General features: G+C 40.2%; 52 protein-coding genes (2 of these 52 running past the window's edge). 30 read left to right on the top strand and 22 right to left on the bottom strand.

Going from position 1 to position 57671, the window contains the following annotated elements; translation table 11 throughout:
- The 3 genes in view from GVK91_RS19825 to GVK91_RS19815 are tightly spaced (at most 22 nt apart) and all read right to left on the bottom strand, a layout consistent with a single transcriptional unit that may run on beyond the window.
- Window positions 1–475, bottom strand: the 5' portion of a protein-coding gene (locus tag GVK91_RS19825; RefSeq protein WP_153846391.1) for an undecaprenyl-diphosphate phosphatase. The gene continues 320 nt to the left of window position 1, outside the view; 475 of the gene's 795 nt are visible here — the first part of the coding sequence; the start codon lies at window positions 473–475; its stop codon lies off the left edge, out of view.
- 22 nt (window positions 476–497) lie between these two features.
- Window positions 498–737: a DUF3098 domain-containing protein gene (locus GVK91_RS19820; RefSeq protein WP_153846390.1), complete on the bottom strand. Its 240-nt coding sequence runs from the start codon at window positions 735–737 to the stop codon at window positions 498–500.
- A 4-nt stretch (window positions 738–741) separates the two neighbouring features.
- A complete protein-coding gene (locus GVK91_RS19815; protein WP_159731000.1) occupies window positions 742–1620 on the bottom strand; it encodes an ABC transporter permease in 879 nt (292 codons plus the stop codon).
- 218 nt (window positions 1621–1838) lie between these two features.
- Here GVK91_RS19815 and leuS point away from each other — a divergent pair, with 218 nt between their 5' ends.
- Window positions 1839–4622, top strand: a complete 2784-nt coding sequence (gene leuS / locus GVK91_RS19810) for a leucine--tRNA ligase (RefSeq protein WP_159730998.1) — start codon at window positions 1839–1841, stop codon at window positions 4620–4622.
- Between the two features lie 53 nt (window positions 4623–4675).
- On the opposite strand, the gene GVK91_RS19805 is transcribed toward leuS, so the two are convergent.
- Window positions 4676–4957 carry a GNAT family N-acetyltransferase gene (locus GVK91_RS19805; RefSeq protein WP_153846387.1) on the bottom strand — a complete coding sequence of 94 codons (282 nt, stop codon included), beginning with the start codon at window positions 4955–4957 and terminating at the stop codon, window positions 4676–4678.
- Between the two features lie 370 nt (window positions 4958–5327).
- Here GVK91_RS19805 and GVK91_RS19800 point away from each other — a divergent pair, with 370 nt between their 5' ends.
- A complete protein-coding gene (locus GVK91_RS19800; protein ID WP_075993311.1) occupies window positions 5328–5753 on the top strand; it encodes a cold-shock protein in 426 nt (141 codons plus the stop codon).
- Window positions 5754–6581: 828 nt separating this feature from the next.
- Here GVK91_RS19800 and GVK91_RS19795 read toward each other — a convergent pair.
- Window positions 6582–6767: a hypothetical protein gene (locus GVK91_RS19795; protein WP_075993309.1), complete on the bottom strand. Its 186-nt coding sequence runs from the start codon at window positions 6765–6767 to the stop codon at window positions 6582–6584.
- Between the two features lie 61 nt (window positions 6768–6828).
- Here GVK91_RS19795 and GVK91_RS19790 point away from each other — a divergent pair, with 61 nt between their 5' ends.
- Complete coding sequence (locus tag GVK91_RS19790; protein WP_153846385.1) at window positions 6829–7410, top strand: TetR/AcrR family transcriptional regulator; 582 nt, start codon at window positions 6829–6831, stop codon at window positions 7408–7410.
- Window positions 7411–7444: 34 nt separating this feature from the next.
- On the opposite strand, the gene GVK91_RS19785 is transcribed toward GVK91_RS19790, so the two are convergent.
- Together GVK91_RS19785 and GVK91_RS19780 are read right to left on the bottom strand one after the other, a co-directional pair.
- Window positions 7445–8290, bottom strand: coding sequence for a metallophosphoesterase (locus GVK91_RS19785; protein ID WP_159730996.1), 846 nt, complete (start codon window positions 8288–8290; stop codon window positions 7445–7447).
- Between the two features lie 9 nt (window positions 8291–8299).
- Window positions 8300–8800: a GNAT family N-acetyltransferase gene (locus GVK91_RS19780; RefSeq protein WP_153846383.1), complete on the bottom strand. Its 501-nt coding sequence runs from the start codon at window positions 8798–8800 to the stop codon at window positions 8300–8302.
- 115 nt (window positions 8801–8915) lie between these two features.
- Here GVK91_RS19780 and GVK91_RS19775 point away from each other — a divergent pair, with 115 nt between their 5' ends.
- Window positions 8916–9395, top strand: coding sequence for an SRPBCC family protein (locus GVK91_RS19775; protein ID WP_159730994.1), 480 nt, complete (start codon window positions 8916–8918; stop codon window positions 9393–9395).
- Between the two features lie 161 nt (window positions 9396–9556).
- On the opposite strand, the gene GVK91_RS19770 is transcribed toward GVK91_RS19775, so the two are convergent.
- Entirely contained in the window at window positions 9557–10030 is a 474-nt protein-coding gene (locus GVK91_RS19770) for a hypothetical protein (protein ID WP_159730992.1), read from the bottom strand.
- A gap of 884 nt (window positions 10031–10914) precedes the next feature.
- Here GVK91_RS19770 and GVK91_RS27670 point away from each other — a divergent pair.
- Window positions 10915–11046, top strand: a complete 132-nt coding sequence (locus GVK91_RS27670; RefSeq protein WP_262885294.1) for a hypothetical protein — start codon at window positions 10915–10917, stop codon at window positions 11044–11046.
- A 578-nt stretch (window positions 11047–11624) separates the two neighbouring features.
- On the opposite strand, the gene GVK91_RS19765 is transcribed toward GVK91_RS27670, so the two are convergent.
- The 3 genes from GVK91_RS19765 to GVK91_RS19755 all read right to left on the bottom strand — a co-directional run bounded on the left by GVK91_RS19765 (window position 11625) and on the right by GVK91_RS19755 (window position 14499).
- Window positions 11625–12104 carry an Rrf2 family transcriptional regulator gene (locus GVK91_RS19765; RefSeq protein WP_088162157.1) on the bottom strand — a complete coding sequence of 160 codons (480 nt, stop codon included), beginning with the start codon at window positions 12102–12104 and terminating at the stop codon, window positions 11625–11627.
- A 97-nt stretch (window positions 12105–12201) separates the two neighbouring features.
- Complete coding sequence (gene hmpA / locus GVK91_RS19760) at window positions 12202–13404, bottom strand: NO-inducible flavohemoprotein (protein ID WP_227550204.1); 1203 nt, start codon at window positions 13402–13404, stop codon at window positions 12202–12204.
- Window positions 13405–13659: 255 nt separating this feature from the next.
- Window positions 13660–14499, bottom strand: a complete 840-nt coding sequence (locus GVK91_RS19755) for a DUF4846 domain-containing protein (RefSeq protein ID WP_159730990.1) — start codon at window positions 14497–14499, stop codon at window positions 13660–13662.
- A gap of 165 nt (window positions 14500–14664) precedes the next feature.
- Here GVK91_RS19755 and GVK91_RS19750 point away from each other — a divergent pair, with 165 nt between their 5' ends.
- From GVK91_RS19750 to GVK91_RS19740, 3 genes are all read left to right on the top strand, one after another.
- Complete coding sequence (locus GVK91_RS19750; RefSeq protein WP_159730988.1) at window positions 14665–18087, top strand: glycosyltransferase; 3423 nt, start codon at window positions 14665–14667, stop codon at window positions 18085–18087.
- A gap of 180 nt (window positions 18088–18267) precedes the next feature.
- Window positions 18268–19776: an NAD(P)H-hydrate dehydratase gene (locus tag GVK91_RS19745; protein ID WP_159730986.1), complete on the top strand. Its 1509-nt coding sequence runs from the start codon at window positions 18268–18270 to the stop codon at window positions 19774–19776.
- Complete coding sequence (locus GVK91_RS19740) at window positions 19773–20189, top strand: GNAT family N-acetyltransferase (RefSeq protein ID WP_153846377.1); 417 nt, start codon at window positions 19773–19775, stop codon at window positions 20187–20189. Before GVK91_RS19745 ends, GVK91_RS19740 begins: the two co-directional genes overlap by 4 nt.
- A gap of 88 nt (window positions 20190–20277) precedes the next feature.
- On the opposite strand, the gene GVK91_RS19735 is transcribed toward GVK91_RS19740, so the two are convergent.
- Window positions 20278–20868: a sugar O-acetyltransferase gene (locus GVK91_RS19735; protein ID WP_159730984.1), complete on the bottom strand. Its 591-nt coding sequence runs from the start codon at window positions 20866–20868 to the stop codon at window positions 20278–20280.
- A gap of 358 nt (window positions 20869–21226) precedes the next feature.
- On the opposite strand from GVK91_RS19735, the gene GVK91_RS19730 reads away from it, so the two are divergent.
- Window positions 21227–23440 carry a glycosyltransferase family 4 protein gene (locus GVK91_RS19730; protein WP_159730982.1) on the top strand — a complete coding sequence of 738 codons (2214 nt, stop codon included), beginning with the start codon at window positions 21227–21229 and terminating at the stop codon, window positions 23438–23440.
- On the opposite strand, the gene GVK91_RS19725 is transcribed toward GVK91_RS19730, so the two are convergent.
- Window positions 23412–24896, bottom strand: coding sequence for a glycoside hydrolase family 130 protein (locus GVK91_RS19725; RefSeq protein WP_120332681.1), 1485 nt, complete (start codon window positions 24894–24896; stop codon window positions 23412–23414). The genes GVK91_RS19730 and GVK91_RS19725 overlap by 29 nt on opposite strands.
- Before the next feature lie 128 nt (window positions 24897–25024).
- On the opposite strand from GVK91_RS19725, the gene GVK91_RS19720 reads away from it, so the two are divergent.
- The 6 genes from GVK91_RS19720 (at window position 25025) to GVK91_RS19695 (ending at window position 32156) form a co-directional block, all read left to right on the top strand.
- Entirely contained in the window at window positions 25025–26482 is a 1458-nt protein-coding gene (locus GVK91_RS19720) for an aminoacyl-histidine dipeptidase (RefSeq protein WP_159730980.1), read from the top strand.
- Window positions 26483–26717: 235 nt separating this feature from the next.
- Window positions 26718–28046, top strand: a complete 1329-nt coding sequence (locus tag GVK91_RS19715) for a gluconate:H+ symporter (RefSeq protein WP_159730978.1) — start codon at window positions 26718–26720, stop codon at window positions 28044–28046.
- A 30-nt stretch (window positions 28047–28076) separates the two neighbouring features.
- Window positions 28077–28541 (top strand): RidA family protein, encoded by a 465-nt coding sequence (locus GVK91_RS19710; protein WP_075993294.1) that lies wholly within the window; start codon window positions 28077–28079, stop codon window positions 28539–28541.
- A 10-nt stretch (window positions 28542–28551) separates the two neighbouring features.
- Window positions 28552–29658 (top strand): D-TA family PLP-dependent enzyme, encoded by a 1107-nt coding sequence (locus GVK91_RS19705; RefSeq protein ID WP_159730976.1) that lies wholly within the window; start codon window positions 28552–28554, stop codon window positions 29656–29658.
- A gap of 1 nt (window position 29659) precedes the next feature.
- Entirely contained in the window at window positions 29660–30754 is a 1095-nt protein-coding gene (locus tag GVK91_RS19700; RefSeq protein ID WP_235032965.1) for a dipeptidase, read from the top strand.
- A 160-nt stretch (window positions 30755–30914) separates the two neighbouring features.
- Window positions 30915–32156, top strand: a complete 1242-nt coding sequence (locus GVK91_RS19695) for an MFS transporter (protein ID WP_159730974.1) — start codon at window positions 30915–30917, stop codon at window positions 32154–32156.
- 96 nt (window positions 32157–32252) lie between these two features.
- Here the strand turns inward: GVK91_RS19695 and GVK91_RS19690 are convergent, their stop codons facing one another.
- Window positions 32253–32597 (bottom strand): hypothetical protein, encoded by a 345-nt coding sequence (locus GVK91_RS19690; protein WP_159730972.1) that lies wholly within the window; start codon window positions 32595–32597, stop codon window positions 32253–32255.
- Between the two features lie 94 nt (window positions 32598–32691).
- The gene (locus GVK91_RS19685; RefSeq protein WP_159730970.1) at window positions 32692–34473 is read right to left on the bottom strand and encodes an ABC transporter ATP-binding protein; all 1782 of its coding nucleotides are present in this window, start codon (window positions 34471–34473) and stop codon (window positions 32692–32694) included.
- A gap of 181 nt (window positions 34474–34654) precedes the next feature.
- On the opposite strand from GVK91_RS19685, the gene GVK91_RS19680 reads away from it, so the two are divergent.
- The 4 genes from GVK91_RS19680 to yajC are packed head-to-tail and all read left to right on the top strand — an operon-like array spanning window position 34655 to window position 37575.
- Window positions 34655–35734: a Glu/Leu/Phe/Val dehydrogenase gene (locus GVK91_RS19680; RefSeq protein ID WP_153846368.1), complete on the top strand. Its 1080-nt coding sequence runs from the start codon at window positions 34655–34657 to the stop codon at window positions 35732–35734.
- 60 nt (window positions 35735–35794) lie between these two features.
- On the top strand, window positions 35795–36742 hold the full coding sequence (gene nusB, locus GVK91_RS19675; protein WP_153846367.1) for a transcription antitermination factor NusB: 948 nt from the start codon (window positions 35795–35797) through the stop codon (window positions 36740–36742).
- Between the two features lie 27 nt (window positions 36743–36769).
- Complete coding sequence (locus tag GVK91_RS19670) at window positions 36770–37231, top strand: DUF1573 domain-containing protein (RefSeq protein WP_153846366.1); 462 nt, start codon at window positions 36770–36772, stop codon at window positions 37229–37231.
- A 26-nt stretch (window positions 37232–37257) separates the two neighbouring features.
- Window positions 37258–37575 carry a preprotein translocase subunit YajC gene (yajC, locus tag GVK91_RS19665; protein ID WP_120332688.1) on the top strand — a complete coding sequence of 106 codons (318 nt, stop codon included), beginning with the start codon at window positions 37258–37260 and terminating at the stop codon, window positions 37573–37575.
- Window positions 37576–37688: 113 nt separating this feature from the next.
- Here the strand turns inward: yajC and GVK91_RS19660 are convergent, their stop codons facing one another.
- Window positions 37689–38324 (bottom strand): hypothetical protein, encoded by a 636-nt coding sequence (locus GVK91_RS19660; protein ID WP_153846365.1) that lies wholly within the window; start codon window positions 38322–38324, stop codon window positions 37689–37691.
- A 316-nt stretch (window positions 38325–38640) separates the two neighbouring features.
- On the opposite strand from GVK91_RS19660, the gene GVK91_RS19655 reads away from it, so the two are divergent.
- The 4 genes from GVK91_RS19655 to GVK91_RS19640 are packed head-to-tail and all read left to right on the top strand — an operon-like array spanning window position 38641 to window position 42162.
- Window positions 38641–39618 (top strand): BtrH N-terminal domain-containing protein, encoded by a 978-nt coding sequence (locus GVK91_RS19655; protein ID WP_153846364.1) that lies wholly within the window; start codon window positions 38641–38643, stop codon window positions 39616–39618.
- A 49-nt stretch (window positions 39619–39667) separates the two neighbouring features.
- A complete protein-coding gene (locus GVK91_RS19650) occupies window positions 39668–40618 on the top strand; it encodes a hypothetical protein (RefSeq protein WP_120332691.1) in 951 nt (316 codons plus the stop codon).
- Window positions 40619–40628: 10 nt separating this feature from the next.
- Complete coding sequence (gene coaE, locus GVK91_RS19645; RefSeq protein ID WP_182331282.1) at window positions 40629–41204, top strand: dephospho-CoA kinase; 576 nt, start codon at window positions 40629–40631, stop codon at window positions 41202–41204.
- 1 nt (window position 41205) lies between these two features.
- Window positions 41206–42162, top strand: a complete 957-nt coding sequence (locus GVK91_RS19640; protein WP_310440834.1) for an exonuclease — start codon at window positions 41206–41208, stop codon at window positions 42160–42162.
- Between the two features lie 152 nt (window positions 42163–42314).
- Here the strand turns inward: GVK91_RS19640 and GVK91_RS19635 are convergent, their stop codons facing one another.
- A complete protein-coding gene (locus tag GVK91_RS19635) occupies window positions 42315–42722 on the bottom strand; it encodes a hypothetical protein (protein WP_075993279.1) in 408 nt (135 codons plus the stop codon).
- Between the two features lie 238 nt (window positions 42723–42960).
- Between GVK91_RS19635 and dinB the strand changes: the two genes are divergently transcribed.
- The 7 genes from dinB to GVK91_RS19600 all read left to right on the top strand — a co-directional run bounded on the left by dinB (window position 42961) and on the right by GVK91_RS19600 (window position 50907).
- Window positions 42961–44058, top strand: coding sequence for a DNA polymerase IV (dinB, locus tag GVK91_RS19630; protein ID WP_153846363.1), 1098 nt, complete (start codon window positions 42961–42963; stop codon window positions 44056–44058).
- A 144-nt stretch (window positions 44059–44202) separates the two neighbouring features.
- On the top strand, window positions 44203–46329 hold the full coding sequence (locus tag GVK91_RS19625; protein WP_159730968.1) for a S9 family peptidase: 2127 nt from the start codon (window positions 44203–44205) through the stop codon (window positions 46327–46329).
- Between the two features lie 154 nt (window positions 46330–46483).
- Window positions 46484–47290, top strand: coding sequence for a beta-carotene 15,15'-monooxygenase (locus tag GVK91_RS19620; RefSeq protein WP_159730966.1), 807 nt, complete (start codon window positions 46484–46486; stop codon window positions 47288–47290).
- A 15-nt stretch (window positions 47291–47305) separates the two neighbouring features.
- On the top strand, window positions 47306–48463 hold the full coding sequence (locus GVK91_RS19615; protein ID WP_153846360.1) for a 1-deoxy-D-xylulose-5-phosphate reductoisomerase: 1158 nt from the start codon (window positions 47306–47308) through the stop codon (window positions 48461–48463).
- Between the two features lie 16 nt (window positions 48464–48479).
- The gene (gene rseP / locus GVK91_RS19610; RefSeq protein ID WP_075993275.1) at window positions 48480–49805 is read left to right on the top strand and encodes an RIP metalloprotease RseP; all 1326 of its coding nucleotides are present in this window, start codon (window positions 48480–48482) and stop codon (window positions 49803–49805) included.
- 269 nt (window positions 49806–50074) lie between these two features.
- A complete protein-coding gene (locus GVK91_RS19605) occupies window positions 50075–50278 on the top strand; it encodes a YwbE family protein (RefSeq protein WP_046674525.1) in 204 nt (67 codons plus the stop codon).
- 251 nt (window positions 50279–50529) lie between these two features.
- Complete coding sequence (locus GVK91_RS19600; RefSeq protein WP_153846359.1) at window positions 50530–50907, top strand: response regulator transcription factor; 378 nt, start codon at window positions 50530–50532, stop codon at window positions 50905–50907.
- Window positions 50908–50940: 33 nt separating this feature from the next.
- Here GVK91_RS19600 and GVK91_RS19595 read toward each other — a convergent pair whose 3' ends face one another.
- The 5 genes from GVK91_RS19595 to GVK91_RS19575 form a co-directional block, all read right to left on the bottom strand.
- Entirely contained in the window at window positions 50941–51153 is a 213-nt protein-coding gene (locus GVK91_RS19595) for a hypothetical protein (RefSeq protein ID WP_153846358.1), read from the bottom strand.
- Window positions 51154–51178: 25 nt separating this feature from the next.
- Complete coding sequence (locus GVK91_RS19590) at window positions 51179–52645, bottom strand: efflux transporter outer membrane subunit (RefSeq protein ID WP_159730964.1); 1467 nt, start codon at window positions 52643–52645, stop codon at window positions 51179–51181.
- On the bottom strand, window positions 52645–55797 hold the full coding sequence (locus GVK91_RS19585) for an efflux RND transporter permease subunit (protein WP_153846356.1): 3153 nt from the start codon (window positions 55795–55797) through the stop codon (window positions 52645–52647). The genes GVK91_RS19590 and GVK91_RS19585 overlap by 1 nt, the downstream gene beginning before the upstream one ends.
- Before the next feature lie 77 nt (window positions 55798–55874).
- Entirely contained in the window at window positions 55875–57038 is a 1164-nt protein-coding gene (locus tag GVK91_RS19580) for an efflux RND transporter periplasmic adaptor subunit (protein ID WP_227550202.1), read from the bottom strand.
- Between the two features lie 244 nt (window positions 57039–57282).
- On the bottom strand, window positions 57283–57671 hold the 3' portion of the coding sequence (locus tag GVK91_RS19575) for an AMP nucleosidase (protein WP_120332702.1). 445 nt of this gene lie beyond the right edge of the window; the window shows 389 of its 834 coding nt (coding positions 446–834); the start codon falls outside the window, past its right edge — the gene reads right to left on this strand; its stop codon occupies window positions 57283–57285.

Raw genomic sequence — 57671 nt, 5'->3', positions numbered from 1 at the left:
TCGTACTTGCGGATCTTGATGTACCCGGGATCAATGCAAGACATTGATATACACCGATCATAAAAGCTTGTTTGTAAGAAACATTGTCCGAATCTTCTACTGTTGGTTTGTTAAACCATTTGTCGACGAAAAGTAAAACTACGCCACCGACCACCAACATAACTGCGACCATTAAGGGACTCTCTAATAATGCATCAATATAATCGTTGAATAGCAAGCCCAATATAGAGGCTGGAATAGCTGCAATGACCAATTTGTAGTAAAATGATAGCGTTTTGAAAAAACGTTTGTAGTATAGTACCAGAACGGATAATATCGTTCCTAACTGGATGACAATCGTAAATAATTTAACAAATGCCGATGGTTGAATACCCATTAAGGCAGTAGCAATAATCATATGGCCTGTCGAAGACACAGGCAAAAACTCCGTTAATCCTTCGATGATAGCAAGGATGATAGCTTCAATTATAGACATCTGTTTGAAATAAGATTATACTTTAGTTGGATTTGTTTTTGGGGCGGTATAGAATTGCAGCGAACCCTAGCGCAAACCCGAGAACAACAACAATAGGGGCCAACGTAATCTTGGTAAAACTATAGATATCAGTTTCACCAGACATCAATGTAAAGCCAATGATTACAACAATTAAGCTAGCTATAAACAGTTGGTAGTTTACTTTGGAGAATACAAATGAACCTTTGTTGACTGATTCAGTAGATTTCTTTATTTGAGCCATTTTTTTATCTGTATAAATCGTTAGATTGTGCCTTTAAATATTTTGTTACCGCGAAATAGGTGCTAAGTCCCGAAATGAGAATTCCAATCAAGATTACGCCTAAAAAGATCACCGCAAATTCGAACCAGTTGCGTAAAAAGACCAGCTCTGGTATTTGCTGCTGTGCAAATTTTAGCGTTAAAATGAGGAGTAAAATCGCGATCAAAGATCCCAGTAAACCATGAATGATACCATATGTTATAAATGGTTTACGAATAAAGTTTTTAGTAGCCCCAATCAATTGCATACTTTTGATTAAGAAACGTTGTGAATAGATCGCAAGACGTATCGTATTGTTGATTAAAGCTACGGCGATAATCAATAGGATAACCGCAAAAGCCAGAACAATCATTCCAATGATGCGTACGTTTTTGTTGATCATGTCAATTAATGATTCTTGGTATACAACTTCTTTAATTTTATTGTTTTTGGAGATCTTTTCAATAAAAGTTTTAATGCTATCTGTATTGGCATAATTCTCTTTCATGTAAACATCCAAAGAAGGCAATAGTGGGTTATGCCCCAGATATTGTACGAAATCTTCACCAAGATCTTCTTTCAAGTTTTTTGCAGCCAATTCCTTACTAATATATTCGGTGCGAAGCACGTAGGGATCTTTTTCAAGGTCTTTTTGTAGAGAAAGGACATCACCTTCGCTTGTACCATCATTTACGATGACATTTAAGACGATATTTTCCTTAACGTATTTCGAAAGATTTTTAGCGTGCACCAAGAGTAATCCCAACATACCTGTTACCAGCAACACGAGAGCGATACTGATAACCGTAGATACGTATACAGATTTTGTTTTTCTTTTTTGTGTGCTTAATTCGTATTCTGACATAATAAGCAAAAATTTATTTGCGAAAGTAACTATTTGAGTGGAAGATTTCGAATTAATCTTATAATTACTTTGATAAAAATCAATTCGAAGGCTGTTTTCTTCCTATGTTTAATTAACTTTTCAATACTATAATTTATTGTTCAAACTACAAAACTTTTATCACATTTCAGTATTAAAATCGTAATTTCGCAAGTCATAAAAATTCCTTACGAATAAAAATGGAGTATAATCACAAATCATTAGAGAAAAAGTGGCAGAAGTTTTGGGCGGATCATCAAACGTATAAAACGTCCGATACGCATCAAAAGCCAAAATACTATGTATTGGATATGTTTCCTTATCCTTCCGGAGCGGGACTGCACGTTGGTCACCCGCTGGGATATATTGCTTCGGACATCTTTTCAAGATATAAACGTTTGAAAGGTTTCAATGTATTGCATCCGATGGGATATGATTCTTTTGGACTTCCTGCAGAGCAATATGCCATTCAAACTGGTCAGCATCCTGCAGTGACTACTGAGGTAAATATCAATCGGTATCGTGAGCAAATGGATAACATTGGGTTCTCTTATGATTGGAGTAGAGAAGTACGTACTTCTGATCCGTCGTATTACAAATGGACACAGTGGATTTTTATGAGATTGTTTGATTCTTGGTATAATAAGGAATCAGATAAAGCTGAACCGATCGAAACATTAATCGCGAGGTTTGTTGCAAGTGGTTCAACTGGCATTTCAGCAGTTTCAGATGAAGATGTCTTGGAATTCAGCGCTGACGAGTGGAAATCTTTTGATGAAGAAAAACAACAACGGGAATTGTTGAAATATCGGATTGCTTATTTGCGTGAAAGTACAGTAAACTGGTGTGCTGCTTTAGGTACAGTATTAGCGAATGACGAGGTAATCAACGGTGTCTCTGAACGCGGTGGTTATCCTGTAGAGCAAAAGAAGATGATGCAGTGGTCTATGCGTATTACTGCTTATGCGGATCGTTTATTGAAAGGTTTGGATACAATTGATTGGCCAGAACCTTTGGTTGAAATGCAGCGTAACTGGATCGGAAAATCGGTGGGTGCTTCCGTGAAATTTCCAGTACCACAATTCGATACAGCAATTGAAGTGTTTACGACACGTGTAGATACTATATATGGTGTTTCATTTGTCGTTTTGGCTCCAGAACATGAATTGGTTACAGCATTGACCACCCCTGAGCAGCAAGCTGAAGTAGATGCCTATATCGAGAAAACTTCGAAAAAGTCTGAATTAGATCGTATGGCCGATACAAAAACAGTCTCAGGTGCTTTTACAGGTTCTTACGCTAAACATCCAATTTCTGGACAAGATGTACAGATTTGGATCGCAGATTATGTACTTGCTGGTTATGGAACAGGGGCTGTTATGGCGGTTCCTAGTGGCGATCAACGTGACTATGTATTCGCTAAACATTTCGCTCTTCCTATTATTCCTATTTCGGATACCCAAAATATTGAAGAAGAAGCTGATCCAAATAAAGAAGGAAAATACATCAATTCCGATTTTATCAACGGTATGACTTACCAAGAAGCGGTTCCTGCTTTGATTACTAAATTGGAAGAATTGAAATTAGGTAAAGCGAAAATAAACTTCCGTATGCGTGATGCTATTTTTGGGCGTCAGCGTTATTGGGGAGAACCCGTACCTGTCTACTTTAAAAATGGGTTACCTTATTTAATTAAAGAAGAAGAATTACCGCTCTTATTGCCCGAAGTTGATAAATATTTACCAACGGAATCAGGTGAACCTCCTTTAGGAAGGGCCAAAGATTGGAAATATGAAGATCAATATGAGTATGAACTGAGCACGATGCCGGGATGGGCAGGCTCTTCATGGTATTGGTTTAGATATATGGATCCAAAAAATGAAGGTAATTTTGCATCTAAAGAGGCTGTAGATTATTGGAAAGCAGTAGATTTATATATCGGTGGTTCTGAGCATGCTACAGGGCACTTATTATATTCGCGTTTTTGGAACAAATTCTTAAAAGATTTGGGTTACCAAAATGAAGAAGAACCATTCCGCAAATTGATTAATCAAGGCATGATTCAAGGGCGCTCTAATTTTGTGTATCGTGTACTTGATGACGAAGGGAGAGGTACAAATCAATTTGTGTCTTATGGATTAAAAAATGAATACAAAACTATTCCTTTACATGTAGACGTGAATATTGTTCATAATGATCTATTGGATTTGGAAAAATTCAAAAACTTCAGACCGGATTTTGCAAATGCTGAATTTGTATTGGAAAATGGTAAGTATATCTGCGGTAGTGAGGTGGAGAAAATGTCTAAATCCAAATTCAATGTGGTCAATCCTGACGATATTATCGAATCTTATGGAGCAGATACATTGCGTCTATACGAAATGTTTTTGGGACCTTTGGAGCAGGCTAAGCCTTGGAATACAAATGGTATTGAAGGGGTTTATAAGTTCTTACGTAAATTATGGCGACTGTTCCACGATGCTGAGGGTAATTTCAGTGTTTCCGATGAAGATCCATCCAAAGCAGAGTTTAAAGCCTTACATAAAATTATCAAAAAGGTAGAAGATGATATTGAGCGTTTTTCATTCAATACTTCAGTTTCAGCCTTCATGATCTGCGTCAATGAGTTGACGGACTTGAAATGCAATAAACGACAAATATTGGAGCAATTAGTTGTCACTCTTCAACCGTATGCGCCACATATTACGGAAGAGTTGTGGGCGCTATTGGGTAAAGAAGCTGGTACACTTTCTTACGCTTCATATCCTGTGTTTAAACCAGAATATTTAGTTGAATCTGAATTTGCTTATCCGGTATCTTTCAATGGTAAGATGAAATTCAATCTATCATTAGCGCTTGATTTAGATCAAAAAGCTGTAGAAGATACGATTAGAGCACATGCTGATGTACAACGGCATTTAGATGGGAAGGCGATCAAAAAGATTATTTTTGTCAAAGGAAAAATAATCAATATTGTGATTTAACCCACTCCATACAGTATAAAAAGCCGTTTTATCGACAGGATAAAACGGCTTTTTTATGCCAATACATCTTGAAAAGCTATTGTTTTATCGAAGATAGCTTTCGCATAGGGACAGTTTGGGATAATTTTGGCGTCATTTTTTCGGGCATAGTCAACAGCCTCCAGTACCAATTTTTTTCCCACACTCATTCCCTGATACTCGTCGTATACTTCTGTATGATCAATGGAAAACTCATGATCGCTTTGCCAGGTATACTCTAAAATTCCGGCTTCATTATTTTCAACTTCTGCAATAAAATTGCCTCTTTCGTCCCTTTCGATGTTTCTTATTTCCATAGTTTTTTATAAAAATAACGTCCAAATGATCTTTTTGTTTTATGGAATTTTTCAATTTTGTGATCGCAATACATCTTGTTTAAAAGGTTGAAAGATCGGTAAGCTTCAGGTGACTGACTGTTATCAGCCCCATTGCACGCGACTAGGTTTAGACAATAACTTATGAACTGGACATGGGTGTTTAAAATCAAAGAAACGAATCGGTTCCAGGTTAAAATCACTTGGTGCAGGATCGTTCAACATCCCTTTTTTTAAAGAATTTTTTGTACCTTTGCAATTATCTCCTTAGAACACATCGCATTTTTATCTTTTCAACGAAGCTCTAAAGGTCCGTAACCTCCTCGGGAACATTTATTTTAATCCATATTGAATGAGCAAAAGCCAAATTACATTTAACAAAAAAGAACGAGAAAAAAAGAAACTACTCAAAAAACAACAAAAAATTGAGAAAAAAGAATTCAACAAAACAAACAACGACAAGGGGAAATCTTTGGAAGAACTGTTTGCTTATGTTGATGAACATGGGAATATTTCAGACAGACCTGCGATAAAATTGAAAGAAGGGGAGAGTCCAAGCATGGCCTCAAATCATCATGACGAGTATTCCTTCGGAAAAGTTGTCCATTACAATAACGACTCCAACTATGGGTTTATTAGAGACAACGAAACTCAGCAATCTATTTATTTCAATGACCGTCTTGCTGGACAGAAATTGAACCTGAATCAGAAAGTGAAGTTTAAATTTAAAAGTGCTAAACAAGGTGCTCAAGTCACTGAAGTCTTGATCGAGTATTAGCTAAAAAAGTACTCTTAATCGAGTATTGATGATTATAAGGCCTTTTGTTTGATGTCAGGGTATTTGGAGTCAAACAAAGGTTTTTTACATTTATCTGAATGCCTGCTTTCCCGCTAATGGCATTCTTTAAAAGAGAGGCTTCCTGCAGTTTTAGCTTTTAAATCGCTTTCATTAATCGCTCTCTTGATAGCGAAAAGAGTTTTTCCCTACCGGCATAATTTCACGATTACCTTTACAGAAAAAGTTCGATTTTTAGAATTCCCCTTTGTTTTGAATATGTCGCTGATCTAATTTTGATGTGATCTGTATGCTTTTTACGTGATTTGTATACTTTTTATATGGTCCTACTGGGGGTACCTTTGTAGTCCTGTGATATTTTGCCTTAAATACTGTTGATTCTAAGTTGTCTTCTAAGAATTTATAGGGTAAATTTCTGGTTATTGTTCCTGTCCTGTATAAGTTGATGATTTTTTTTGATATAGAAGGATTGATGGAAACAGAAATAAAATAACCCTCCAGCAAAGTAAGCTGCGACGTCAGCAATATCTCCGGTATTATAAGTGGTATATTGAGGCATAATCCATTCAAAAAGTAAGGAGGTAAAGAATGAAATTATCCAGATTTGGTAAAGCGGATAACCATGGGCTCTGCCATTATTGAATACATAACTACCCACGATAGATGAAAAATGGATAATGATCGGTACAAAAACGAAATCAGTCAGCCATCCGTTCAGAAAGGGGATAGGGGAATGATTAGTCCGAGTAAATCGAATAAAGAACCAACAAAACCAGTAGAAGATAAATAAGCCGTCAAACAGCTCCCTACTTAATGAGCGAAGGAGACGGCGATTAACATTGCTATAGCACCACATGCCATTAAAGTTAAAAACATAAAGAAAGCAGTCTGTTTACCGAATTTCTTCCAAGAACTGTCGTTTGGATGAGCTGGGATTAAAGTTTGTTTTAATTCGATGTATTGCCTTTTTAGCCAATTTCCCGTTGATTTTTCCATGTATATGGTCTTATTTCGTATTCATGGTGTAAAATTAGAACAATTGTTCTAATTTTACACCATGAATACGAAAGAAAAAATTATTGTGGGTGCGCTGAAGCTTTACAATCGTGATGGTATACGTACGGTAACAACGCGTCAAATTGCTCAGGAACTAAATATAAGTGCCGGTAATCTTCATTATCATTTTAAACATACCGAGGATATTATTTTTCAACTTTTCCAATTATTGCAAAACGAGTATGAAAAGATGATTTTGAAGCCTGAAGATGAAGCAAGCACATTTCGCCAGGTGCTGGATAGTTTTATTGATGGCTCTTATGCGCTGATATCGAAATACAGGTTTATTTTTGAGAATTTTGTTGAAATTTGCAACTGGATCCCCAGTATTGCAGAAGCTTACAGAAGTTTGGTGGCACAGCGTGAAGAGCAACTTGTCTCTCTATTTTTGTATTACGCTGAGTTAGGTATGTTTCGTTCTGATATACCCTTGGTAAATTTACAGGGGTTCGTGCGCCAACTTTTTATCATTTCAGATTTTTGGAGCTCAAGCTATGCTGTTTTGGGTGCACACCAAAATGGAAATCCACTGGAAGATTATAGACAGACGATTCACACGGCCTTTTATCCATATCTTGTTTAAAGGAACGGGTCAAATTGGATCGATCCTTGGATTGTTATTCTTTCCTTAATGTGAAAATGGTAACCTCGGGTCGGGCGTTGAATCTGATGGGAATGCTGTGTCCCAGTCCGCGGTTGATATATAATGTTCTGTCTCCGCTTATTTTCTTGATTCCTTTATCGTAGTTTTTATTCTTTACGGAAATAATCGGGGAGCCCCAGAAAGGAATTCTTACTTGGCCAGCATGCGTGTGTCCTGCCAGTATCCAGCCATTGTATCCATTCCAGCCGTCGAGGTCTGCGGCATCCGGATTGTGACATAAAACTAAACTGGCTTGAGATTGATCATAGTCTTTCATGGTCTTTACAAGGTCAAAGTTCGTTCCCCAAAAGTCATCTATACCGAATATTCTTAATCCTTGGGTTATTACGCTTTCATTTCTCAATACTTTTATCGAATATCCATTGAGTAGGCTAACGATTGAATCTGCCGCCGCACTGTCCTGAAAATTCTTTCCATAGTCATGATTACCTAGAATTGCCAATGTTTGAAGTTTGCCTTTTGGGACATCTTGCATGACTTCATCGAGTTGTTCTAAAGGGATTTTATTCTGGACAAGACGTACAAAGTCACCGGTGTATACCATGATATCGGGCTTTAATGCTCGGATTTCCCGAAAGGTTCTTTTTATAAAATCTTTATTCACATAGTTACCGATATGTATGTCCGAGATTTGGATCAACGACTTTCCTTCCAATGCTTCTGGTAAATGTTTTACAGTTAGATTGATCTGCTCGTATTTTACCCAATGTGGCTCGATTTTCCAGCTGTAAAAACCGAGCAATGCACCCATTACGAATAAATAAATTGCTATATGCTTTAATTTTCGCTTATTTTTCATAGCGCTAAATTAACTTTTCCAGTCAGATTTGCTAATCTTCATATTGAGGCTTTTCCAGGTTTCGTTGCCAATTGTTACTTCCGAAATAATATTTTCGTTAATTCGAAAACCTACGGCTTCATAACATCGGATTGCATTGTGATTCCAGTCATAAACGTTTAAATCGGCTATTTCATAATTGCCTTCAGTAAAAAGCAGCTTGAGTAGTTCATTTACCGTGCTTCTGCCGTAACCTTTATTTCGTTCGGAACTTTTTGCAATTAGGATGCGGCAAAGCCTTGGAATGTCCCGTTCGAAGCTTAATTCGCAGTGGCCGATAATTTCTTCGGTTGCTGTATCGATGATTTTAAAGGCGTTTCGCTTTGGGTCTTGAATGTATTTTTCAAGTTGGAAATCGGTAATCGGAAACGAAAAATACGGTCCTGCAAACTGTAATAGTTCCTCTGCTGATTGAATCCATGACTTAAAAAGCGGGAAATCTGATTTTTCGAATTGAAGTAGTGTTATCATGATTATTGTCTAGTTGCCACTCTGAAGGCAAATCAATTTAGAAAATTCTCGTGCCCGATCCTAAAGAAATTACTGAATTTTACGAAATTCGTGCGAAATATATTAAAAGAGTATTATGCCGCAGCTTATTTTAGGTACAATTATAGAAGCTCCTTTATCGGTTGTTTTTGACTTGGCACGTAGTATTGATCTGCATATGTATTCGACAAAGAAAACTGGGGAGAAGGCAATTGATGGGGTGACGACAGGATTAATCGAGGCAGGTCAGCAGGTGCGCTGGCGTGCAAGGCATCTTGGAGTAAAGCAAACATTAACTGTGCAGATAACAGCGATGGAAAAACCTCATTTTTTCGAAGATCGAATGACTCAGGGAGTGTTTCATTCGATGGATCACCAGCATATTTTCAAGGAACTGGAACATGGCAAAGTATTAATGCGCGATGTGTTCAATTTTAAAGCTCCTCTCGGGGTTCTGGGAAGGCTTGCAGAATGGCTATTTTTAACCCGATACATGCTGCGCTTTCTTGAAGAAAGAAATCAGGTGATCAAAGAAGTTGCTGAGTCGGGTGAATTCCAGGTCTATCTTCCAGTCTAGTTTCATTTGGGGGTAAACGATAGGTTGCTAGGTGTCGACTGTTGGTTTTAGCGAGAAGCATAGGGGCGAATTTTTCAACTGGATCACATTTAGCAGTTCAATGAACGATGATATGGGGATGCTCCGCTTTTTTTCTGAATTATCTGAAAACTCGTATGTGTTTAATGGTTTCTAGCAACAACAACTATCGTTGGATTTTCCTTCTGAAGTTGCTCCTGCAAGAAATCAAAAGCTCCTTTCTGATTCATGGTGACCTGATAGATTTTGTTGAATTCATTATAGAAATAGACGCGATAGCTGTTGGGCCCCCGGTAGTTTCTTATGATTTTTGTTTCAATGCGATGGATTTGACTAATTGGGATCTGTTTGTTTCCGATAAATGGGAAAAATAAAATTTCATTTTCACAAAAAAGATAAGGGGCAATAGCTGAAAAGATGCGGACTAGCCGTCTGCTATATTGTTGGTAGATGTAAAGATCATCGTCGTCTAGTTGCTGCAGTGCATGGATGAATTTTTGGTTTTTAATGTAAGCTATCCAACTCAACAGGCCGAACGCAAAGCCTAGGTAAACGAAAAGAAAGGATAGGGTAGGGAGCGATTTGTAAAAAAACGACAGCCTGTCTTCACTGTCCATCCATTTCTTGAAAAAAGCTGCCAGAAAAAATCCGTAACAAAAAACGAACAACACCAGGAAGACTCCAATTATCACATTGCGGGTTTTCCTGATTTTTATAAGTTCTGCTTTTAAGAACGATCTCATTACTGTGGGGGTGTTACTCATGGTTTGTTGGAAAAGCCTAAATATAATAAAAGCGTTTGTTTTGTTCTGCGCGAATTGGACTTTAACGGCTTTGGGTAGTTTTATTTGTAATGTTTTACTTAAGGTTATTCTGTTTATTTAGCTGTATTAAATCTTCTTATTGATTTATTTTGTTGTTTTTTGACGCTATTGGGTATACCGAAAGGGTTGTCTAACTCATTACATTCCAGTGCTGGTCCGATGCTGTGAAGGTTGTTTTAAGCTCGTTTTTTCTTCTCTTTTTCTTGAGTGACCGTAAGGTGCTTTACTCGGAGAAGATGTCTTAAATCGATTAAAAGAGGGCTAGAATTAAGTCGAGTGATTTGGATAGTTGGTCTTGGTCGCCGCAGATCCATTTAGGTGGGAGTTGCGTGTCTATGTAGCAGACAAGTTTTTTATATCATCCTATAGTTTTGCGAAAAGGTTATTATTACTCGTTTTAAGCAATTTTATTCAAATTGCGAGTAAACGGGTGGTTGTGTAGAGATATTGTCTTAGATCGAATTAAAATGGTGTTAAATCCGGTGTTTGCTTACTCTTAATGAAGTGGTCTTTGCAAATGGACTTGCTTGGGGGTGTCTAAACGTTTCGCATGATGTTGGTAGAAGCGCTAGAGAAATATAACAAAGTACATGTGCGCGCTCTGCTGCATGGATGCTCCTTTGGATAGGCGGACATCGTTAATGGCGGGAACTGTGACCTCGAACTGTACCATACACATGAAGAATTTAAAGATTGTGGTCTCCTGTATTTTTTTGTATCCAGCACTGGAGGGAATGCCCGCTTTGGCGCTATCCATGAATAGCGGAAAGGATGTGGATAAAATTTTATCCACATCCTTTCCGCTATAAAAACCAGGCTTTTCAAACCGTTTTACATGTGTTTTTTTTATTTATATAATCGATGTAATGTGTTGTTGTATAGATGTTAATTTGTGTTTTTTTTGATTTTATATTAAAAGATGTAAAATTGTACAAAAATAGTGTTATAGTCAGGAAATGATCCGTATTTTTTTGATTTAACCCAAAGGAAAGGCGTCAAAAAAGGAGCATTGTTGCCTTGGTATAGGCTTACAAAAAGCCTATTTCCTTGTTCAATGGAGTGGATTAAATAAAAAGTGAGGGTTACTTTCAGGGAGTTATATCGAGTTTGGTAGCGACCTTATAACAGGTTTAGAAATGGTCTTGGGTCGTCCTATTTCGCGTAATTTGAAGGGATTTCAATGATTTGAATAATTGAATAGCGGGACGCTTAAATGCGATATATTTTAATGTTTTGTAATTTTTATATTGCTTTTAATCAGTTGTTTTATGTAGATTATATCGATGTGTAGTTTATGTTTTGAAAAAGTTGATTTTGCGTCTTCTGGATTATTTTCAAAACGATGCTCAATAGAAAAAATGAAGGAAAAAGCTGAGGATTTAGCCTGTTAATCCAAGGAATTACCCGTGGTTTTATTAGGGTCGATATGGCTTTTCGTTAACAGGATTTTCCCTTTAATCAGGTCATCATTGAATTGGCCGACCGTTGTTTTTTGAAGCATTTCCGAGAGGTTATTGCGTATGCTTTTGAACTCGTGATGCAAGGGGCAGGGATATTGTTCGGAGCAGAATTCAAGCCCCATGCCGCAGCCGACAAATAGGCTTTCACCGTCGATCGCTTTGACGACTTCGGATAGTGGAGTGGACATATCTTCCCTGTCGAGGTAAAATCCACCACCAGGTCCCTTCATGGATCGAATGATACCTGCACGACTTAGATTCTGCAATATCTTGCCTAGAAAAGCTTCCGGAGAATGGATACTCTCTGCTATTTCTTTTATGCTCACGCGTTTATTTTCTTGGGAGCTTTGTGCGATAAAAAAAACTGCCCGTAGTCCATATTCACATGTTTTAGAAAAAATACCCATAATCTTTTTGCTTTTTGCAAATGTACAAAATCAAAAATAGCCATCCACCAATGATTAAAAATTAGGGATGACTATTTGATGAAGTGGGGTAGTGCAATTAATTTAGTTGCAATGATGCTGGACCAAATTCTTCGAAATGAATGTTCTCAGCGTTGATACCCTGATTGGTTAAATATTGGAAGTGCTTTTTGATAAATCCTGATGGACCACAGAGGTAATAGTTTGCCTCCTGTGGAAGATGCGAAGCATCTATTTTAGCGAGATCCACCCAACCCACAAGTACGTCGGCATCCGCATCCTGTGCTTCGTCATAGAAAGAAAAACTAGTTATGTTTTGATGTTGATTTTCCAATGTTTTTACTCTTTCTTTAAACGCATGTAAATCAGGGTTACGGCAACCGTGGATCCAAGTGATTGGTTTGTCTTCTTTCTTGTCAGCTAAATGCTCTAACATGGCAATTAATGGGGTCTGACCAACTCCACCACTAATAAATACATGTGGTTTTTCACTTTCGATAAGTTGAAAGGAACCTGTTGGTGCTGTGAGTTCCAGTTGTTTTCCAACTTCAAAGTATTGATGTATATAATTACTCACCATGCCGTCAGGCTTTCCCTCAGCAGCTTCTCTTTTTACCGAAATCCGAAGGTATTCTCCATTGCTCGCATCGGAAAGACTATATTGTCTTGGTTGATACAGGTGTAATTCGGGAAGAAATACACGTACACTTACATACTGGCCTGCCTCATGTTTTGGAAGTTTTCCTTGATCTGTTGGCTTGAGATAAATAGACTGAATCTCGGCAGTCTCAGATACCACTTTTACAATGGTGAATGGCTTCCAGCCCGTCCATCCACCGTCGTTCTGGATCATTTGATCATACATATCCTTTTCGATTCCGATCATCAGGTCTGCTAATTGAAAATAGGCAACTTTCCAGGCTTCAATCAGTTCTTCTGTTGCAGCGTCCCCCAATACTTCTTGAATGGAGGCCAATAGATGCTTGCCAACAATCTGATAATGCTCCGGACGAATATTGAGGCTACTGTGTTTTTGTCCAATATGTTTCACTGCAGAAAGAAGGACTGCGGGATTCTCGATATGCTCGGCATAGGCCAACACTGCCGTGGCCAACGCCGTTTGTTGTCGCGCATTTTGTTGGTTTCCCATATTGAAGATATGTTTAAGCTCAGGATTGTGGGCAAACATACGTTTATAAAAATAACTGGTCAGCGCCACACCATGTTCTTTTAAAACCGGTACAGTGCCTTTGATTAACTCTTTTTGTGCTTCAGTAATCATAATAAAATATTTAAATACCTTTTTATCTTTTATTTGATCGGAATAAAAAACAAAAAAAATCCACCTCGGCTACGAGGAATTTTGTAAACCTTGATAGGGTTCATTTGCAAGTGACTATCGGGTACAAAAATAGAAATTTATAATAAAAGACAAAAATATCTTTTATTATTTTTTATCTGTTGTTTGGTCATCACCTGATCGATTGAAAAGGTAGTATTATTATCAGCTCTGGCTATTCTAAGTTTATAGCGCTGGCTATTCCCAGGTTTTGAGGTTTTTAGGATAAAATGTCCATTCAGGGGTTTTTATAATATCCTGGTCTATATCGTACCAAGGACTAAGCGTGCTGTTGTTCCAATTGTTTAAAATTTGTATTTCTTGGGCTGGCATGTAACTTTGCGCGAGCAGCACGATTGTTTTTCCAGTACTGTCCTTAGCTAGATCAACTACAATGATTGCATGGCCAATGGGTGATCCCTTCTGGATAAAAGTATCTCCAATCTTAACTTCCTGAGTCGTTTTTACGCTGGGCAGCTCATCGTGTAACGAAGCTGTATTGGCATAGGCAAACACATATTCCAGGTATTTCCAATAGGTTGGGTAGGAGTAGTCTCCTTTTGCATAGTTTGTATACGCGTGGGGTTTGCTATCGGAAAGGAAGTTGAATTTGATATCCTTATACCGCTTTTGTTGGTATAAGTAATCTGCCCTGAGCCGCATTACAGCATCGGCGCATTGATGTAAATCGCGCTTTCCTATGTCTAGTTTCACAACACTATTGTAGATGTTATTTCTAGGTTTAATTTTTCCGTTATAATAATGTACCTCCTGGTCGATGGGATATAATGGAAGATTTTCGAGAAAATGTCCAAATTCTTCGACCCGGTAGGTAGGCCTTTTAAAGCCTTCTGGTAACAAAATGCGCGATTTGACCGTCATCCCATCGGGTTTGATAAACTGATTTCCGTCAGGTGCTATTGACTCAGTAGTTGCCGGATTCAAAGTTTTGTTATTAGGTGCAGCAACATTTGGCTGCCCACATCCACTGAAAACCTGACACGAGAGGAGTGGAATGAGTACATATATTGATCTCATATAAAAGTTTCTGAGCTAGTGTATTGCGTTTCATCGAATATACTTAAATTTAGATATAATTCGAAGTGTGAATCATTTGAAAAAATTAAGAAATTTTTAAGCTATTCATCAACTTTTTGGATCATTTTCTGATGTAGCTTAGCCGAAGTTAATAAGAATACGATTATGTCAGGAAAACAGATTTTTCAGACGTCAAGCAAAAAGCGCTGGTACGCTTTTTCATGGATGAGCAGAGCATTGGTGATTGGTTTGATCATTGGTGTTATCTGTGTGGTTTATACATTGGGAAAGATTCAGATTCCTCCTTTTCCAACAATTAATACCAACACAGCGTTGAATGAAAAGTCCACCGCCAGATTAAAAAAATCCAAACAATTTAAGGAGTTTACCATTGTAAAATCCGAATTGGAGAAGATTAAACGTGACCGGGAGCTGAAGCATTTGAAACATATTGGTACCAAAGATAGAATCAATATGGGGTTTTATGTCAGTTCTTGGTCTAATGAAGTCCGTGAGCAGTCTCTATCGGATCTACGCCGCAATATTGGTCATTTGGATATGGTGGCTATGGAATCCTTTTTTACTGTACCTAATCAAGACACAGTAGTAGATAAAGCGGATACCGCTGCACTTAAGGTCATTCATCAATATAAGCGCAAAGCTATCGCGCAGATTTCCAATTTCAGTGGTAATGATTTTGACGGGCAGACTGTAAAGGCTATTTTACTTAATCCGGATAAACAACAGCGTTTTATAGACGACATCCTTCTTAAAGTGAAGCGCAATGGCTTTGCTGGTATAAATATTGACTTTGAGAATTTACAGTTGGATGATCACAAGCCATTAAACGATTTTATGGCCCATATCTATACCATATTTCATACGGAGGGCCTGCTTGTCACCCAGGATATTTCACCTGAAAATGATGATTACGATCCCATTGCGTTACAAAAATACAACGACTATATTATTTTGATGGCTTATGATCAGCATTCTATTGAAAGTAATGCCGGCGCCATTTCACATCAGGCATGGGTTGAAAAAAATCTCGATGAACTTTGCAATAAGATCGATGCAGACAAGGTGATTCTGGCTTTGGCCTGTTATGGATATGATTGGCCAAAAGGCAGTGTTGGTAAGACATTGACTTATGATAACGCTGTTATTTTGGCGCATAATTACAATGCTAAGATTACTTTTGATCCCGAATCTGCAAATCTCAACTTTAGCTACAAAGATGGGACAGGGATGCATCATGATGTCTATTTTACAGACGCTGCAACCTATTTTAATCTTATCCGTAAAGCAGATGACTGGGGGCTGGCCGGTATCGCACTGTGGCGTTTAGGAAGTGAAGATACCCGTTTATGGTCATTTATTTCACGATCATTGGGTCAAGAAAACTTGAAAAAAGAACCCTTTGACTTTGGAAAGATAAGCCAGATCAATGTCGGGGGTATTCAATATATTGGGGATGGGGAAATTTTGGACTTGGTCAATAGTCCCGCTCCGGGGGAAGTGAAATTCACTTACGACCCATCAACGCTTATGGTTCAGAATCAGGAGTATGTAAAGACGCCAAGTAATTATGTAATCAAACGCTTTGGAGAAAGAGATAATACTGTAGTTCTGACCTTTGATGACGGTCCCGATCCTACGTATACACCACAAGTATTGGATATCTTAAAAAAGGAACATGTTCCCGGAGCTTTCTTTCTTGTTGGTGTTATGGCTGAGAAAAATATGGATCTGGTTCGTAGAGAATATCAAGAGGGACATGAACTCGGTAACCATACCTTTTTTCATCCTGATATGTCTACAATAGGCCCAAATAGGGTTAAGTTTGAACTGAATGCCACCCGAAAAATCATCGAATGTATAACCGGTCATAGTACAATTCTTTTCCGGGCACCTTTTAATGCTGATGCCGAGCCACAGACTGTTGCCGAAATTCTGCCTGTTGCTCAGAGCCGGAAAGAGAACTACATCAATATTGGAGAGTACATTGATCCCAACGACTGGTTACCCGGCCGTACGGCAGATGAAATCTATAATGAAGTCATCAAACAACGCGATAATGGGAACATTATTCTATTACATGATGCCGGAGGCAATCGAGAAGCGACTATAGCCGCCTTGCCGCGTATTATTCATTATTTTAAATCTCACGGTTATAAATTTGCGAAGATTGGAGATTTAATGGGAAAAAAACGTGATGAATTGATGCCCCCTGTAGAAAATGCTTCCGATTCGGGATTTAGTGGATCTTCCAACCGCTTGTTCTTAGGAACATTGTTTTACGGTAACATCTTCCTTAACTTGGTTTTTTCCATTGCAATTGTATTGGCAATTTTTAGAACAGCAATGATTGCTTATCTGGCAATCCGACAAAAACAAAAAAGTAAAAAAGAGCGATCTCAATTGGTTGTGGAACCTCGGGAAAAGGTAAGTGTGATCATTCCTGCCTATAATGAGGAAATAACAGTGTTGGCGACGATAAAAAGCCTGTTGAATTTGGATTATCCCAATTATGAATTGATTTTTGTTGATGATGGATCGAAAGATAAAACTTTTGAGATTGTCAGTAAGGTGTATGGCGATCATCCTAAAGTAAGGTTATTTACAAAACCAAATGGGGGGAAAGCGTCTGCGCTTAACTATGGTATCCAACAATCCGAAGCACAGTTTGTGCTTTGTATCGATGCCGATACACAACTGAAAACAGATGCGTTAAAACAGTTGATGAAATATTTCAATAAACCTCAGGTCGGCGCTGTTGCGGGTAGTGTTAAAGTGGGAAATGTGCATAATATATTGACACATTGGCAATCGATCGAATATATAACCTCACAGAATATGGATCGGAGAGCGTTCGATTTGCTCAATATGATATCGGTCGTACCAGGAGCAATTGGGGCCTTTCGTAGATCTGTTATTTTGGAAGTGGGCGGATTTACAACAGATACATTAGCGGAAGATTGTGATTTAACCATGCGTATATTAAGAGCGGGTTATACCGTGCGAAATTCATCTGAAGCAATCGCTTATACGGAAGCGCCCGATACGGTCGGGATGCTCTTCAAGCAACGTTTCCGTTGGAGTTTTGGTGTGTTGCAAAGTTTCTGGAAGAATAAACAGACCCTGTTGAATCCCAAATATGGCTATTTTGGCATGGTCGGAATGCCTAATATTCTGATTTTTCAGATTATACTTCCTTTATTTGCTCCCTTGGCCGATATTTTTATGTTATTCTCTCTGGTGAGTGGTCTTTTCTCCTTAAGCGAGGTAAATGGTATCAGCTGGACGGGAATTGCAGGATTATTTTCACTGCATAACGGTTTTGGCCAAGTGATGTTTTATTACTTCCTTTTTGTATTCGTGGATATGTTCTTTGCAGGTATTGCCTTTAAAATGGAAGGCGAGAAGCTTAGCAATTTAATTTATTTGTTTCCGCAACGTTTTTTCTGGCGTCAACTGATGTACTTCGTTTTATTCAAGTCTGTCAGAAAAGCCATTAAAGGTGAATTGAATACCTGGGGTACCTTGAAACGGACAGGGGGAGTAAAGCAGGTAACAACAAGTGAATAAGAAGCCGGTAACAACAAGTGAATAAAAAACAGGCACGTGCATGAGCTAAACGATAGCGATCCAATGTGGTTCCTTCGTCGGATCCTACACTAGGATCACTATCGCCAGCCCGCCAAAAAGTATACCGAGATTTTTAATTGACCTTGAGAATAAGTACTTTCAACAAAAAAAGCAACAATAATGAAGATACTTTCCGCTCAGCAGATGCATAGGGTTGATGGTGAAACCTTAGAGGATCAAAAAATCAGTAGTCTAGACTTGATGGAACGAGCTGCAACAGTTGTTTTTGAGGAAATTAAAAAGCTTCATCCCCGATTGGAGTACAGTACCTTTTTCATCTTCTGCGGTAAAGGAAACAACGGCGGCGATGGCTTGGTGTTGGCTCGTCTGTTAGATCAACAACAGGCCCAAGTCAAGGTTTATTTAATGGATGTGGAGGATTACTCCGCTGATAATCTTGCCAATCAAAAGCGTTTACCCAATCATATCATTCAAAAAGTTGCTGCGGAAGACCAGATTGCTATCCCTTCCGATGCAATCGTACTGGATTGCCTGTTTGGTTATGGATTAAAGCGTGCACTAACAGCAGACTGGATTGGACTTATTTCTAGTATAAATGGATGTGCTGCAAGGATCTATTCCGTCGATATGCCTTCTGGATTACTGGCAGATAAAAAGACTGCTGCAGATGTTCAAATAGTAAAGGCAGATTTGGTTTATACCTTTCAGTTCCCCAAGATGGCCTTGCTGCTGCCCGAAAACCAATGGTATGTAAAAGACTTCAAGGTATTGGATATCGATCTTAGCCAACGAGCAATTGAAGCGGCAGAAACCAATCTTTTTTATGTCGACGAGCCGCTTGTCAGGTCCTTTTATCGACAACGAAGGAAATTTGATCATAAGGGAACATTTGGTCATACCCTGATTATTGGCGGAAGTAAAGGTAAAATGGGGGCCGTTCAGCTTGCGTTAAAAGCGGCTCTTCGAGCGGGCTGCGGTTTAGCTTCCGCTTATGTGCCTGACGGTGGTAATACCATCTTACAGACTGCTGTGCCCGAAGCGATGGTGATGACAGATCCTGAGCCGGATTTTATTAGCCAATTCCCGGCCATCGATGGCTACCAGTCTGTGGGGGTCGGAATCGGCATGGGAACAGCGCCGAATACAATTGATGCGCTAAAGGTATTTATAACCCGTGTTAATGATACCTCTTTGGTATTAGATGCTGATGCTTTGAATATTCTTGCCCGCGAACCGGATCTCTGGGCTTTTGTTCCAGCGCACAGTATATTGACTCCACATCCCAAAGAACTTAGCCGGATATTGGGTGCTTGGCAAGATGATTTTGAAAAGATTGAGAAAGTGAAAGTCTTTGCGCGTAAACATCAGTTTTACGTGTTAATAAAAGGGGCCAATAGTACGATGGTTATGCCTGATGGGCAGGTGTATTTCAATAGTACAGGCAATGTGGGAATGGCGACGGGGGGCAGTGGCGATATCCTGACGGGGATAATTACCTCCTTGCTTGGACAGGGCTATTCTTCCAAAGAGGCTTTAATTATGGGGGTATATATCCATGGGCGCGCGGCAGATATTGCAGTAAAAACGATCGGCACCTATTCCTTGTTACCTTCGGATACCATTAATCATCTTTCCGACGCATTTATCTCTTTAGAAAAAGGATTATGATAGATTGGTACATTGAACAAGTCTTTGCTGCCCGGACCTGGAAACTTCGAAAAGAGGTTTTCTCTCCCGAAGGTAAGCTGGCTGAAGTGATGTTGGATGGCGATTTTGAAGCGACGCATTTTGCGGCCTACGATGGAAACGAAGTGGTAGGCGTGCTGAGCCTGATTAGTTCAGGTGATACTTATACAATCCATTTCCTTGCCGTTGCCCCAAATCTAAGAATGAAAGGAATAGGGACCGCACTATTGCGTTATGCACGGCTTTTTATCCATACATTTGATGGTAAATATCTTCTTGCAAATGTGACCGGCGACCAGCAACATTTTTGGACAAGTAATGGATTTGTCCTTCTAAAACAGCATGAAGACACCGTCACCTATTCATTATCTATAACAGATGATCCTATACATTAACTGTAAGTGGGAAGATAGTGTAAGCGGGAAGATAGATCCTTTTCCCCATAAATGTGACCTATGTTATCCCCTGTGACCTGTGTTATCCCTACAGATTTTCATCGTAGGTGATCCGATCCGCTTCGGTAATGTTACGTATCACCCGGCAAGGATTGCCTGCAGCTACGACATCCGCTGGTATATCTTTTGTGACGACCGATCCAGAACCAATGACCGAATTTTTTCCGATTCGCACGCCAGGGTTGACGACAACATGTCCACCGATCCAAACATTATCTTCGACAATGATCGGCAAAGCAAATTCCCAACCTTGATTTCTTGCTTCAAAATGGAGGGGATGACCAGCTGTAAAGAGGCTTACATTGGGCCCAAATAATACATTGTCACCTATGGTAACCGGCGCGCCGTCTAAAATCGTACAATTATAGTTGCTGTAAAAGTTCTCACCAATAGCAATATTATAACCATAATCGCAACGAAAAGGAGGTTCAAGAAAGAATCGAGTTCCCGTCGCTTTAAACAGTTTTTGAATGATCTGTTTTCTGAATTTCAGTTGTTTAGGCTCCGAATCGTTAAATCGCTTCAGTTCTTCTTTTGCGTATTGTCTTTCCTTAAATAATTGCCCCTCCGAATCTATATAGGGAAGTCCGGCAATCATTTTTTCCTTTGCTGATTTCATTCAATGCCCGTTTTTCTGTAACAAACTTAGATAAATTGATTTTTAAAAGCAATAGCAATCTACGCGTTGTGAATCTAGGATATTGAGCGCTCTTATTTCGCATAATCAAGCCCCTGTTTTCTACTAAGCATAACCAATGAATACCCTGTTTTCCATTAAATTATCCTGTTTTCAACAAATGGACAGCTTTCCAGCGCCAGGTTATATAGCACCTACTGATCCCCACAAAGTGTCGTTAAACCTTTCTCCGATTTAATTCATACAGTTGTGACAAACAATTTTGGTTCGAGATGCATTTAGATATTGGAGCACACTATGCTATTGCCTTTGTCCGGGCTATATTCAAAATATTATTCCAATGAAGATTGCTTATATAAGTACCTACTTGCCCAAAGAATGTGGGATTGCCACTTTTACTTCAGATTTGTTGCATGCTGTAGCACTGCATAATCAGGAACTGACGCAACATGTTTTTGCGGTCGCGGATCGGGACTATGTTTATCCCAGTGAGGTCGTGTTTAAAATAGATCAACATCGTCAATTGTCCTATATTGAAGCAGCAAATTATATTAATGAAAACGGGTACGATTGTGTCATACTCGAACACGAATATGGCATCTTTGGAGGGAATAGCGGCATGTATATCTTATCATTGATTAATGCATTGCACATTCCGCTACTCGTTAATTTTCACACCATTCTTGAAAAACCAAATGTTGATGAAAAGGCCATTCTTATTGAAATTGTAAAACGGGCTTCCATTGTAATCGTCATGAGCAATTATGCAATTACATTACTCAAATCGATTTATCGGGTCAATACCTCTAAAGTTAGGCTGATACAGCACGGGGTTCCAGAGTTTACCTTGGATCATGAGCTTGCAAAACTTAAAAAGGGGCTTTCTGGAAAGAAAGTTTTATTGACCTTTGGTTTTTTGGGGCGTAACAAGGGAATTGAAATGGTGATTGAATCCCTACCTGAGGTCGTCAAAGATGAACCTGATCTGTTATACCTCGTTGTTGGTAAAACGCATCCCAATGTATTGGCACATTCCGGCGAGGAATATCGGGAATATCTGGGTAGTCTCGTGGAAGCCTATCAGTTGGAGGAACATGTGCAATTTGTCAATTCCTTTGTCAGTCAGGCCGATCTTGTGGAGTATCTATGTGCCTGTGATGTTTATGTTACACCTTATATTAATGAGGCACAGATTACAAGTGGAACATTGTCTTACGCTATTGGTGCCGGAGCTGCGGTGGTGTCCACTCCCTATTGGCATGCCAAAGAGCTGCTAGCTGATGGGAGGGGCGTGTTGGTGGAATTTAAAAATTCAGCCAAGATGGCCGAGGTGCTCAAAAATCTGTTTTCAAATTTGGACTATCGCACGACACTAAGAGACAACGCCCGTATATTTGGTAAAGAGATGACCTGGAAAAATATAGGTCTCCGGTACACACGAATTTTAGATAAAATTATTCCTACCTACGATAGCCTCAAAGAAAATGTAGGATTTAGTAAAGAGGAAATGCCTAAATTCAGCTGGAAGCATATCGACAGACTGACCAATCAGGTCGGTATCTTACAGCATGCAACTTATTCGCTACCGAACTACAAAGAGGGCTATTGTCTTGACGATAATGCAAGAGCGCTTTTAGTTGCTTTATTGGCGCAGCAAGATTTTGCTGACAAAAGGCTTGACCGTCGTATTTCGACTTATCTGAGTTATATCTATTATCATCAGCGCGAAGATGGGCTTTTTCACAATTTTATGAATTTCCAGCATAGTTTCCTCGATGAGGTGGGTTCGGAAGACTCCTTTGGACGGACGATATGGGCACTGGGGGTGCTTCTTCGGGAAACAAAATTGACAAGTTATTATCAATTGGGACATGAGCTGTTTTTTAGGGCCGTTCCAAATTTTGGCCAGTTGCGTTCCAACCGAGCGATAGCTTATACTGTACTGGGAATTGCGGAATATTTGCACCATCAATCCAATGATGAGGTGATGATAGAGCTGATGCGGGCACTTATCGGCAAGCTGGTACGGGAATACGAAGCAAGCTCAGATGAAAACTGGCAATGGTTTGAAGCGGTATTGAGTTATGACAACGCAATTTTGCCCTATGCGTTATTGACGGCCTATCCTTTTTTGAACGATGAAACAATAAAACAGTTGGGCCTATCGACTTTAAAGTTTCTCGAAAGTATGACTGTCCAGAATGGTGCGCTTTCATTGGTCGGAAACCAGGAATGGGCCAAGCAAGGAAAGCATATCAGTAAGTTTGGCCAGCAGCCGCTCGATGTCACGGCAATGGTATTTATGTATCGTGAAGCTTTTAGACTGACCAACAAAAAGGTCTATTTTACCCGTATGATTGCTTCTTTCCGCTGGTTTTTAGGAGAGAATGATCTTCGGCTCGGTTTGTATGATGAGGAAACCAAAGGTTGCTGTGATGGCCTTGAATCCTATGGCATCAATAGAAACCAAGGGGCGGAGAGCACCCTTTGTTTCTATTTGGCTTATATCGTAGCTTATCGTGCTTTTATTGATAACGATCAGGATTCAAGATAGCGAGCAATAGATCTTCGAGCTTGATGGTCGCGTAGGTTGATGCATAATCGGACATCGCATAAGGTAAGATAAGGTGTTCGTTGTGTACGATGGCTCCGCAGGAATAAATGACGTTTGGTACATACCCTTCCCGTTCCTCATCATTGGGTGTCATCAATGGGCTATGTAGGCGCCCAATTTCCACATGCGGGTTATCCAAGTCCAAAAGAGCTGCGCCTAGGACATATTCACGCATTGGTCCTACGGCATGGGTTAGAATCAGCCAGCCGTATTGTGTTTCTATTGGCGAACCGCAATTTCCGATCTGAACAAATTCATACGGATATTCTGGCTGCTGAATCCGGATTGCCGTTTCCTGCCATATATTGATATTATTGGAGTAGGCGATGTAGTTGTTCTCACCATCAATGCGGCAGAGCATGGCATAACGTCCATTTATTTTACGTGGAAATAGTGCCGCCCCCTTGTTGGCAATTTCACCATAAATAGGTTTCACTTTAAAATGGTAAAAATCTTTTGTGGTAAGTAATTTCGGGAGGATGCTGAATCCGTCGTAAGCGGTGTATGTTGCATAGTACGTGCTCTCACCTTTTTCGGTTCGGAACTGGACGAAGCGAGCGTCTTCAATTCCTCTTTTTTCTGTGTCGGCGATAGGAAATATAACACGTTCCGAAATGGAAGTATCCAGGGAGAAAGTCATTTCATAATGTGAAGATGCAAGCCAGAGTGCCTGTTGCAGAAATGTAATATTTTCCAGATTATCGTCACTATCGCGTCGCACTTCATCGATGTACCGTTTGAGTTCTTCGTAGGTAAATGTTTCTGTTAGCTTTTCCTCTAGTTTGGATTTGACTTCCGTTGGTTCGGCATGTAGCTCATTCATTTTCTTTAAGAACGATTCCTTGTGATAACGGTGATTTTTGACTTGTATGGGCTTATCCAATAAACTGCCAACATAATCGATATGTATATTATTGTCGACATCCAATGTGCCTGATCGAAAAACGATTGAAGAGACATGGCCTTCTCCTGTAGCCCTGAAACTCAAAATAACCCGTTTTTCACCTTTGAATAACTCTGTCTGGTCCGGATGTTCGATAATGGAGGGATTAAATAATGCCGCTGACTCAATCGAATATTCCATGGTGAAGTAGGATCCGATCAGTAGCTTGTCAATTTGACTTAGCTTTTCCTTTGGAAATGGAATCTTCTCCAATAAGTGGCTTATTCGGTCAAAATTACGTTCAAATATATGGACAATGCTACGATGTCTTTTCGTATAGCTTCGCAGGACCTGTCCAAATACCTCTTTCCGTTCCAATTCGTTAAGCGATAGAAGGCGTTTGATAACTTTTATCGTGCGGTCATCTCCCAACGAAAAAAAACGTGCTAGCACTCTCTTTTTATCAGGTTTAAAGTAAATATCCTTCCGTTCAACTTGTACTGGTCTATGCATAATGATATGTTGATGTTTATACCCTGTATTAGAACGAACAGTGATTGGCTTTTGTTTTTATTCTAAGCCAATAATCACCGGATATCTAATAAAAATGGAGTAACTTTGACCAAGGAAAAATTTTAGATATGATTGAAAATAGTTTAGAACCAAAAGCAATTTGGAAAAATTTCTCTGCATTGAATGCGGTCCCGAGAGCTTCTAAAAAAGAAGAGCGCGTGATTGCTTTTATGGTAGACTTTGGTAAATCCTTGGGTTTAGAAACAAGCGTTGATGAGATTGGCAACGTGCTCATCAAAAAATCCGCTACTCCGGGAATGGAGGACCGTAAAACGATTGTATTGCAGTCGCATTTGGATATGGTGCACCAAAAAAATAACGATACTGTTTTTGACTTCGATAATGAAGGTATTAAGATGTACGTTGATGGTGATTGGGTAAAAGCAGAGGGTACCACTTTGGGTGCAGATAATGGTCTTGGCGTTGCGACAATCATGTCGATTTTGGAATCATCCATTATTGAACACCCTGCCATTGAAGCCTTGTTTACCATTGATGAAGAGACAGGTATGACCGGAGCTTTAGGTTTAAAAGGCGGTGTGCTTTCGGGCGAAATCCTGTTGAATTTGGATACAGAGAATGATACTGAAATCGATATTGGCTGTGCCGGGGGCATTGATGTGACGGCAACGCAGTCCTACGTTGCAGAGCCTTGTCCTTTTGATACATTGTCTTTTGAAATTACAGTAAAAGGATTACATGGGGGGCATTCTGGTATGGACATTCATAAAGGTTTTGCCAATGCCAATAAAGTAATGAACCGTTTGCTATTTGGCGCCAATGCACATTATGGATTGCGTATTGCTTCTTTATTGGGCGGAAGTCTACGCAATGCAATTCCGAGAGAAAGTGTTGCAAAGGTGGTCATCATTAAGGATAAAGCAACTGACTTTGTTCAGAATTTGACACAATTGGCTCAAGATATCAAATTGGAATTTGCAACGACAGAACCGGCTATGGAAATTGTCGTGAAGCAAACTGATGCTGCTTATGCAACAGTAGTTCCAGTAAACGTGCAGGAAAACTTAATCAACAGTGTTTATGCGGCCTTAAATGGTGTATATCGTGTGAGTGCCGATTTTGAAGATTTGGTAGAAACCTCCAATAATATTGCTAAAGTAGAAGTAGGCGGGGAAAAGGTTTCCATTAAATGTCTAACCAGATCTTCTGTTGAAACGTCTAAATTTGATTTAGCCCAATCTTTAAAAGCCGCATTTGAACTGGGTGGTTTTACCGTCGGTTTTTCGGGCAATTATCCAGGATGGGCACCTAATCCGAATTCTGAAATTTTAGAAGTGCTCAAATCAATTTATACGAGACAACATGGTGAAGCTCCAGAAGTCGTGGCTTGCCATGCCGGACTTGAGTGCGGTATCTTGGGGACAAACTATCCCGAAATGGATATGATTTCTTTTGGACCAACAATCTTAGGTGCTCATTCGCCTGCAGAGCGTGTCTCCATTTCTTCGGTGCAGAAGTTTTGGAGTTTTGTGCTCGAAATTCTCAAAGAGATCCCTAAAAAATAAATTTTCAACAAGGGCCTATTGCTGGTTTTTTTTTGACGATTGGTCATGAAAGCAAAAAGAGATAGGTCACGGAAACAGAAAGGTATGGTGTAAGCCATACCTTTTTTATTTTCATTAATTTTTCATTTTTCTTGCAAAAAATGAAAAATTACCTTACTTTCAGGATGAAAAAATGATTTAATAGACCAAATTTTATACAAGCTCTCAAATTGAGGGAAAACCTAATAGTGATATAATGATCATAATCCTCATTGTAATCAGCATTTGTTTGCTTATCCTTTGCATAACTTATTTTAAGATCAATGCCTTTCTCGCTTTTTTAGTTGTTTCCTTACTCAGTGGACTTTTTTTGGGTATTCCACCGGCACAGTTGGTGGGGACAGTTGAAAAGGGCGTTGCGGGAGTTATGGGGAGCCTGACTTTAATCATTGTTTTGGGCGCAATGTTGGGGAAAATTGTAGCTGAAAGTGGGGCCGCCGAGATAATTGCTGAGCAAATGGTCCGCCTGATGGGAGAGCGATACCTGCAGTGGGGGCTTATGTTGACGGGTTTTATCGTTGGAATACCGCTATTTTATGGAATCGGATTTGTCTTATTAGTTCCCTTGATATTTTCGATTTCCTACCGCTATAAGTTGCCGACAGTATATATTGGATTACCGATGCTGGCTGCCCTTTCTGTAACACATGGCTTTATTCCGCCGCATCCTTCCCCAGTTGCATTAGTTGCCCTGTTTCACGCTGATATGGGACTGACACTTATCTATGGTCTTTTGATCGCCATACCTGCTATTATTTTGGGTGGGCCAATTTTTGGAAGAAGCCTCAAAAATATACGTGCAAGTCAGGAATCAATTTTTCGAGAGAAAGATCGCTCAGAATCAGTGCAGTATCCGCGCCCGACAGTGGGGGTAAGTTTGGCTGTAGCTTTGCTGCCGGTATTGCTCATTGTCTTATTTACACTGCTTCCTTATTGCTATCATACAACCAATATAGCGCTGCAGCAGGGAGTTAAGTTTATCGGCAACCCTACCGTTGTTATGATTATTGCGGTCGGTGTGGCAACCTATTTATTAGGATTGAAATTGGGACGATCGATGACCAATGTGATGACAATCTATGAGTCTGCGGTGAAAGATATTGCCATGATTCTATTGATTATTGCTGGCTCGGGAATCTTTAAACAAGTTATGGAGGACAGTGGAGTCAGTCTGTTATTGGCCAATACCCTGCAACAGCTCACCATTTCACCTTTACTGTTGGCTTGGTTAATTACAGCTGTTATCAGAGGTTGTGTCGGCTCGGCCACAGTAGCCGCCTTGACAGCCGCTGGTGTCCTGCTACCTATTGTTACAGGGGGAAAAGCAGATCCTAATCTCATGGTACTGGCGATAGGAGCCGGAAGTCTGATGTTCTCCCATGTCAATGATGCCGGATTTTGGCTATTTAAAGAGTACTTTGGCCTTAGCATAAAGGATACGTTATTTTCCTGGTCGATCATGGAGGCGATTGTTTCCATTGTTGGGCTCCTTGCTGTTTTACTATTGCAATTAATTTTATATTAGCTATTATTTTAAACTTTAAAATCGTTAAAGATGTACAACGCAGATGAACAATTCGAAAAATTAGGTTTGACATTACCTCCGGCACCGGCACCTAAAGGTGTCTATAAACCATACGTCATTGACGGCAAGTACCTGTATCTCTCTGGTCATGGTCCCGTACAAGATGATGCTGCATTAATTATCGGTCGAATTGGAAGTGATATCAGTCCTGAAGAAGGCAAACTTGCAGCCAGACAGGTTGGCCTAACCATGTTGTCGACCATTAAAACCAATTTGGGCTCATTGAACAAAATCAAGCGTGTAATCAAGGTATTGGGTATGGTCAACTGTACTTCGGATTTTCTTTATCATCCAGGTGTAATTAACGGCTGTAGTGAGCTGTTCGCTGCGGTTTGGGGAGAAGAGAATGGTATTGGAACACGTAGTGCAGTTGGATTTGGTTCTTTGCCCGATAATATTCCCGTAGAAATCGAAGCATTATTTGAGTTATACTAATCTGAATTGTATGGAAACTTGGTGCCATATACATGATGTCGATCAGGTCGATTCGCCAGCCTTGCTGGTCTACCCTGATCGCATTGTCAAGAACATAGACCGCGCTTTACATATTGTGCATGGGCGGGCTGATCGATTGCGGCCGCATATCAAAACGAACAAGTGTCGGGAAGTATGCCAACTGATGATGGATAGGGGGATAACAAAGTTTAAGTGTGCAACCATCGCAGAAGCTGAACTATTGGGTGTTATCGGTGCAAAAGATGTTTTGTTGGCATACCAGCCCGTAGGGCCAAAGATAGATCGTTTTTTGAATCTTGTAACCGCCTTTCCCGAGACACATTTTGCCTGTCTTGTGGATCATGTCGATGCAGCACAGGAGATTTCAAAGCGAAGCTTGTCGAAAGGCTTACACAGCGCTGTTTATCTGGATGTTAATATTGGCATGGGCCGTACAGGAGTACCTTTAGAAGGGATTGAGCGTCTCGTTATGGATATCCATCTTTTGGAAGGTGTTCAGTTGGTAGGTGTGCATGGTTATGACGGTCATATTCATGAAAAGGATTATAAACTTCGCGAAAAGCAATCCCAACATTCATATGGTATACTCGAAACGGCCTACCTTATGGCGCAGGTGTCCACTTCTAAACCTTTGACTAAAGTTATTGGCGGTTCGCCAAGTTTCACTTTTCATGCCGAACGCAGCGATGTAGAATGCAGTCCCGGAACGTTTGTGTTTTGGGATTTTGGCTATGCCGAAAATTACGCAGAACAGGATTTTATGCTTGCGGCGGTACTTTTGACGCGTGTCGTTTCTATCGTTGATCACAAGCACCTTTGTTTGGACCTGGGGTATAAATCAGTTGCATGTGAATCGCCGCAGCCTCGCGTCAAGTTTTTCGATCCCCGTATTGGCGAAATAAAAATGCAGAGTGAAGAACATTTGGTCGTTGAAGTTTCCAATACCGCACAATTTAATATCGGCGATGCCCTTTATGCAGTGCCAAGGCATATCTGCCCGACAGTAGCTTGTTATGGCGAACTTCAAGTTGTCAATGAACGGCAGGCAGATCAAATTTGGACTGTTTATGCGCGAAATAAAAAGATAAATTATTGATATGTACGAATTTGAAATGCCATTTTTGGTCGATGCACATTTGGATTTGAGTATGAATGCCATGGAATGGAATCGGGATCTTCGATTGCCGATTACTGAACTGAACCGTAGGGAAAAGGGGATGGATGACAAGCCCGATCGGGCTAAGGCAACAGTCACTTTTGACGAATTGCGTCGTGGTCATATTGGTTTGGTTGTTGCCACACAAATCGCCCGATTCGTAAAACCCGAAAGTTCTTTACCAGGCTGGTACTCACCGGAACAGGCATGGGCGCAAACACAGGGACAGCTTGCATGGTATAAAGCAATGGAAGCCGATGGACAAATGAAAATGATCTGTACAAAGACTGATTTGGACCAACATTTGGCGCTTTGGTCGGATGGCGGCGATCATGCCGATAAGCCAATCGGATATCTGCTGAGTCTGGAAGGTGCCGATTCCATTGTAGATATCAGCTATCTCGAAACAGCCTATAACTATGGTTTAAGAGCGATTGGACCAGCACATTACGGGCCAGGTAGATATGCCAATGGAACAGATTCGTCTGGCAAGCTTAATGAGCAGGGAATAAGGTTGTTGCAGGAAATGGAGCGATTGGGGATGATATTGGACGCGACACACCTAAATGATGATGCTTTTTGGGATGCTGTACAACGTTATCAGGGTGCGATTTGGGCCAGTCATAATAATTGCCGCAAGTTTGTGGACCATAATAGGCAGTTCAGTGATGAAATGATTAAGACACTTGTGGAGAAAAAAGCGGTGATCGGTGTAGCGCTCGATGCTTGGATGATGGTACCGAATTGGGTCCGCGGTGTATCCGACCCTAAAACAAGCAATTGCTCCATGGATATCATGGCCAACAATATTGATCATATTTGTCAATTGGCAGGAAATGTCGATCATGTTGGCGTGGGGAGCGATTTAGACGGAGCATTTGGCCGTGAGCAGTGTCCTTATGATCTGGAAACGATTGCTGATATCCAAAAAGTATTTGGTATCCTGTCAAAAAGAGGGTATGATAACACGGATCTTGAAAAGATTGCCAGCAAGAACTGGCTTAATTTTATGCGAAATGCATTGCCCGAATCTTAAGAAAAGATAATCGAATCTTAAGAAATGAAATGGAGACATCCTTGAGCACAAATAGGTCAATAACCTACCCAGATGATAGCATGTCTTGAAGAGCAAATAGTTAACAATAGCGAAGCTGATTAGACGAATCAAAACAAACACCTCCAATACCAATTAATAGATGAAACCAGTATTACGCGTGCAATTGTCCCTGATGATGTTTTTAGAGTATTTTATCAAAGGGGCTTGGTTTGTAACTTTGGGAACATACCTCATTAAATCGCTCAATGCCTCGGGTATGGAGGTCGCAAATATTTTTGCGACACAATCCCTTGGTGCTGTATTTGCTCCTTTTTTTGTGGGTTTTGTCGCCGACAGGTATTTTAATGCCGAGCGGGTACTTTCAGCATTACATCTCATTGGAGCTGCACTACTTTACGGGATGTCGCAGGCGCCCGATGCGACACATTTTTATCCCTATGTATTTGTCTATTTTATGGCTTACATGTCTTCGCTATCCTTATCCAATGGGATCGCATTCCGGCATATTGAAGATGCGAAGAAGTATTTTCCGGGGGTACGCGTGTGGGGAACGATCGGTTGGATCTGTTCGGGACTTGTGATCAGTTATTTGTTCCGTTGGGATGCTCCAGAATCGATACAGGCAGGTGCCTTGCATAATACCTTTATTATGGGCGCGGTTTGTTCGTTGTTACTGGCATTCTTTAGTTTGGCCCTACCAAAAACACCACCACAAGTGAAGCTTAGAGATGAAAAGTTTGATTTTGGAAAGGCAATCGGTTTGGATGCATTGAAGCTTTTAAAACAGCGGAGTTTTCTGATTTTTTTTGTAACAGCAATTGTCATCTGTATTCCCATTTCGTTCTATTATCAAAATGCGAACCCATTTTTGGTCAACGCCGGAATACCGAACCCCACAGCAAAAATGGCATTGGGGCAATTTTCCGAAGCCATCTGCTTATTGTTGATTCCATTTTTCTTTAGACGCTTGGGGTATAAAAAGATGATTTTACTGGGCATTGCGGCCTGGGCACTCCGTTATTTGTTTTTTGCCTACGGCGACGGACAGGAACGGTCATTTTTATTGCTATTCGGAATTTTATTGCATGGCATCTGCTATGATTTTATGTTCGTAGTGGGGCAGATCTATACCGATCGAATTGCTGGTGAAAAATACAAGGCTTCTGCACAGGGTCTTATTACCATTGCGATGTATGGTGTAGGGATGCTGATCGGATTTTGGGTTGCCGGTGCTGTTTCAGATTATCTGAAAACAGCTTATGCTGCTCAATTTTGGGAATATCTTTGGTTTATTCCGGCAGGTATTTCTGGTTTTTGTCTTGTGTTATTTGCCCTGTTTTTTAAAGAGGAGAAAACGGTGCCGGATATGAAAACCAGCTAAAGATGCGCTATGTTCAATTAAAGGCAGAACGTCCGTAAAAAACGATAACATGGAGCATCCATGATGGGAAGGTGCTCCATGTCTTTAAAATGCCTATTAGATCATATTGAACCATTCCTGGTATTTTTCACCGATGAAGGGGAGTGGTTTCCGCTCTCCGGAAAATGCGGACATTAATCCTAGTATAAGAGCAATAAGTAGGAGCAATCCAACAATACTAATGGCGATTCCGCCAATACCCGGAACAAAACGTAAAAGTCCCAAAGCCATTCCTGTTACTGAAATGCCTATACTTTGTCGGATATGGAATTGCGCTAAAGCAGTCTTTTCCTTGTTGTTCATGATGATGGCTGCAACAAGGCCGATAATGGTTAAGTAAGAAATAATAGCAATTGTTTTTCCGTCATTTGACGTAGCCTTCTGAATAGGGGTTCTCTCCATGATCCTTTATTGTAAAATGTTTGACTTAAATATTTAAGACAAATTTAGGAGAGATATCCCTTCTATCCTTTAGCTGAATTCAGGGATATTTTAATTATCCTTCGACACTTTCCAGTAATTGCTTTTCATGAAGTTCAAAATATTCACCTCTTTTCTCCATCAATTCAGCATGTGTACCCTGTTCTACAATCTCGCCTTGATCCATCACCAATATATGGTCTGCATTCTTGATTGTCGAGATGCGATGGGCAATAAAAATACAGGTCTTGCCTTTCATGATGCGGCTTAGCGAACGGAGAATTGTTTCTTCTGTTTTTGTATCCACGGCTGAAAGACAGTCATCAAAAATCAATACTTTAGGTTCCTTAATTAAAGCGCGTGCGATGGATACCCGTTGTTTTTGTCCCCCGGAGAGGGTGATACCACGTTCCCCAACGGCGGTTTCAAATCCATCTTCAAAAGCTATAATATTGTCGTATACAGCGGCATCTTTGGCGGCCTGTTCCACTTGTTCCTGTGTAAAGTGGTCTAAACCAAAGCCTATATTATTGGCAATGGTATCTGAAAATAGGAAAACATCTTGTGGGACAAATCCAACTTGTTGGCGCAAGCTTTTGAAATCAAGGTTTTTAATTTCAAGACTATCATAATGAATACTTCCTTTGTCGGTATCATACATTCGAAGGAGTAAGTTGGCCAGCGTAGATTTTCCGGATCCTGTTTTTCCGATAATAGCAAGTGTTTTGCCGATCGGAATTTGGAACGATATATTTTTAATCGCCTGAATACCTGTTTCCGGATAGGTAAAGGAGATTCCATCAACCCTGATTTCACCGGCTAGTTCTTTGGTAGCTGTTCCGTTAACAATTGGAGATTCAGTATGGAGGAATTCGTTGATGCGTTTTTGTGAGGCTGCAGCACGTTGTACCAATGATGTAACCCAAGCCAAAGACATGGCAGGGAAAGTCAACTGGTTGACATAAATGATAAACTCAGCAATATTTCCGGCAGTGACTGTTCCTTTGGCAACTTCAATTCCACCAATATAAATGGTGATTACCGTACTGAGCCCAATCAGCAATAGAATAAGCGGAAAGAAAACAGCCTGTACTTTGACGAGATCAAGAGCCGTATTACGGTAAATGGTACTTTCCTTCTCAAATTCCTGCATTTTGTTTTGTTCTCTGGTATAGGTCTTGATGACGCGGATACCTGCAAAAGTTTCCTGCACAAAAGAAGAAAGGTTCGCCAGTTGTTTCTGTATTTTTAAGCTACGCTTGTTAATAATCTTATTGACAAATAAAATAATAACCGATAGGACCGGTATTGGCGCCAATGCATAAGTAGCCAACCGTCCATTGACGCTATACATCGCATAGATGACCATGATCGATAAAACTATGGTATTGATCGCATACATGATGGCAGGTCCGAGGTAGTTACGTACCTGATTGACATCTTCGGTGGCTCGGCTCATGAGATCTCCGGTATTGTTCTTCCGAAAGAAACCGAAGTTTAAATCTTGGTAATGATTATAGATCTCATTTTTGAGGTCGTATTCAATATAACGCGACGTTAAAATGATCGTCTGACGCATAAAGAATAAAAATATGCCCCGCAACAGCGAAAGTAGGAGGACAACAAAACCAAAAAACAGGAGGCTGGTGCCAAATACCTGGTAGATGAGTTCCTGTCTGTCGAAACCATCAAATAGACGGTATAGATAGATGTTTTCCTGTACCAAATCAAATGCTTCGCGAATCACCTTTGCAGGCAATACTCCGAAATAGTTGGAGATGATAACAAAAATAACCCCTGGAATCAGTTTCCAGCGGTATTTATAAAAGTACTTATTTAAGTAGGCGAGATCCTTCATATTACGAATACAAAAGTAGGACTAATTCATCAAAATGCTTTACGATTTGAGTGAATTTACTGTCATTCGGAAATCAAATGTTAAGTCTTGGATAAAAAAAGTTGTTATGCACAACGAATAATTTTCCTACTTTTGCATCAAGTACCTTAAAAAATTAAAACAAATTAGAGTAGTACATTTTATGTCAACATCTCAAAATTCTATTTTTGAATTGATGAGCCAGTCTGGCCATCAAAACTTATTTTTCTGTAATGATGAATTAGTGGGCTTGAAAGCTATCGTTGCGATCCATGATACAACCTTGGGGCCTGCGATAGGAGGGGTTCGTATGTTACCATACGAAAGTACAGAAGAAGCTATTGAGGATGCTTTACGTTTATCCAAGGCCATTACGTATAAATCTGCCATCACTGGATTGAATTTAGGCGGGGGAAGTGCTGTTATTATTGGGAATAGCCGTTTGGACAAATCTGAGGTTTTATTGCGCCGTTTGGGCCAGTTTATTGAAGGGTTGAATGGTAATTTCATTGCTTCTTTGGATGTAGGTACCACACAACGCGATTTGGAACATATTTATACGGAGACTGACCATGTTGCTGGTTTACCAAAAGCAATTCATGGTAGTGGTGTAGGTGATCCTTCGATCTTTGCGGCTCAAGGTGTTTATTTTGGTATAAAAGCTTGTTTGAAAGAGCTTTATGGATCGGAAAGTGTTGCCGGCAAAAAAGTGATTGTACATGGAGTAGGTGGTATTGGTGAGCGTTTAATTGCGATGTTGCGTGAAGAGAATGCACGTGTTTATGTCAGCGATATTACGGAAGAAAAAATGCTGAAAGTGGCGGCCAAATACAAAGCAGAGCCAATCCCTTACGGTGAAGTATTCGATCACGAATTTGATGTATATTCTCCCTGTGCATTAGGCGGTACTGTAAATCCAGAATCCGCACAGAAAATGCAATGCAAAATTATTGCTGGTTCTGCCAATAATCAATTGAAAGATGAACTTGTTACAAGTTCTATCCTTCATGAAAGAGGTATATTATACGCCCCTGACTATTTGATCAACGCTGGTGCATTAATCGGCTGTTATTCAGAAATTCAAAATTATGGTGTAGATCACACTGAATTTGTGATCAAAAATATTTATAATGCGACTAGAGACGTGTTAAAAAAATCAAAAGAAGAGAATATCTCAACTTTTGAAGCGGCCAATCGCATCGCGGAGAAGCGTATCCAAGATATTAAAAAAATCAAGAGATAGTCTTCATCCCAAAATCGTTCTTATTTATTATTTTATAAAAAATCGTTCTTTAAAATTACTATGTTAAACAGGAGACACCTGAGGGTAAAAGTAGTGCAAACGCTTTATGCGTACAGTCTTTCGGAAGATAAAGACATCAAAACATTTGAGAAAGCACTATTAAAAAATGTGGATGAAGTTTATGAGATGTATATGTGGACACTGAATCTTTTAGATGAAGTATCTGATTATGTCTTAATAGATGCAGAGGGTAGGGCCAATAAGTTTTTACCAACTGAAAAAGACTTGTCTTTAACGACCAAGTTAAGTACAAACACTTTTATTGAGTCATTGAGACAAAATCCACAATATGGAGAGGGTGTCAAAAAGTATAAGATTTCATGGAGCTTTGACCCGGAGATCGTGCGTACTGTATTTTTGCAGTTAAAGGATTCTGAAGCTTATTTGGAGTACTTGCAACAAGAAGATCGTTCGATCGGTACGGAAAAAGATATCATCAAGCATATCTTTAAAAAGATCATCTTGAAATCGCCGGTTATAGAGCAGGTTTTTGAAGAAAAATTCATCAACTGGCCGGTAGATAAAGAAGTATTGCAGGCTTTGATTGCGAAGACTTTTAAGAATTTTAGTTCTGAAGATCCACGTAAAAATAAACTTGCAGAGATTACGCAAAACTGGAATGATGATAGCGACTATGTCATTGCATTGTTGGGTAAAACTATCCGCAATACAAATGAATATCAAAAGCTTATCTCTGAGAAAACGAAGAATTGGGAATCAGATCGTATTGCCTTAATGGATACATTATTGATGCGTATGGCCATATGTGAGTTGGTTAATTTTCCATCTATTCCAGTGAAAGTGACAATAAATGAGTATATTGAAATTTCTAAGGTATTCAGTACATTGAAAAGTAATACATTTATCAATGGTATCTTGGATAAAATACTGAGCGATCTGAATCAACAAGGAAGAATCCAGAAGGCAGGTCGTGGTTTAAGAGATTAAAACCAAACGCATAAATAATTTATACGAATGAAAAACTTTGGCAAATATTCGGTTTTAGCTTTGTCGGCAGTACTTTTATTTTCTTGTGGAAATGCACAAAAAGGAAAAGAAGAGGGAACCAAGACAGCGACTGAAACAGCAGCTGCGGATAGCCTTTCTAAGGCAGCAGCACAATTGGGAAAAGTAGAATTTGAAGAGTCTGCATATGATTTTGGTCAGGTAAAAGAAGGCGCACAGGTAAAACATACCTTTGTCTTGAAAAATTCGGGTGATGCACCTGTTATTATTTCGAAAGTGACTGCTTCATGTGGTTGTACACAACCTGAGTTTTCGAAAAGCCCTATTTTGCCAGGCGGAAAATCTGAGATCCATGTAACTTTCAATAGTGAAGGACAAGTTGGTAAACAGCAGAAGATCATTACGATTCAATCGAATGCTTCCAATGGCTTAACAACGGTGCAGCTGAAAGGCGAAGTATTAGCAAAATAACACATTATTAAACGATATAATAGAAGATGAACACAGTATTATTACAAGCAGCGGGAGGCAATTTGATGAGTTTTTTACCAATGGTTTTGATTATCGTGGTATTTTATTTCTTCATGATCAGACCGCAAATGAAGAAGCAAAAAGATCACAAAAAATATATTGAAGAACTTGGTGTGAACTCTAAAGTTGTTACAACAGCTGGTATTCATGGCCGTATTGTAGAAGTATCAGACACTACTTTCTTAGTCGATGTAGGTTCGGGTGTAAAAATCCGTTTTGATAAATCAGCAATTGCTTTAGATGCTTCAAAAGCTGCTAACAACACGGAGAAGAGCGCTTCTTAAGCTCTTTCCTGAAAGAAATGAAAGCCAGTTTTCTACGAAAACTGGCTTTTTTTATGCTGTTAATAGAAAGCCTGGGTAAGAGCGTTCATATAAATTGTTAGCATAACAATGCATTAGATTACTCCACAATAAATGGAATTCGAAAAACCGCCATCTAAGGTATTCCATATTCCGACATAAACATGGAAATCAGTGGTTTTTCGCTTTAACCAGTCAAATTGGACGGAACAAGAACCTTCACTTACGCTTGCGATAGAAGTTCTTAAATGGGATTCATTAAACGGGTCCAATAATACCAGGTTGATTTTATATACACTATCACTATATTGATCATCTGCTTCCCAGCTCAGGTCGATTACATCATTGTTGATACTGACTTGGCACTTGGATAATGGGGTTAGCGAACCAGAAAATAGAAGCAGTCGTTCTGGATTAACAAAAGGGTTATTATTTGCGTCTATTTCGATGGCCTCCTTAAAAATATGTCGTTGTGCCAATTGGAATGCACCTACGCGACTTCCTTTTTCCGCTAAAAACTGGTAACCAAATTCGAGAAGCCGCTTATTATGGCCGGCAAACTTGCCGGCTACTTGCTGTTTTTTTCTGTTTAAGAGCTCCGCCGCACTTGGTGGGGAGCTGCGTTTTCTTTTTGGGCCGCGCACTACATTTTGATCCTTCAACATGTAGGCACTCACCGATCCAAATTTACCAATAATAGGTCCATTCGGACCGTTTTGTAAAATTGCCATAGCTATTCCTCTTTTAGTTTATAATTCTTATATTGAGCTTATTATCAATTTACTACTATTTTCTTAATTACTTTAGTAGTAACACTATTTTTACAGGGGATTAACAAGGGGTTAGCAGGGGATTGACCCCTGTTAACCCCCTGCTAACCCCCTGTAATCCCCCTGTAAAACCCCAGTTAACATAAAACACAATAGTTGCGAGATACAATCGTTTTTGCGACGTTATTCTCAACGGTTTTTCATTTGTTTTTAGGATTTAATCCACTGCTGACATCGGGCTGTCGATTGAGGGATTAACTTTATGAAAAAAAACGATATGAAAAATCTTAGACCATTTGATGGGCAGCATTGTGAAACAACGGCAACAGGTACATTACTTGCCCATATAGGCATTGAGCTTTCGGAGCCGATGCTTTTTGGACTGGGAGAAGGGCTCAGTTTTATCTATTGGAAAATGAAAACCATGGACTTTCCATTTTTGGGCGGACGAATAAAACCAGATCTACTGACGCAGCATATCTGCAAAAATCTCGGTCTAAACCTCAGCGTTCATGAAACTTCTTCAAAAGTAAAAGCTTGGCAGGCTGTACGACAGCTCTTGGATGGGGGGCAACCGGTAGGCTTAAAACTCGATGCCTATCACCTGGAGTATTTTGCAAAATCCTTTCATTTCGCGGGTCATTATGTAGCTATTTATGGTTATGACCATGATAATGCCTATTTAGTGGATACGAGGCAGCAGGGTGGAAGCGTACGTACATCCCTTGCGAGTTTGGCGCTAGCCAGGGCAGAGAAGGGGCCTATGGCGTCTAAAAATCTGTATTACACGATAGCAGGTAGTGGCGGGCATTTGGACTTGAAAGAAGTGTTGATTGCTGCAATGGTCAATAATGCAAAGGAATATCTAGCACCGCCCATCAGCAACATTTCATATAAAGGAATTTTGAAAACTGCTGAGGAATTGACCAAATGGTACAAGACGAGTCATGCGATTGAAAGTGAGTTTAAAATGGCTGCAAATTTGATGGAAAAGGCAGGTACTGGGGGCGCTATGTTTCGAAATCTATATCGTGACTTTATTAAGGAAAGTTATGATCTGCTCGGAATAGAGCAGATCGCTGCAGTTCATCATGAGTTTGTGCAGATTGCATTATTGTGGACATCCTTGTCGGAATTGTTTAGTCAAATTGCGGAGACAGCCAGTTTTGATGATGTACAGCAGGCATCAGAAATTTTCAGAACTCTTGCCACAAAAGAGAAAAATGCAATGGAAATATTGCTGTCTTTAAGATGAAATGCAGATAAGAACACAGATTTTTACGCAAATTGATTAAGTTTGTATCATGGCGAATGCAGTTCGAATAAATAAGACCCAACGGCGTAAGATTAATGTCTTCGTGCGTTGTGTTGGAATTTCGTTGTTAGCTTGGTTATTGTTTTCGATCTCCAATCAGTATACTGTTTCCGTCAAGGCGGCGATTGAATATGTCAATCTTCCTGAAAAACGCGCATTTCATCCGCAGCAATCCGATACGGTAAAAGTAAAACTGGAGATGACAGGATGGCAATTCCTGTTTTCCAAAGCTGCTTTGGAAACCCCAAAGGTTCAGGTGGACCTAAGCTCTTTAAAAACCAAAGACTGGATTGTTTTTTCCAACCAATTGGGCTTTATCAACCGACAGTTTCCACATGAACAACGTGTGGTGTCAGTTAGTCCTGATACCTTGTTTTTTGATTTTTCCAAACAGACCCAGCGTAAGGTGCCTGTAAAACCCCTTGCAAATATCGGATTTAAACGTGGCTACGGTTTTATCGCTGATACCAAAGTTACACCAGCTTATGTGACAATAACCGGACCTTACGAGGATGTTTCGGCGATTGAGTATTGGGAAACGGATACCGTTCGTGGAAAGGAAGTCGAAACCGACGTTCGGACCGTGGCCAACCTGGCACGTAACCAAAAAGCGAATATCAATGTTTATCCGACTTCGGTCGAGGTGCTCATGCCTGTAGGTGAATTGACAGAGAAAATAATCGAGTTGCCCGTAAAAGTGGAGAATGGCCAACGTTATAGTTCGGTCAGGCTTAGTCCGAGCAAAGTTGTCGTCACGGTGTTGATGTCTGTCAAAGATTATAATAACTATACATCGCGAGATTTTGAAGCAGTGGTGGATTTGTCCGATTGGGAGAAAAACGAGGTGCAATATCTGCCTATTTTGCTGACCAAAGTACCGGACTATTGTAAGGTAATTAGCGTTGTGCCTCAAAACGTGGACTTTTTTGTACGTAAATAACAATATTTTCATGAAGATTGGAATAACAGGTGGAATTGGATCCGGTAAAACATTTATCTGTCAGCTTTTTAAAGCCATGGCTGTACCTGTTTATAATGCTGATGATGAGGCGAAGGAATTGATGAATACCGATTTGCGAATCAAAGCACGCTTGATTGCGGAGTTCGGCGAAGAGACCTATAAGGATGGGAAACTGGATCGGGCTTTTTTGGCTGAACAGATATTCTCCGACAAGGCGAAGCTCGAACTTGTGAACGGCATTGTACACCCCGTCGTCATTCAGGCGGCAAAGGACTGGGCTGAACAGCAAAAGTCCCGTTATTCACTCAAAGAGGCTGCTTTGCTTTTTGAAAGTGGGTCTTACAAGGATCTTGATTATACCATACTGGTTACTGCGCCTTTACCCATACGCGTTAAACGTGTCATGGAACGTGATGCTGTTACTGAGGAACAGGTCATGGAGCGAATTAATAAGCAACTATCTGACGAAGAAAAATTAAAATTGGCAGACTTCGTCATCATTAATGATGGAACCACTCCGCTATTACCGCAGGTGTGGACTTTGCATCAAAAGTTTCTAAAATAATATGATGTCTACACTATTGGCTGACTTCTTAGTCAGAAAGCCAGAAGGCTATTACTGCCGTTATGGTGATTTTTTTATTGATGCCAGCAATCCCGTTATGCACAATGTCGTATCTCATGCCCATGGCGATCATGCCAGTTCAGGACACGACTATGTGTATGCCACACAGGCGACCTCACTGTTTATGACTTATCGGTATAAACAAAATCGCAAAGATTCTTATCAGGTCAAATTGTTTAATAGTCCCTTTAAAATAGGTGCGGTCGAAATCACATTTTTACCAGCAGGTCATATACTGGGTTCAGCACAGATTCTAATGGAATATCGGGGGGTACGTTACTTGTACACCGGCGATTATAAATTACAAACTGATGATACCTGTGAACCGATCGAAGTGCAGCAGGCCGATGTCCTCATTACGGAAAGCACCTTTGCAAATCCGGATATCAGCCATCCCGATCCGGCGGAGGAGATAAAAAAACTTGATGGACATGCCAGTAATATCTTATTAGGTACTTATGTGTTGGGCAAGGCGCAGCGAATTACTGATTTGATCAACAGGTACTGCCCGGATCGAAAAGTGCTTGTGCATAGTGGAATATTGCCTTACCATCGCCTTTATGATCAACACGGGCTAAAGAAATTAGACTACGAGCCCTACAACAGAAAAGAAATGAAACAGGGCGAACAGAATAAGGTGTACTTGGTACCGCCGATGACCTTCAATAGTTATTTTAGGGCGACCAAAGTATTACGCGCATTTGCCTCAGGCTGGAAACGTTTACAGGCACAGAATGATATCGAGCTGTATATTTCTGATCATGTGGACTGGAATGACATTCTTCAGTACATTAAAATGGTAAATCCCAAAGAAGTTTGGACACTACACGGTGACGGAAGCATTTTAAAACGTTATTTTAACGAAAAATTGATCGTCCGGGATGTGCTTTCTGCATAAATAGGCCTTTTCGAAAAATCTTCTATCGGAAACGCAAATGCGGCGGACAATAAGCAGCTCATGGAAGGGCACCCCTACAATAGCGTACTGATGTAGTTTAACTTATTTAAACGGAACTTCGATAACTCCGCTGGTAAACAGAGCGGAGTTCGCTATTTCATATTGACAATTTTGTCAACGATATAAACCGTGTTTCCACGCCAGGGAAGCACACCATGATATTCTTTGTAACGCAGATCGAAGTATTTTCCACTATTGAGCTCCAATTGACGGAATATAGAATCATCTTCAATAGAAAATTCAAATTGATTGCTGGCGATACCACCCGTTTTGATACTTCCAAATCCCTCCTGGATGAGCTTGCCTTCGTAGGTCTTGAAAATATTGCCCTTTTTTACAGCATAATTAAGATAGCCAGATTTTACACCTTCACCGAATACATAGTAATACTTCCAGTAAACGTAGGAACCGGCCCCCACAAGGAGGAAAAGGATCAGCAGGAGTAAGAACTTCTTAAATCCGGATTTTTTCGGTTTTTGTTCGGGTAAATTTTCCATCATGTGTGCTAATTAAAACCATTTAATGCAGTGCCTAGGACTATGCGCCGGAACGATGATTTTTCTGTCCAACGGATAGGTTCACCTAAAGATAAATAATTAACAGCATAATGACGAATGGATTATACCTAGACTAACGGTTGACTAGCCTAGTGATTGTCGTTTTGTGCTACGTTGCTAATTCTATTAGTTATTTTTCGGTTTTCTTAGTCTATAATGCTAATTTTTGTAAATTTGGATCATGGATCCCGAACAGGTACATCGCAAGATTATTCATTTGGATATGGATGCATTTTATGCCTCTGTAGATCAGCGTGATTTTCCCGAATATCGGGGAAAAGCAATTGCAGTAGGTGGTTCCCCGGATGGGAGGGGAGTAGTTGCAACGGCCAGTTACGAAGCGCGAAAGTTTGGTGTCAAATCTGCTATGAGCTCCCGAAAGGCTCTTCAGTTGTGCCCCCATATTATCTTTACCTATCCTCGCTTTGATGTTTATCGTCAGGTTTCCTACCAAATTCGGGAGATTTTTCTCCGTTATACGGATTTAATCGAGCCGCTTTCCCTGGATGAAGCTTTTTTGGATGTGACCATAGACAAACAGGGTATTGGTTCGGCTATTGATATCGCCAAAGCCATTAAAGAGGCTATCCAAGAAGAGTTGAATCTGACCGTCTCTGCTGGTGTTTCCGTCAATAAATTTGTTGCAAAGATTGCTTCGGATATGGACAAGCCCAACGGCTTAACATTTATAGGTCCTTCGAAAATTGTCAAGTTCATGGAGTCATTGCCCGTGGATAAGTTTTTTGGCGTAGGTAAGGTGACCGCAAAAAAAATGCATGAACTGGGGCTGTTTACCGGACTCGATTTAAAAAAACAGCGTGAAGAGGACCTCGTGCGTTGGTTTGGAAAGACTGGGCACTTTTTTTACCGTATCGTACGCGGGATCGACGACCGTCCTGTTGTCCCCAATCGCAGCAGTAAATCGGTCGGGATTGAGGATACGTTTGGCGAGGATGTAGAAGCATTTGAAGAATTAAATACCATTTTGCAACGGCTCTGCAAACAGTTGTGGACACGCATCGGGAAAAAGGAAATCTCAGGAAGAACCTTAACCATAAAAATTAAATATGCCGATTTCGTTCAGTTGACACGGAGTATAACCTTAGAAAATAGTTTTGATTCGGAAGACAAAATTTACGCCACTGCCCATAGTTTGTTGAGTAAGGTTGAGCTGCTGAACAAAGTGAGGTTGCTGGGGGTTTCGATATCAAATTTTGTGGAAGAAGCTGATTTTCCAAAGGAAGGTATACAGCTAACACTTTTCGAGCAGCGTCCTTAGCAAGGAATCATCCGGTTTAATTAAGTCTTTGGCAAGCCGTTTGGTCCGCGCAATCTGAATTAAGCTTGTTACAGGCAAAATCGTCGTTATTTGTCACAATTCTTTATCTTAGCCAAAATAATTAATAAACATATCCAAAAATTAATGAATACGGTATCAAGAGTACTCTTAGGTGCGTCTATCGTTTTTTTAGTGCATGAGGTTGGTTTTGCACAAAAGAAATTGGATTTTGCACAGTCCTGGGGGCAAAAGCCATCGTTGACAGTTCGCACGAATCAGTATCCTGGATGGGCAGACGGGACAGCTTATCTGGAAAATGATGTAAATGATGGTCGTTTATATCAGGTTAACATTAAATCAGGTCACAGAAGCATTTATACAGTTCCTCCTAAAGAAGGGACGGTTGTCTATGTCGAAAACAATGATATCTTCCTGAAAAGTACAGATGGTGTAGCCAAGAAGCTGACCAACTCTCCTGATGTTGCGGAACAGAATCCGACCTTATCGCCGGATGGTAAATATGTTGCCTTTACCCGCAAAAGCAATTTGTATAGCGTGGACGTGACTTCAGGAAAGGAAATGCAGTATACAAATGATGGTACCGACGTTATTTACAATGGTTGGTCATCTTGGGTATATTACGAGGAAATTCTTGGGCGTCCAACAAAATACAAAGCTTTTTGGTGGTCTCCGGACAGCCGTAAAATCGCCTTCATGCGTTTCGATGATACCAAGGTTCCTATGTTTCCGATTTATTCGTCCAAAGGCCAGCATGGTTACCTGGAGGAGACAAGATACCCCAAAGCTGGAGACCCAAATCCGGAAGTGAAGGTGGGTATCGTTCATCTCGATGGGGGGAACGTTACCTGGGCTGATTTCAACGAAAAAGATGATCAGTATTTTGGGCAGCCTTATTGGGCCTTTGATAGCAAAAATGTGATGGTGCAGTGGATGAACAGGGATCAGAACAATTTGAAGTTTTATCAAGTGGATCCGAATTCTGGCTCGAAAAAAGAAATCTACGATGAGCGCCAGGCTTCATGGATCAATTTGGATCACGATGAGCGTATCACCTATCTTGCGGACAACAAATATTATATCTTAAAATCGGATAAGACGGGTTGGGCGCATTACTACCTCTATAAATTGGATGGAACATTGGTCAATCCAATTACTTCCGGCGAATGGCAGGTAACCGAATTAAAACGGATTGATGAAAAAAATAAGGTGATTTATTTTACCGCACGTAAAGAAAATTCGGCACGTTTTGATTTGTACCGCGTGGATTATTCGGGTAAAAACTTAAAACGTCTGACTTTCGGAGAATACTCACACGATGTCAATGTATCGCCTGATGGCAAGTATTTTATTACCAAATACTCCAATGTGAGTACACCCGATCGGTTTGCTTTGTTGGATAATCAGGGCAAGGTCGTCCGTCAGTTAGCAGATAGTAAAGCGGCTGATTTTGCTTCGTATACGTATGGTAAAACCGAATACTTACATCTTAAATCAGATGATGGTTTGTTCGATCTTCCATTGACAATTACTTATCCGACAAATTTCGATAAATCAAAAGTTTACCCTGTTGTTTTCAGTATCTATGGAGGTCCTGATGCTGGAACGGTAAAAGATACCTGGAAAGGAACGAATAATCAGTATTGGGCTAATGAAGGAATTATTCAAGTCTCTGCAGATCACCGGGCGTCTGGTCATTTTGGTAAACAAGGTGTTGCTTATATGCACCGCAATCTTGGCCACTGGGAAATTATTGATTATTCAACGATTGTTAAATGGTTAAAATCGCAACCTTGGGTAGCTAAAAACAAAGTGCTTATTACAGGGCATAGCTACGGAGGTTATATGACTTGTTTGGCGATGACGAAGGCCGCAGATGTATTTGATTTTGGTATTGCCGGTGCACCCGTAACCTCATGGGATCTGTACGATAGCCATTATACTGAAAGATGGATGGATACGCCTCAAGACAATCCTGAAGGCTATAAAGCTGGTTCCGTGTTGACCTATGCAAATAACTATAAAGGCGTTTTGCGTATTATGCATGGCGATATGGATGATAATGTCCATTTACAGAATACAATCCAACTTGTCGATAAATTGACAGATCGAAGTGTTCCTTTTGAGTTGATGATCTATCCGGGAAGCCGTCATGGATTTGATCGTTCGAAAAGTAAATATGATTCTAATGAGCGTGCGCGTTTCTACTACCAATACTTATTGGAGACGCCGCTTCCCAAAGAATTTAAGTAGGCATAGTTCGATATACCCTATAGAATCCCCTGTCCATTCGGATAGGGGATTTTTTTTTATGTTAAATATTACAAAAAAAATGATTTTTATGGGAGTGTAAATTGTTGAAAATTAAAAAATATGGCATCTTTGTAGAAGTTTATTCAAAGAAAAAATGATTCAATTCCTAAAGGAAAGTACTTTTGCCGTTAATGAGGTTTTTAATAAGTCATGGGAGTTGCTGAAAAAACATTATTTTTCAGTGGCGGGGCTTTGTTTTTTACTGTTCGTGACCTCCGGACTCTCTAATTATCTCGCGACCACAATCAGTGATTTCAATGTGGTGTTGAGTGGCTTTATGGCATTTTTTTTCATGGTGATGTATTTCGGATTGAATATGACTTTATTTAAGTATATCTTAAGTCTGATTGATGGAAATCATGATAAGAAATTGATCCAATGCATCCCTAGTTCTAAGGAGCTCGCCTATTTTTTTGGCGCAATGTTAAGTATAATGGTGCTCTCCATAGCACTCCTGATGATTTTAGGTGCCGTTTCTTTACCATTCCTTTATCTATTTGAAAATGGTGACAATCGGATGGAGTTGATGAGCAACTTTACGATGTTTGTTGTTTTTGTCGCTGCAATATTGACTTTCATCTTGATTATTAGAGTGGCATTTTATCCATTTTTCATTATTGATAAACACGCGGGGACATTGAGGTCATTACGCTTCAGTTTTGCGCTGACAAAGGGCAATGTATTCAAACTATTATTGATTTTGGCTGTATTTGCTTTTTTTCAGTTATTGCAGATGTATTTTAATTATTTAGAATATTACATAATTTTTATTATTTTGAACCTCGTGAGTTCTTTCTTGGTGGTACCTTTGGCTAGTATTGTTGTTTCGGTCGCTTACCGATCCATGATGGCGGATTACCATGGGGGAGAGGATCCAAAGATTTTAAATAATATATTTTAATTAATAGCAAAGGTTTTGAGTAAAAAAGGAATTGCCATTTTAGGGGCAACGGGAAGTATAGGTACACAAGCCTTGGATGTGATTAGAGCCTTTCCTACTAAATTTGAAGCAATCGTTCTGACCTGTGGTAGCAATGCCACATTGTTGGTTAAACAGGCCTTGGAGTTTAAGCCCAAAGCGGTTGTTGTAACGGATTACCTTCAGTACAGTTATGTGCAGGATGCTTTAAAAGGACATGATATCGCTGTTCTTTTGGGAGAAGCAGGACTGGTTGAAGTGGTGCAGTACGAAGAAGTAGATGTTGTTTTGAATGCGATCGTTGGATCTGCGGGATTAAAACCCACTGTTAAAGCAATTCAATCGAAAAAAGATATTGCGCTGGCCAATAAGGAGACGCTGGTTGTCGCCGGTGAGCTGATTATGGCTTTAGTGAAAGAATATGGTGTACGCATGCTTCCTGTAGATTCGGAGCATTCGGCGATTTTCCAGTGTTTGGCTGGAGAGGAGCATAATCCAATCGAGAAGATATATATCACAGCTTCCGGAGGACCCTTTCGTGGTAAAAAGAGAGCAGATCTTCTCGCAGTGACTAAGGCTGAAGCCTTGAAACATCCCAATTGGTCGATGGGTGCTAAAATTACAATTGACTCGGCGTCCTTGATGAATAAAGGGCTAGAAGTGATTGAAGCAAAATGGCTCTTTAATCTGTCAATAGATCAGGTCGATGTGATTGTACATCCCCAATCTATTGTACATTCGCTGGTCCAGTTTCAGGATGGATCCATGAAGGCCCAAATGGGGGTTCCTGATATGAAATTGCCGATCCAGTATGCACTGACCTATCCGGCACGTTTTGAAAACAGTTTTGAGCGATTTAATTTCATGGACTATCCAACGCTCAGTTTTGAAAAAGCAGACATGGAAACTTTTCGGAATTTGGCACTTGCCTATGAGAGCCTTCGTGCCGGCGGAAATAGAAGCTGTGTATTAAATGCAGCCAATGAAGTTGTTGTGGATGCCTTCCTGAAAGATCAAGTTGGGTTTTTGGAAATGAGTGATATTATTGAACAGACATTAGGTAAAGTAGAATTCATTGCGACACCGACGCTGGATGATTATCTGGAGACGGATCGTGTCGCAAGATTAATAACAAAGGAAATAATCAAAGATTAAATTTTAAAAAGCATACATGGGTGTTTTAATTATGGTCGGACAAGTGATTTTAGGCTTGTCAATTTTAATTGTTCTACATGAGTTAGGACATTTCTTAGCAGCACGTGCATTTGGTATCAAGGTGGAAAAATTTTATCTGTTCTTTGATGCCTGGGGAGTGAAATTATTTAAATTCAATTATAAAGGATGTGAATATGGTATTGGCTGGTTGCCTTTAGGTGGTTATGTCAAGATTGCGGGTATGATCGACGAATCGATGGATACTGAGCAATTAAAGGGTGAGCCACAACCTTGGGAATTTAGATCAAAACCAGCTTGGCAACGTTTAATCGTTATGCTTGGGGGGATTATTGTCAATATTGTGGTCGGCGTTGTTGTCTTTTGGATGCTGACTTTTAAAATGGGCAATACAGATATCAAAATGGATCAGCTGGTAAACGGTATTGTTCCGGGATCCATTGGTGAATCTATTGGTTTGAAAGCTGGTGATAAAGTGATTTCAATAGACGGTCACCGTATCGAAAATTACTCGGAGTTGATCAGTTCTAAAGTATTGATGGGCGGAGTGGCACTTACAGTTGAGCGCAATGGTGCAACAACAGAAGTAAAAGTTCCAGCGGATTTATTGAACACGCTTTCTGATAAGAAAGGTGAGAAGTTTATTGAACCTCGTGTTAAAACGACAAGTGTTGCTGAAGTATCACCTGGATCGGCAGCAAGTAAAATGGGTTTTGTGAAAGGCGATAGCATTATTGCGGTGAATGGGGTACAGGTTCCTTTCTTCGACGAGTTTAAAGCACAAATAAAAGCGAATATCAATAAAGCTGTAGCGATTAAAGTTTTACGCAAAGGAACTGAAGTTTCATTGCAAGGGAATGTTCCTGCAGATGCCATGCTGGGAATAGGCATTAATCGTGATTATTCCATCAAATCTTTTACAACGCAATATAGCTTAATGGAAGCATTTCCAATCGGCGCTAAAAAAGCATTTACGGTGATTACCGACAACGCCAAAGGATTTGGCAAGATTTTCAAAGGCGAGGTACGTGCCGATAAAGCATTATCTGGTCCTATTGGAATCGCTACCTTGTTCGGTACAGAAGTGGACTGGATCCGTTTTTGGTCCTTAGTAGGGATGTTGTCGATGGCATTGGCATTTATGAACCTATTGCCTATTCCAGCTTTGGATGGCGGTCACGTATTGTTCTTGTTGGTTGAAATGATACAAGGCAAGCCATTGAGCGAAAAATTCCTGGAGAAAGCACAAATGGTCGGTTTCTTTATTTTATTGGCTTTAATGGTCTTTATATTCGGAAACGATATTTTTAAGCTATTTAAATAAATTCAATTGGTCAAACAGCCAATATGCTGATGACCTACATACCATAAAAAAGGCTTAAAGCCAATCATGGTCGGAAGAAATTCCGACCATTTTTTATGGTAGGTAGGTATTGAATAAAATAGCCTGCAGTTCGGTTTATAACATTCATCTACGCTATTGGCTTTCATTTGCTTTCATTGTACCTGTTCCAAAATACGAGACGAAGGTTTTTCTAACAATAAATTGTTTATTTATATTGCATTTAAAAAACAATTTTTCTAAGTTTGACCATGGATGGAAGAAATAGAGCAGATGTAAAGCCAGGCATGTTGGTGAATATAATCTTAAAAAAGGACCAACGTACAGGAAATTTAACAGAAGGCATTGTGAAAGACTTGCTGACATCATCCTCATATCATTCGAGGGGAATTAAAGTCAGGTTGACGGATGGCCAAGTAGGAAGAGTGGCTGAAATTATTGAAGATGATTTTTAAGGTATAGGCTACCGATCTTTATTTCTCTTTACTTAATCTTTTCTAACGATATTGACACGGAGAGATTTACTACCTATGATGTTCTTATTGTATAAATCAAACTAAAAGCTTGTTGGATTGTTAATAGGGAATATTTTGAAATAAAATTTGTATAATAACATAATTATTGCTAACTTTTTTCTGTATTTTTTATTTTATTACATATTTATATAATATTGTTTTTATAATTATTAAAATGATAGCTTTTTCAAATGGATACCAAAAGTAAATGTACGGTTGTCTACGCAGATGATGCGCTGATTCATCATGTGTTGATGCGAGCTATGGCTCAATCTCATTTATTGGATTTGGTTTATTGTGCTTCCAATGGTAGGGATTTAATCGACTACCTCGATGAAAACGAGCACGAACTTCCTGAAATATGTATATTAGATCTGCATATGCCTGTATTAAACGGGATAGAAACGGCAAAAATCATACGGGAGAGGTTTCCCTCTATTCGAATATTTGGGCTGACATCAAGTAGTGATGAGAATGAACGGATGGAATTGTTGGATGCTGGCGCAGAAGAGATTTTTTCGAAAGAGCAGATGCCGCTATTAATGAAGCAACTTGCTCCCAAAGCATAGAAAAATAGTTATAAAGAAAAAGCCTAACATCCGTTAGGCTTTTTCTTTATTTTCTAAAGCATCCTTAAATTTTAAAAGTCTAATCCAGGATGGACATTTGCTTAGATCTTTTTTCCATAATCCAACATGGATAAAACTTGTGCTCAAGAAACGTTGTACGTCGAAGACCTGCATATCTTGCTGTATTTCTAACGATTCAGGCAAGTCTTTGGATTGAAAATATTGTTGTAATTCTTCTGGAGTCATATCACAAAAATAGCGTTTTAAATCCTTATCTCCAACCTCCTCCGAGTGCCCGGTACAGATCCACAAATGCATCTAAATGCTGTTGCCTTAACTCGACCAGATCGAGGTCACTGTTTAAGGCATTGCTTTGCGCTGTAATCACCTCTAAATATGTGGCGTAACCACTTTTAAAGAGTAAACCCGCATTTTTGACGGCAAGATGTGCATTATCGACTCTTTCTTTCGCCAAAGACAATTGCTCCCGTTGCTTGTCGACCGTGACCACTGCATTAGAGACTTCGGCTACGGCTTCCACGACCTTTTGTTGCAATTGGAGTTCGGCTTTATCACGTTCCAATTTAGCTACCTCATACTGTGTTTTCAAGGTTTTGTTTTTGAAAATAGGTGTGGTTAAATTCCCGGTTATACCACCGAGCAATGCTCCGGGGATATTGAACCAATTTTTGGGGAGCATACTATTTACCCCCAATACGCCACCCACGGTCAATGAAGGATAACGCATAGCCTGTTGGATATTGGCATTCGCATTGGCTGCAATCAATTGAAATTCAGATGATCGGATATCTGGTCTATTGCGCACAATTTCGATTGGAGAACCGAGGGAGATGTCTTTGCTTTCAGCGAAGAGATGTTCGTAAGAGGTGCCTCTTTTGATACTGTCAGGTAATTTTCCTGTGAGCGTTTGAAGAGCATTCTCCTGGATGACAATTTCCTTTTCGAGTTCGGGAACGAGGGACGCCGCCAATAGGCGCTGTGATTGGGTTTGCTGGATAGCCAAAGCCGTGATTTCACCAGCTTCATATTGTAGCTTGATCATGCGGAGCGTACTGTCGTTTAATTGGACGTTACGTTTAGCGACCTCTATTTTGGCATCAAGCATCAAGAGATTGAAGTAGCCTTTTGCTACAGAAGTTATGATAGAGGTCTGTATCGCATTTTTTGCCTCCTGTGTATCCAAATACTCGGCTAATAGCTGCTCTTGTTTACTTCCTATTTTCTTCCAGATATCTATTTCCCAGCTAAAATTAATATCGGAACCAAACATAGATTGATACACGAACATATTTTGTGGCGCTGTTTCACCTTTGTGATCGTAATATTTGGTCAGAGGTCCACTGCCAAAGTCTTTGGATCGCCAGGTACGGTTTCCATTGGCAATTGTCGCATTTACACTTGGCAGATAATTGGCTTTGTTCTGCGCCAAAACTCGGGTTGAAATCTGCAGGTTGAGCAATGCTGTCTTCATCTCAAAATTATTTGCTAAGGCAGAGTCAATCAATAGCTTCAAGGTAGGATCGTGAAAGAAGGACTTCCAATGGATCAGCCCCATACTGGAGGTGTCTCCGAAATAATCCAATGTATCGCCACGAAAGTTTTCCGGAAGTTTGAGTTTGGGCTGCACATAATCTTTGCCGATCTTACAGGCATTCATCAGGCCTAAGAGACCAATGATGATCGATATTCCCGAAAGGTATTTTTTTATGTTTTTCATTATTCTTCCTCTTCTTTAGCTAGTTTATCATGTAGTTTTTCATCCAGGCTTTTGAATACGACAAAGAGTACAGGGATGATAAAGATGCCGAAGGCTACACCAAAGAGCATGCCGCCGGCAGCGCTGAAACTGATCGAATGGTTACCGATCGCCGACGGGCCAACCGTCCACATCAAGGGCACCAAGCCAGCAACAAAGGCTAAACTGGTCATCAAGATTGGCCGTAACCTCAGTTTGGAGCCGCTAATGGCTGCTTCGACGATACTTTTTCCGTTTTTACGCTCCTGGACGGCGAATTCTACGATCAGAATTGCGTTTTTGGCCAATAAGCCAATGAGCATAATAAGCCCCACCTGCACGTAGATGTTGTTTTGAAGTCCAACAAGGTTGATCACAGAAAAAACGCCGATCAATCCCACTGGAATAGACAATAACACTGCCCAGGGAAGAATATAGCTTTCATATTGGGCCGAAAGTAAGAAGTAGACGAATAGGATACTAAGAGCAAAAATCAAGATCGTCTGTGAGCCGGATTGACTTTCTTCATAGCTCATGCCCGTCCATTCAAAACCATAATTACCCGGAAGTTTAGTATCGGCCAGTTTTTGGATAGCTTGCATGGCGTCATCTGTACTGTAGCCTTCAGCAGGAGTGATATTTACAGCGATGGCATTATATAGATTATAACGCGTAATGGTTTCTGGTCCCACAGTCTTTTCCAGGGTCAATATGGTGTTAATAGGAACCATTTCGCCTTTGCTGTTGCGTACAAAAATTGAGTTGAAGGATTCGGGATCTTTACGGAAATCGAAATCCGATTGGACATAAACACGATATTGGCGACCAAATCGGTTAAAATCACTCGCCTGTACACGTGCGAAGTAAGATCGGATTGTGGACATGAGATCTTTGATTTCTACCCCGAGGGATTTTGCCTTCACGGCGTCGATATTTACTTCATACTGAGGGAAGTTCGACTTAAAGCTCGTGTAGGCGCTTCGTATTTCAGGTAAGGTGTTGAGCTGGTTGATAAAAGTATCTGCAATGGTGTTAAAATCCCGAATGTCACCACCCATTCGATCCTGAAGAACCATTTCAATTCCAGCAAAGTCTCCAAAGCCCTGTACGGTAGGTCGGGGGAACACTGTAAACGTTGCTTCATTGATTTGAGATAGATCATTTCTGATGGTATCCATAAATGCATTGATATTTTTGATATGCTCGCGTTTGGCATGAGGTTTTAAAGTAATATACCCAGCGGCAAATGCCGGGCTTGAGCTTCCGTCCAGGGCATTGAAACCAGAAACTGTTGTCATCCCATTAATATCCTGTCTTTTCTTTAAAATACTATCGGCACGGTGCAGTACCTCAGTTGTCCGGCTCAATGAAGCGCCGGGAGGGAGGGCAATGTTGTACGTGATAAATCCATCATCTTCTGTCGGAATAAAACTTTTGGGTGTTTTAATCATAAACACAATGCCAAGTGCTGTAATTAAAATTAAGCCTACCCAGGCTATTTTCTTATTCTTGATCAGTATTTCTACAATCGAGACATAACGGGCGGTCAGTCGATCAAAAGAGGTATTGAATGCTTTAAAGAAGCGATCTTTAAATTGATTGATTTTGCCGGTTTTTTGATTGGCATGATGTTGTGGTGCTTTAAGTAGAAGCGCACATAGGGCTGGACTTAAAGTTAATGCATTGAGTGCTGAAATCAGAATTGCCGTTGCAAGGGTGTAAGCAAACTGGCGATAAAAGATACCTGCTGGCCCTTCCATAAATCCTACAGGCAAAAATACAGCAGCCATGACCATGGTTATGGACAGGATAGCTCCCGTAATTTCGGACATCGTCGATAATGTAGCGGCTCTGGGTTTCATTCCTGTGCTGTGCATTTTTTCGTGGATGGCCTCGACGACGACAATGGCGTCATCCACTACGATTCCAATAGCCAACACCAGGGCAAACATCGTGAGGACATTGAGCGAAAATCCAAAAAGCTGCAGAAAAAAGAAGGTTCCCACCAATGAAACCGGGATTGCAATTGCAGGGATCAAGGTGGATCTAAAATCTTGCAGGAAGATAAAGACAATAATAAATACCAGGATAAAGGCTTCAAAAAGGGTGTGCTCAACCTGGTTGATAGATTCATCGATCTGGTCACGTACCGAGTAGGTCACCTCGTAGTGTATGCCTTTTGGAAATGTTTTTGATTGTTCTTCGAGAACCTTTCTGACGGCAATATCGATATCATGGGCGTTGGAACCACTGGTTTGTGTTAAGTTGAGTGTAAGACCGGGATGTCCATTTACCTTATTGTCGCTGCTTAGATTTGTAGCACCGAATTCTACCCGTGCCACATCTTTTAAATAGAGTACTGAACCGTCGGTGTTGGTTTTGATCACTATACTCTGGAATTCCTCCGGTGTGGTGAAACGTCCTTTATGACGGATCACTGTTTCGAAAGCTTCATCTGAGGTTTCTCCAAATTTACCTGGGGCAATCTCAAAGTTTTGATCTTTTATAGCGTTGGTGACATCTTGTGGAACGAGGTTATAAAGGGCTAGCTTTTCGGGGTTCAACCAAAGTCGCATCGCGTAATCCCTGGCTCCCAAACGGGAAACCTGGGCTACGCCATCAACACGCAGCAAAGGCCGCATCAGGTTAATCTGTGCATAAGCCTGGAGAAAGGTTTCGTCGTAAGCACTATCCTGGTGATCGGAGTAGAGATTGATGGTCATAATGACACCCGTTTGCCGTGGCATGACCGTGATTCCGGCCTCATTTACTTCTGCGGGAATGGAACTGATTGCTTTGGAAATCCGTGTCTGTACGTTGACCGAGGCAATATCAGGATTGGTACCGGTCTTAAAATAGACCGACACACTTCCCGATCCTGAATTGGAGGCAGACGACTTGATATAGGTCATATCCTCTACACCATTGATGGCTTCTTCGATAGGTAGTAAAACACTTTTTGCTACGGTTTCAGCATTAGCTCCCGGATAACTTAGTGAAACAAGCACACTTGGTGGAGCAATTTCCGGAAAGCGCGAGACAGGCAGGAGTTTTAGCCCCACTAAGCCCAAGATTACCAGGATAATGGAAACCACCGTGGCTAATACAGGCCTATTTATAAATGTTTTTAGCATATATATGGAATTTTAAACACGCTACATGAAGTGTACAGTATGCCCGACACCTTGTAGCATGTAAAAATGATAGATAATTATTTCTGTAAAATCGGGGTTACTGGAGAACCGTCGGTCAATTTGTCAAATCCACTGGTAATAACGCGATCGTTCTCCTGTAGTCCTGAGTAGACGATATAATTGTTTTTGGTTTTTCCTGTAAGCTGGATATTTCGTTTCTGTGCTTTATTGTTTTGGTCCAGTATATACACGAAGGTTTTATCCTGCAATTCATTGACTGCAATCTGAGGAATTTGTAGAACGTCCTTTTTAACCTCTGCAATTTTAAGCGTGCCACTACTTCCGGATCGAAGTATATTGTCGTGGTTTTGGAAAGTGGCGCGCAAGGAGATCGCTCCCGTAGTACGGTTAATCTGGCCATTGACGGCATCGACTATACCTTTTTTTGCGTATTCTTCACCATCTGCAAGGACTAGCGTAACTTCGGGAAATACAAGCTTCTGATTTTGGTTGTATTTTTTCCCTTCTAGGCTATCTTTTTTTGCCTGTGCTTTGGAAAAATAAAGAAAGTCAGATTCATTCATGGAAAAATAAACATAGACTTCCTGGATGTCTGAAAGATAGGTGAGGGGTTCTTTATCTCCTTTTGAGACCAAATTTCCGATGCGTTTTGGAATCCGACCAATATAACCGCCTACTGGAGCTGTGATAACCGTAAAATCCTTGCTGATCTGAGCCGAACGTACGGCTGCGATGGCTTGATCCAGTGTTGCCTTGGCTACCTGATAGTCTGATTTGGCCGATGCCAGTCTGACATCGGAGATAACGTCGTTTTGAACCAGCGGTTTCAATCGGTCGACTTCGAGCTGTGCATTTTTAAGTTTGGCTCTGGCGACCTGCTCTGTAGCAACCATGTTATTGAGATTTTCCTGATAAGTAGAGGGGTCTACTTTGAACAGTTTCTGGCCTTTTTGAACAAAAGAACCTTCATCGATATAAATTTCCTGAAGCAGTCCTTCCACCTGTGGGCGGACCTCAACGTTAACTTTACCTTCTATGGTGCCCAAATAATCCTTGATGGTGGTTGCATCTGATTTAGTGACGGTATAGACGGGCAAGGCTACGTTTTTTTCTTTGGTTTTATTTTCTTTTGAAGAACTTGAAGAACAACTTACCTGTGTGGCTAAGGCTGAACAAATCAATAGGGATACTTTAAAAATAGATAATGTTTTTTTCTTCACAATGCTTGATTAATTTTTACGATATATGTTTTGTGTAATATGAATATTACAATATAAACGTCAAATAGTTTAATTATTGTGAAGATTAACATTTGTTAACATCTCAAATTTTAGTTAATAACTGTTCAATTATTAATCAATAATAATGTTTAATAGTTTTAAGAATTTGATTGTTATGGTTTTATGGAGAGAGGTACATCATATTTTCCCTCAAAGGAAAATATGATGTTGCTTGTATTGTAGCTTAGAATTTAAGGTGCTTCACGGTCAATCCGTTATTGATAAGCTGTTTTAAAGCATCAATACCTATACCGATATGTTCTTCTACATATTTTGCTGTAACTGTTACATCACTGACGGAAGTTTTGACTCCTTCCGGCACCATCGGTTGATCCGAAACTAGCAGTAAAGCACCTGTTGGAATCTTGTTGGCAAATCCGACGCTGAATATCGTTGCGGTTTCCATATCAACGCACATGGCACGGATTGATTTTAAATATTTTTTGAAAGCTTTGTCATGTTCCCAAACCCGTCTATTGGTGGTGTATACCGTTCCAGTCCAGTAATCGCGTTGGTGATCCCGAATTGTAGTGGATATGGCCTTTTGCATGGCGAAGGCAGGTAATGAAGGTA

The sequence above is a fragment of the Sphingobacterium sp. 18053 genome (assembly GCF_902706145.1).
GTDB classification, from domain to species: domain Bacteria; phylum Bacteroidota; class Bacteroidia; order Sphingobacteriales; family Sphingobacteriaceae; genus Sphingobacterium; species Sphingobacterium paramultivorum.
The sequence above is the reverse complement of the archived record's forward strand: the minus strand, read 5'-3'. Positions and strand labels throughout refer to the sequence as shown.

What these genes read in the sequence shown, in the direction of transcription:
- GVK91_RS19770 (WP_159730992.1), bottom strand. Translation starts at nt 10,030, where the DNA reads ATGGACAGTGAAGACAGGCTGTCGTTTTTTTACAAATCGCTCCCTACC.
- yajC (WP_120332688.1), top strand. Translation starts at nt 37,258, where the DNA reads ATGAACACAGTATTATTACAAGCAGCGGGAGGCAATTTGATGAGTTTT.
- GVK91_RS19635 (WP_075993279.1), bottom strand. Translation starts at nt 42,722, where the DNA reads ATGATGGAAAATTTACCCGAACAAAAACCGAAAAAATCCGGATTTAAG.
- GVK91_RS27670 (WP_262885294.1), top strand. Translation starts at nt 10,915, where the DNA reads ATGAAGAATTTAAAGATTGTGGTCTCCTGTATTTTTTTGTATCCAGCA.
- GVK91_RS19600 (WP_153846359.1), top strand. Translation starts at nt 50,530, where the DNA reads ATGGATACCAAAAGTAAATGTACGGTTGTCTACGCAGATGATGCGCTG.
- GVK91_RS19735 (WP_159730984.1), bottom strand. Translation starts at nt 20,868, where the DNA reads ATGAAATCAGCAAAGGAAAAAATGATTGCCGGACTTCCCTATATAGAT.
- GVK91_RS19590 (WP_159730964.1), bottom strand. Translation starts at nt 52,645, where the DNA reads ATGAAAAACATAAAAAAATACCTTTCGGGAATATCGATCATCATTGGT.
- GVK91_RS19750 (WP_159730988.1), top strand. Translation starts at nt 14,665, where the DNA reads ATGTCAGGAAAACAGATTTTTCAGACGTCAAGCAAAAAGCGCTGGTAC.
- GVK91_RS19790 (WP_153846385.1), top strand. Translation starts at nt 6,829, where the DNA reads ATGAATACGAAAGAAAAAATTATTGTGGGTGCGCTGAAGCTTTACAAT.
- GVK91_RS19800 (WP_075993311.1), top strand. Translation starts at nt 5,328, where the DNA reads ATGAGCAAAAGCCAAATTACATTTAACAAAAAAGAACGAGAAAAAAAG.
- dinB (WP_153846363.1), top strand. Translation starts at nt 42,961, where the DNA reads ATGGATCCCGAACAGGTACATCGCAAGATTATTCATTTGGATATGGAT.
- GVK91_RS19755 (WP_159730990.1), bottom strand. Translation starts at nt 14,499, where the DNA reads ATGAGATCAATATATGTACTCATTCCACTCCTCTCGTGTCAGGTTTTC.
- GVK91_RS19650 (WP_120332691.1), top strand. Translation starts at nt 39,668, where the DNA reads ATGGCGAATGCAGTTCGAATAAATAAGACCCAACGGCGTAAGATTAAT.
- GVK91_RS19595 (WP_153846358.1), bottom strand. Translation starts at nt 51,153, where the DNA reads ATGACTCCAGAAGAATTACAACAATATTTTCAATCCAAAGACTTGCCT.
- GVK91_RS19730 (WP_159730982.1), top strand. Translation starts at nt 21,227, where the DNA reads ATGAAGATTGCTTATATAAGTACCTACTTGCCCAAAGAATGTGGGATT.
- GVK91_RS19605 (WP_046674525.1), top strand. Translation starts at nt 50,075, where the DNA reads ATGGATGGAAGAAATAGAGCAGATGTAAAGCCAGGCATGTTGGTGAAT.
- GVK91_RS19780 (WP_153846383.1), bottom strand. Translation starts at nt 8,800, where the DNA reads ATGATAACACTACTTCAATTCGAAAAATCAGATTTCCCGCTTTTTAAG.
- GVK91_RS19795 (WP_075993309.1), bottom strand. Translation starts at nt 6,767, where the DNA reads ATGGAAAAATCAACGGGAAATTGGCTAAAAAGGCAATACATCGAATTA.
- GVK91_RS19720 (WP_159730980.1), top strand. Translation starts at nt 25,025, where the DNA reads ATGATTGAAAATAGTTTAGAACCAAAAGCAATTTGGAAAAATTTCTCT.
- GVK91_RS19655 (WP_153846364.1), top strand. Translation starts at nt 38,641, where the DNA reads ATGAAAAATCTTAGACCATTTGATGGGCAGCATTGTGAAACAACGGCA.
- GVK91_RS19640 (WP_310440834.1), top strand. Translation starts at nt 41,206, where the DNA reads ATGATGTCTACACTATTGGCTGACTTCTTAGTCAGAAAGCCAGAAGGC.
- GVK91_RS19700 (WP_235032965.1), top strand. Translation starts at nt 29,660, where the DNA reads ATGTACGAATTTGAAATGCCATTTTTGGTCGATGCACATTTGGATTTG.
- GVK91_RS19725 (WP_120332681.1), bottom strand. Translation starts at nt 24,896, where the DNA reads ATGCATAGACCAGTACAAGTTGAACGGAAGGATATTTACTTTAAACCT.
- GVK91_RS19775 (WP_159730994.1), top strand. Translation starts at nt 8,916, where the DNA reads ATGCCGCAGCTTATTTTAGGTACAATTATAGAAGCTCCTTTATCGGTT.
- GVK91_RS19625 (WP_159730968.1), top strand. Translation starts at nt 44,203, where the DNA reads ATGAATACGGTATCAAGAGTACTCTTAGGTGCGTCTATCGTTTTTTTA.
- GVK91_RS19705 (WP_159730976.1), top strand. Translation starts at nt 28,552, where the DNA reads ATGGAAACTTGGTGCCATATACATGATGTCGATCAGGTCGATTCGCCA.
- GVK91_RS19765 (WP_088162157.1), bottom strand. Translation starts at nt 12,104, where the DNA reads ATGGGTATTTTTTCTAAAACATGTGAATATGGACTACGGGCAGTTTTT.
- GVK91_RS19585 (WP_153846356.1), bottom strand. Translation starts at nt 55,797, where the DNA reads ATGCTAAAAACATTTATAAATAGGCCTGTATTAGCCACGGTGGTTTCC.
- GVK91_RS19710 (WP_075993294.1), top strand. Translation starts at nt 28,077, where the DNA reads ATGTACAACGCAGATGAACAATTCGAAAAATTAGGTTTGACATTACCT.
- GVK91_RS19815 (WP_159731000.1), bottom strand. Translation starts at nt 1,620, where the DNA reads ATGTCAGAATACGAATTAAGCACACAAAAAAGAAAAACAAAATCTGTA.
- GVK91_RS19820 (WP_153846390.1), bottom strand. Translation starts at nt 737, where the DNA reads ATGGCTCAAATAAAGAAATCTACTGAATCAGTCAACAAAGGTTCATTT.
- GVK91_RS19785 (WP_159730996.1), bottom strand. Translation starts at nt 8,290, where the DNA reads ATGAAAAATAAGCGAAAATTAAAGCATATAGCAATTTATTTATTCGTA.
- GVK91_RS19660 (WP_153846365.1), bottom strand. Translation starts at nt 38,324, where the DNA reads ATGGCAATTTTACAAAACGGTCCGAATGGACCTATTATTGGTAAATTT.
- nusB (WP_153846367.1), top strand. Translation starts at nt 35,795, where the DNA reads ATGTTAAACAGGAGACACCTGAGGGTAAAAGTAGTGCAAACGCTTTAT.
- GVK91_RS19745 (WP_159730986.1), top strand. Translation starts at nt 18,268, where the DNA reads ATGAAGATACTTTCCGCTCAGCAGATGCATAGGGTTGATGGTGAAACC.
- GVK91_RS19685 (WP_159730970.1), bottom strand. Translation starts at nt 34,473, where the DNA reads ATGAAGGATCTCGCCTACTTAAATAAGTACTTTTATAAATACCGCTGG.
- GVK91_RS19805 (WP_153846387.1), bottom strand. Translation starts at nt 4,957, where the DNA reads ATGGAAATAAGAAACATCGAAAGGGACGAAAGAGGCAATTTTATTGCA.
- GVK91_RS19670 (WP_153846366.1), top strand. Translation starts at nt 36,770, where the DNA reads ATGAAAAACTTTGGCAAATATTCGGTTTTAGCTTTGTCGGCAGTACTT.
- GVK91_RS19715 (WP_159730978.1), top strand. Translation starts at nt 26,718, where the DNA reads ATGATCATAATCCTCATTGTAATCAGCATTTGTTTGCTTATCCTTTGC.
- GVK91_RS19695 (WP_159730974.1), top strand. Translation starts at nt 30,915, where the DNA reads ATGAAACCAGTATTACGCGTGCAATTGTCCCTGATGATGTTTTTAGAG.
- leuS (WP_159730998.1), top strand. Translation starts at nt 1,839, where the DNA reads ATGGAGTATAATCACAAATCATTAGAGAAAAAGTGGCAGAAGTTTTGG.
- GVK91_RS19690 (WP_159730972.1), bottom strand. Translation starts at nt 32,597, where the DNA reads ATGGAGAGAACCCCTATTCAGAAGGCTACGTCAAATGACGGAAAAACA.
- hmpA (WP_227550204.1), bottom strand. Translation starts at nt 13,404, where the DNA reads ATGATTACTGAAGCACAAAAAGAGTTAATCAAAGGCACTGTACCGGTT.
- GVK91_RS19680 (WP_153846368.1), top strand. Translation starts at nt 34,655, where the DNA reads ATGTCAACATCTCAAAATTCTATTTTTGAATTGATGAGCCAGTCTGGC.
- GVK91_RS19740 (WP_153846377.1), top strand. Translation starts at nt 19,773, where the DNA reads ATGATAGATTGGTACATTGAACAAGTCTTTGCTGCCCGGACCTGGAAA.
- rseP (WP_075993275.1), top strand. Translation starts at nt 48,480, where the DNA reads ATGGGTGTTTTAATTATGGTCGGACAAGTGATTTTAGGCTTGTCAATT.
- GVK91_RS19620 (WP_159730966.1), top strand. Translation starts at nt 46,484, where the DNA reads ATGATTCAATTCCTAAAGGAAAGTACTTTTGCCGTTAATGAGGTTTTT.
- coaE (WP_182331282.1), top strand. Translation starts at nt 40,629, where the DNA reads ATGAAGATTGGAATAACAGGTGGAATTGGATCCGGTAAAACATTTATC.